Origin of the sequence: Neoluteolibacter marinus (assembly GCF_014904755.1) — a bacterium.
Lineage (GTDB): Bacteria > Verrucomicrobiota > Verrucomicrobiia > Verrucomicrobiales > Akkermansiaceae > Haloferula > Haloferula marina.
In genome coordinates this window covers 1-54,722 of the sequence record NZ_JACZFQ010000002.1, presented here as the reverse complement: position 1 = coordinate 54,722, position 54,722 = coordinate 1, and the positions used below count along the sequence as shown (strand labels likewise).

The 54,722-nt window shown below is 65.1% G+C and carries 41 protein-coding genes; 16 read left to right on the top strand and 25 right to left on the bottom strand.

The window, feature by feature from the left end:
* From IG178_RS00325 to IG178_RS00305, 5 genes are all read right to left on the bottom strand, one after another.
* Positions 1-1,324, bottom strand: a 1,324-nt coding sequence (locus IG178_RS00325; protein WP_193210489.1) for an MFS transporter, incomplete at its 3' end; no start/stop codon positions are given.
* 135 nt (positions 1,325-1,459) lie between these two features.
* A complete protein-coding gene (locus IG178_RS00320) occupies positions 1,460-2,131 on the bottom strand; it encodes a response regulator transcription factor (RefSeq protein ID WP_193210488.1) in 672 nt (223 codons plus the stop codon).
* On the bottom strand, positions 2,128-3,648 hold the full coding sequence (locus IG178_RS00315) for a sensor histidine kinase (protein WP_193210487.1): 1,521 nt from the start codon (positions 3,646-3,648) through the stop codon (positions 2,128-2,130). The genes IG178_RS00320 and IG178_RS00315 overlap by 4 nt, the downstream gene beginning before the upstream one ends.
* A 32-nt stretch (positions 3,649-3,680) precedes the next feature.
* Entirely contained in the window at positions 3,681-5,108 is a 1,428-nt protein-coding gene (locus IG178_RS00310; RefSeq protein ID WP_193210486.1) for a hypothetical protein, read from the bottom strand.
* A 25-nt stretch (positions 5,109-5,133) separates the two neighbouring features.
* The gene (locus IG178_RS00305) at positions 5,134-6,585 is read right to left on the bottom strand and encodes a hypothetical protein (protein WP_193210485.1); all 1,452 of its coding nucleotides are present in this window, start codon (positions 6,583-6,585) and stop codon (positions 5,134-5,136) included.
* 169 nt (positions 6,586-6,754) lie between these two features.
* On the opposite strand from IG178_RS00305, the gene IG178_RS00300 reads away from it, so the two are divergent.
* The 4 genes from IG178_RS00300 to IG178_RS00285 all read left to right on the top strand — a co-directional run bounded on the left by IG178_RS00300 (position 6,755) and on the right by IG178_RS00285 (position 11,094).
* Positions 6,755-7,903, top strand: coding sequence for a vWA domain-containing protein (locus IG178_RS00300; RefSeq protein WP_193210484.1), 1,149 nt, complete (start codon positions 6,755-6,757; stop codon positions 7,901-7,903).
* A gap of 48 nt (positions 7,904-7,951) precedes the next feature.
* On the top strand, positions 7,952-8,650 hold the full coding sequence (locus IG178_RS00295) for a response regulator transcription factor (RefSeq protein WP_193210483.1): 699 nt from the start codon (positions 7,952-7,954) through the stop codon (positions 8,648-8,650).
* On the top strand, positions 8,647-10,377 hold the full coding sequence (locus IG178_RS00290) for a sensor histidine kinase (RefSeq protein ID WP_193210482.1): 1,731 nt from the start codon (positions 8,647-8,649) through the stop codon (positions 10,375-10,377). The genes IG178_RS00295 and IG178_RS00290 overlap by 4 nt, the downstream gene beginning before the upstream one ends.
* Before the next feature lie 270 nt (positions 10,378-10,647).
* Complete coding sequence (locus IG178_RS00285) at positions 10,648-11,094, top strand: pyridoxamine 5'-phosphate oxidase family protein (protein WP_193210481.1); 447 nt, start codon at positions 10,648-10,650, stop codon at positions 11,092-11,094.
* Here IG178_RS00285 and IG178_RS00280 read toward each other — a convergent pair.
* Both IG178_RS00280 and IG178_RS00275 read right to left on the bottom strand, forming a co-directional pair.
* The gene (locus tag IG178_RS00280; RefSeq protein ID WP_193210480.1) at positions 11,091-11,540 is read right to left on the bottom strand and encodes a hypothetical protein; all 450 of its coding nucleotides are present in this window, start codon (positions 11,538-11,540) and stop codon (positions 11,091-11,093) included. The genes IG178_RS00285 and IG178_RS00280 overlap by 4 nt on opposite strands.
* A 47-nt stretch (positions 11,541-11,587) precedes the next feature.
* Positions 11,588-13,312, bottom strand: coding sequence for a hypothetical protein (locus IG178_RS00275; protein WP_193210479.1), 1,725 nt, complete (start codon positions 13,310-13,312; stop codon positions 11,588-11,590).
* A gap of 166 nt (positions 13,313-13,478) precedes the next feature.
* Here IG178_RS00275 and IG178_RS00270 point away from each other — a divergent pair, with 166 nt between their 5' ends.
* The 5 genes from IG178_RS00270 to IG178_RS00250 are packed head-to-tail and all read left to right on the top strand — an operon-like array spanning position 13,479 to position 19,016.
* Positions 13,479-14,102, top strand: coding sequence for a GspH/FimT family pseudopilin (locus tag IG178_RS00270; RefSeq protein WP_193210478.1), 624 nt, complete (start codon positions 13,479-13,481; stop codon positions 14,100-14,102).
* Positions 14,102-14,611: a hypothetical protein gene (locus tag IG178_RS00265; RefSeq protein ID WP_193210477.1), complete on the top strand. Its 510-nt coding sequence runs from the start codon at positions 14,102-14,104 to the stop codon at positions 14,609-14,611. Before IG178_RS00270 ends, IG178_RS00265 begins: the two co-directional genes overlap by 1 nt.
* Positions 14,608-15,354: a PulJ/GspJ family protein gene (locus tag IG178_RS00260; RefSeq protein WP_193210476.1), complete on the top strand. Its 747-nt coding sequence runs from the start codon at positions 14,608-14,610 to the stop codon at positions 15,352-15,354. The genes IG178_RS00265 and IG178_RS00260 overlap by 4 nt, the downstream gene beginning before the upstream one ends.
* Positions 15,347-18,316, top strand: a complete 2,970-nt coding sequence (locus IG178_RS00255) for a type IV pilus modification PilV family protein (protein ID WP_193210475.1) — start codon at positions 15,347-15,349, stop codon at positions 18,314-18,316. The genes IG178_RS00260 and IG178_RS00255 overlap by 8 nt, the downstream gene beginning before the upstream one ends.
* Positions 18,300-19,016, top strand: a complete 717-nt coding sequence (locus IG178_RS00250; protein WP_193210474.1) for a hypothetical protein — start codon at positions 18,300-18,302, stop codon at positions 19,014-19,016. The genes IG178_RS00255 and IG178_RS00250 overlap by 17 nt, the downstream gene beginning before the upstream one ends.
* A gap of 70 nt (positions 19,017-19,086) precedes the next feature.
* Here IG178_RS00250 and IG178_RS00245 read toward each other — a convergent pair whose 3' ends face one another.
* The 5 genes from IG178_RS00245 to IG178_RS00225 all read right to left on the bottom strand — a co-directional run bounded on the left by IG178_RS00245 (position 19,087) and on the right by IG178_RS00225 (position 24,334).
* The gene (locus IG178_RS00245; protein ID WP_193210473.1) at positions 19,087-21,084 is read right to left on the bottom strand and encodes a hypothetical protein; all 1,998 of its coding nucleotides are present in this window, start codon (positions 21,082-21,084) and stop codon (positions 19,087-19,089) included.
* Positions 21,085-21,091: 7 nt separating this feature from the next.
* Positions 21,092-21,493: a hypothetical protein gene (locus IG178_RS00240; RefSeq protein ID WP_193210472.1), complete on the bottom strand. Its 402-nt coding sequence runs from the start codon at positions 21,491-21,493 to the stop codon at positions 21,092-21,094.
* 95 nt (positions 21,494-21,588) lie between these two features.
* Positions 21,589-23,337: an ATP-binding cassette domain-containing protein gene (locus tag IG178_RS26065; protein WP_193210471.1), complete on the bottom strand. Its 1,749-nt coding sequence runs from the start codon at positions 23,335-23,337 to the stop codon at positions 21,589-21,591.
* An 89-nt stretch (positions 23,338-23,426) separates the two neighbouring features.
* Positions 23,427-23,822 carry a hypothetical protein gene (locus IG178_RS00230; RefSeq protein ID WP_193210470.1) on the bottom strand — a complete coding sequence of 132 codons (396 nt, stop codon included), beginning with the start codon at positions 23,820-23,822 and terminating at the stop codon, positions 23,427-23,429.
* 53 nt (positions 23,823-23,875) lie between these two features.
* Positions 23,876-24,334 (bottom strand): iron-sulfur cluster assembly scaffold protein, encoded by a 459-nt coding sequence (locus tag IG178_RS00225; protein ID WP_193210469.1) that lies wholly within the window; start codon positions 24,332-24,334, stop codon positions 23,876-23,878.
* Between the two features lie 117 nt (positions 24,335-24,451).
* On the opposite strand from IG178_RS00225, the gene IG178_RS00220 reads away from it, so the two are divergent.
* The 3 genes from IG178_RS00220 to folD are packed head-to-tail and all read left to right on the top strand — an operon-like array spanning position 24,452 to position 27,494.
* On the top strand, positions 24,452-25,945 hold the full coding sequence (locus tag IG178_RS00220; RefSeq protein WP_193210468.1) for an FGGY family carbohydrate kinase: 1,494 nt from the start codon (positions 24,452-24,454) through the stop codon (positions 25,943-25,945).
* Positions 25,945-26,625, top strand: a complete 681-nt coding sequence (locus tag IG178_RS00215) for a lysophospholipid acyltransferase family protein (RefSeq protein WP_193210467.1) — start codon at positions 25,945-25,947, stop codon at positions 26,623-26,625. The genes IG178_RS00220 and IG178_RS00215 overlap by 1 nt, the downstream gene beginning before the upstream one ends.
* Complete coding sequence (folD, locus tag IG178_RS00210) at positions 26,622-27,494, top strand: bifunctional methylenetetrahydrofolate dehydrogenase/methenyltetrahydrofolate cyclohydrolase FolD (protein WP_193210466.1); 873 nt, start codon at positions 26,622-26,624, stop codon at positions 27,492-27,494. Before IG178_RS00215 ends, folD begins: the two co-directional genes overlap by 4 nt.
* A gap of 9 nt (positions 27,495-27,503) precedes the next feature.
* On the opposite strand, the gene IG178_RS00205 is transcribed toward folD, so the two are convergent.
* Positions 27,504-28,436 (bottom strand): type I phosphomannose isomerase catalytic subunit, encoded by a 933-nt coding sequence (locus IG178_RS00205; protein WP_343225898.1) that lies wholly within the window; start codon positions 28,434-28,436, stop codon positions 27,504-27,506.
* Between the two features lie 157 nt (positions 28,437-28,593).
* Between IG178_RS00205 and IG178_RS00200 the strand changes: the two genes are divergently transcribed.
* Positions 28,594-31,041, top strand: a complete 2,448-nt coding sequence (locus IG178_RS00200) for a DNA translocase FtsK (RefSeq protein WP_193210465.1) — start codon at positions 28,594-28,596, stop codon at positions 31,039-31,041.
* Positions 31,042-31,057: 16 nt separating this feature from the next.
* On the opposite strand, the gene IG178_RS00195 is transcribed toward IG178_RS00200, so the two are convergent.
* The 11 genes from IG178_RS00195 to IG178_RS00145 all read right to left on the bottom strand — a co-directional run bounded on the left by IG178_RS00195 (position 31,058) and on the right by IG178_RS00145 (position 49,850).
* Positions 31,058-31,756, bottom strand: coding sequence for a hypothetical protein (locus IG178_RS00195; protein WP_193210464.1), 699 nt, complete (start codon positions 31,754-31,756; stop codon positions 31,058-31,060).
* Positions 31,753-34,371, bottom strand: coding sequence for a DNA gyrase subunit A (gene gyrA, locus IG178_RS00190; protein ID WP_193210463.1), 2,619 nt, complete (start codon positions 34,369-34,371; stop codon positions 31,753-31,755). The genes IG178_RS00195 and gyrA overlap by 4 nt, the downstream gene beginning before the upstream one ends.
* A 61-nt stretch (positions 34,372-34,432) precedes the next feature.
* Positions 34,433-36,976 (bottom strand): DNA topoisomerase (ATP-hydrolyzing) subunit B, encoded by a 2,544-nt coding sequence (gene gyrB / locus IG178_RS00185; protein WP_193210462.1) that lies wholly within the window; start codon positions 36,974-36,976, stop codon positions 34,433-34,435.
* 135 nt (positions 36,977-37,111) lie between these two features.
* The gene (locus IG178_RS00180) at positions 37,112-38,179 is read right to left on the bottom strand and encodes a ribonuclease D (protein ID WP_193210461.1); all 1,068 of its coding nucleotides are present in this window, start codon (positions 38,177-38,179) and stop codon (positions 37,112-37,114) included.
* A 114-nt stretch (positions 38,180-38,293) separates the two neighbouring features.
* On the bottom strand, positions 38,294-40,330 hold the full coding sequence (locus tag IG178_RS00175) for an MDR/zinc-dependent alcohol dehydrogenase-like family protein (RefSeq protein WP_193210460.1): 2,037 nt from the start codon (positions 40,328-40,330) through the stop codon (positions 38,294-38,296).
* 119 nt (positions 40,331-40,449) lie between these two features.
* Positions 40,450-42,372, bottom strand: a complete 1,923-nt coding sequence (gene rho / locus IG178_RS00170) for a transcription termination factor Rho (protein ID WP_193210459.1) — start codon at positions 42,370-42,372, stop codon at positions 40,450-40,452.
* Between the two features lie 141 nt (positions 42,373-42,513).
* Complete coding sequence (locus IG178_RS00165; protein WP_193210458.1) at positions 42,514-45,123, bottom strand: Amuc_1098 family type IV pilus outer membrane protein; 2,610 nt, start codon at positions 45,121-45,123, stop codon at positions 42,514-42,516.
* 72 nt (positions 45,124-45,195) lie between these two features.
* Positions 45,196-46,248 carry an Amuc_1099 family pilus-like system protein gene (locus IG178_RS00160; RefSeq protein ID WP_193210457.1) on the bottom strand — a complete coding sequence of 351 codons (1,053 nt, stop codon included), beginning with the start codon at positions 46,246-46,248 and terminating at the stop codon, positions 45,196-45,198.
* Between the two features lie 30 nt (positions 46,249-46,278).
* The gene (locus IG178_RS00155; protein WP_193210456.1) at positions 46,279-47,262 is read right to left on the bottom strand and encodes an Amuc_1100 family pilus-like protein; all 984 of its coding nucleotides are present in this window, start codon (positions 47,260-47,262) and stop codon (positions 46,279-46,281) included.
* Positions 47,263-47,295: 33 nt separating this feature from the next.
* Positions 47,296-49,161 carry an Amuc_1101 family PilM-like pilus complex protein gene (gene mul2B, locus IG178_RS00150; RefSeq protein ID WP_193210455.1) on the bottom strand — a complete coding sequence of 622 codons (1,866 nt, stop codon included), beginning with the start codon at positions 49,159-49,161 and terminating at the stop codon, positions 47,296-47,298.
* A 53-nt stretch (positions 49,162-49,214) separates the two neighbouring features.
* A complete protein-coding gene (locus IG178_RS00145) occupies positions 49,215-49,850 on the bottom strand; it encodes an Amuc_1102 family pilus-like protein (RefSeq protein ID WP_193210454.1) in 636 nt (211 codons plus the stop codon).
* A gap of 176 nt (positions 49,851-50,026) precedes the next feature.
* Here IG178_RS00145 and IG178_RS00140 point away from each other — a divergent pair, with 176 nt between their 5' ends.
* Positions 50,027-50,725, top strand: coding sequence for a type I 3-dehydroquinate dehydratase (locus IG178_RS00140; protein WP_343225896.1), 699 nt, complete (start codon positions 50,027-50,029; stop codon positions 50,723-50,725).
* Here IG178_RS00140 and IG178_RS00135 read toward each other — a convergent pair.
* Positions 50,722-52,722, bottom strand: coding sequence for an ATP-dependent DNA helicase (locus IG178_RS00135; protein ID WP_193210452.1), 2,001 nt, complete (start codon positions 52,720-52,722; stop codon positions 50,722-50,724). The two genes, IG178_RS00140 and IG178_RS00135, sit on opposite strands and share 4 nt — an antisense overlap.
* Before the next feature lie 99 nt (positions 52,723-52,821).
* Here IG178_RS00135 and IG178_RS00130 point away from each other — a divergent pair, with 99 nt between their 5' ends.
* Positions 52,822-54,168: an LptF/LptG family permease gene (locus IG178_RS00130; protein ID WP_193210451.1), complete on the top strand. Its 1,347-nt coding sequence runs from the start codon at positions 52,822-52,824 to the stop codon at positions 54,166-54,168.
* A gap of 28 nt (positions 54,169-54,196) precedes the next feature.
* A partial coding sequence (locus IG178_RS00125; RefSeq protein ID WP_193210450.1) for a hypothetical protein occupies positions 54,197-54,722 on the top strand: 526 nt, incomplete at its 3' end.

The following is a 54,722-nucleotide window of genomic DNA, read 5'->3' as shown; positions in this document are numbered from 1 at the left end:
CTGATTCCAGCCGGGAAGCGTTAGACCGCCCGCCGCGCCAGGCCCACAGGAAGAAGATGCTGATGATCACCGCGAACACCGGCAGCTGCCACTGCAGCGCCGCGCGGAAGGCATCGTCGCCTGCCGTCAGCCGCAGCTGCGCGAGCAACATCGAAAAGCCGAGCGAACAGGCCCCGTAGCCCAGGTTGAAAGCCAGCCCGCGGACGCTCAGCAGAGTCGCCCGCTGCGACGACTCGGCCGAGGCATGCAGGTGACGGCTGACGGTGAAACCGACCAGGCCCAGTAGGGTCATCAGCAAAGCCGCCGGCAGCACCCCGAACCACGGCCAGGCGGACGCCAGCAGGGCCAGCGCAACGATCGCCAGCAGTGCCGCGATCCCCAGCACCCCGAGCGCGGAAAAGCGCTTGTTCAGCCGGGCGGCGATCGATGGCACGAAGAAACTGCCCGCACCGACTGCCGCACCGATCAGGCCGAAGGCCCATTCGGGGATCCCGATCAGCCGGTAATACTCGCTGTTCACCGTGGCGAAGTTCCGCGCCACCGAGTCAATCAACAAGCCGCCCAGGATCACCACCGCGATGCTCCGCGTCGTGAACGCCATCCGGGCCGTGCGCAAGGTCACCCGGAAAGCCGAGGCACAACGCGCCCGGACATTTCCCGACTCGTGCGGGGTCTCTTCCATCCGCATCGTGATCCACAGGCACAGGATCGCCTGGACAAATACCACCGCCACCGGCAGCCGATGCGCCACCTCGACCGGGATCGCCAGCCCGAGCCTGCGCAACCATTCCGGATCGTAGAGCAGGCCGCCGAGCGCCATCGCGACCAGGAAACCCGCCGCCCGCCAGCGCATTGCCGTGCCCATCACCTCGTCCCAGGCACCTTCGCGCCCTTCTTCCGGCAGCGAGTCGTAGGCAATCGCCTCGTCCGCGCCGCTCGCCGCCGCCTCGGATGTCCCCGACAGGAGGCGGTTCAGGATGCACAGGCCGAACAGCAGCGCCCCGCCATCCTTGGGAGCGACCAGCAGGATGCCCATCTCGACCACCATCAGCAGCGCCGAAAACACCAACAGCTTCTTCCGTCCCAGCGTGTCCGCCAACGCCCCCGACGGCACCTCGAGGGTGAAGATCGCCAGCGCCCACATCAGGTTGAGGAAGACGAAGCGCTCGATCGTCAACCCGAGGTCGGTGAAGAAGATCGCCAGCACCGGGTAATAGGCCCGGGCATTGTAGAGCACCGTGAACAGCACGTAGAGCCGCGCGTTCCGGTGGGCGAAGGGACCGCTACGACGGAGAAGGGCAAGCACGGGGAAGCTGTGGTCCATGGTGGGACGTAGCGCAACTTTGCAAGTTGCGGCAGCTCGCGGCGGCAACCGCCACTGGCTTGCCAACACACCTTGTGAGGTCCGCCTGTCCCCCGCGCAACTTGCAAAGTTGCTCGACTTCGCCCGCGGCGACGCTCACGGAAACCGGTAGCCGGCGCCGCGCACGGTTTCGATCAGCCGCGGCTTGGAAGGATCATCTTCGATCTTCTTCCGCAAGTTGAGCACGTGCTGGTCGAGCGTGCGGGACTCCGGGAAATACTCGAGTCCCCAGCATTCGTTCAGCAACTCGTCGCGCGTCACCACCTCGCCGCGCCGCTTGCAAAGGAGCGCGATCAGTTTCACCTCCCGCACCGTCAGCTCGATCTCCTCCTCACCCTGGCAGGCCACCAAGCGCTTCGGATAGATTCGCCATGGACCGAACTCCACCGCATCTCCCTGGCGCGGCTCGTCATGACGACGCAGCACCGCCCGCACGCGGGCCAGCAGCTCGTGCTTGCCGAAGGGCTTGCGCAAGAAATCATCCGCGCCGAGTTCCAATCCCAGCACCACGTCGACCTCCTCCGACTTCGCGGAAAGGAACATCACCGGCGTCCGGCGGTCCTCGCGGCGGATACTACGACAAACCTCGTAGCCGCTCGCACCCGGCATCATGATGTCCAGCAGCACCAGGTCCGGCCGGTGCTTTCTCCAAAAGTCCAGCGCCTCGATCCCGTCCCGCGCCGCTAGGACGACATGACCGTCGGCTTGGAGGAGCTCCGTGACCGCTTCCCGCGTCACGAGGTCATCCTCCGCCAGCAAGATGGTCATTCCCGCCTCCTTTCCCCGAGCGGGATCACCAGGCGGAACTTCGCACCTCGCACGGTCTCGGCCAGCTGAAGGCGGCCACCCATCCGCTCCGCGAGGTCGCGGCTGATCGCGAGGCCCAGGCCGGTGCCGCTCACGCCTTCATCGATGCGGCTGCCCCCGCGCTCGAAGGGAAGGAAGATCCGGCTCCGGGCTGCCGCGGGCACGCCGGGGCCATCGTCCTCCACTTCGATCGTCAGGGTATCCCCTTCGTTCGTCATCCGCAGCGCGGCGTTCGCTCCTTCGCCGGCATACTTCTCCACGTTCGAAAGAAGGTTCGAAAGGATTTGCGACAGCGCATCGCGATCCAGGCGCAGATCTCCCTGCGGAGATCCATCGTAGCGGCAGCGGATCGACTTCCGTTCGAAGAGCGGCGCGAAGCTTTCCCGCAGCTCACCGATCACCGCGCCGACATCGCAGTACGAGGCATGGGATTCCGCGGTGCCGCGTTCGATGCGGGCGAAGGCGAGCACATTGTCCACGATGCGGGACAGCCGCGACGTTTCCTCACGGATCAGCCCGAGCCGTCGACCCAGCTTGCCTCTATCACCGGGCAAGTCGTCGAGCGCGAGGTCCGTATTCAGCAGCAGGTTGGTCAGCGGCGTGCGCAGCTCATGGGACACGCGGTTCACGAAACTGACGCGCTCCGCCGCCACGCGCATCGCCTTTTTCTGCCAGGACGCCACCGCGATGCCGCCGCTTGCCAGAAGACCACCGATCAATAATCCACCGCCCAGCACCGGCAGGCGATAGCTGGTCTCAATCCGCACCGGGTAGTGCCGCCGCAGCGCCCAATCCCCGAAGCGTGAGACGTGGCGCAGGATTTCATCGGGCTTCCGGTCCGTCGGTGCAGGCTGCCCGGAGGCCAGCCACACCTTTCCCAGCGGATCCGTCCACGTCAGCGAGCCCGGCTCATCCTCGGGCAAGAGCTTCCGTGCGATCAGGTCGTTCTCGACGATCGGCACGCCCGCCAGGGGATCGAGTTGGAGGATCACCGCATTGCGGCCATTGCCCTGACGCCAGGCGAGGGGCCGGCCGAGTGATTCCACCCAGCCGCCGCCTGCAGCCACATCCCCATTCGCGATCTTCCATTCATCGGCCCCGCCGCGGGCGAAACGCTCGAGAACGGGGCGCAGCTCGATCGGGCGGCCATCGAAGCGCCGCTGGCCACGCTCGGGCTCGTGGAGATTGGGATTCAGCCACGAGCATTGGACGATTCCCGGCACCTGGGAGTCGGCCGCGTTGATCCCGCCGTCCAGCAGGCGGGTGGCCTCCGTCTCCACGGCCTGCTGCCAGAAGGCTTCCAGGATCCCGATCCGTCGCGCGCTTTCCCGGAAAGCATCGTCCACCCGGTTGCCCGGGGGCTTTTCGGCGAGGTGCTCCACCTTCCGCGCCAGCACGATCCCCGCGCCCGCCACCAGCGCGGCCAGCAGTGCCGAGACCGCGAGGGTCCAAGCCCAAGGTGGGGGATGGTGGCGCATGGGCATGATCTAGCGATGAGTCGTGAGAACTGTCACTCCACTTTGACGAAGGCCAGTACGAGGTGGTCGTGGTCGATTTCGCCCTTCTCCTTGAAGGCGGCGCCGCTGCCGACGAGCATCCATTCCCCGCGCTTCAGCCGCAGCGTGGTCCACCAATGGTTTTTGGAGAAGCGCGGCATCGTCATGTCGGCCACCCACTCGCCATCGCGCAGGACCCGATGATGGACCGTGAAGCCGCTGTGGATGACGCGATCCATCTCGATTTTCAGCAGCGGGCCGCCGGGATCCTGCAAGATTTGACTCGTCAAATGAGAGCCAACGTTCCGGGTCTCGAAGGAAGTGGCCGTGGCGAATTCCAAGCGCGAATCCTTTCCGTCCTCCGAGGTGGTGCGCCGGCAGGGTTCATACTCGGTGGGATAAATGACTTCGTTTACATCCTCGATCAGCGTCGTGGCCCCGGTTCGCCCGGCACCTGACAAGGTCCGGACAATCTCGACACCCCCATCCTGGCTCCATCCCTCCAGCACTTCATTGAGTTCCTTCGCCACGCTGCCGAGCTCGCGCTCTTGCAGCCAATCGGAAAGCTGCCGTTGCTCGACCTGGATCAGCCGCATGGAAAGCAGGTAGTCCTCCGGCAAGGGATCGTCGGCAACCGGTTCATCCGTCACCGGATCATTCCGGAAGAAGATCAGGCGGACCGGGCGATCCGGGGCCTGCTCCGGATCGGTCTGATTGCCGTCCGGATCGTCCTTCGCCCCCTTCACCACCGGCTCCGGAAGATTCTCATCGTCCCGCGACACCAGGCGGGTCATGCCCGCGGGATGCCTCACGTCGCCGTCTTCCCTGCCGGTGTCGGCCACTTGATCATTCAACGCACCCGGCACCCGGAAAACGCGGAAAACGCGGAAAACGGGCTTGAAGATGTCATCGGTCTCCCGGGTCTCTTCGGTGAGCTTGTCCCACGGCTGTTGAGACAGCATTTTCGTCATCTTGTGCTCCGCGCGCACCACTAGCCCGTCTTTTTGTCGAATCCCCGCGCCTGTGATCTCGTAGCCCACCCCTCTGGTCTCGAAGGAGGTGGGAAGCTTCCACTCACCTTCCTGTCCGGCGGGTAAAAGCTCGGTGGCATAGATCTGCTCGAGGACAGACTCGTTCTTGAAGTCACGGCCCGTGATTCCGGCGCTGAGCGTGGAGAAATCGAGCGTGGCTCTGCCGTCGGCGATCCAGTCTTGGACGGCGGCGCGAAACTCGCCCGCGTCCTTTTCATCCGGGTGACCGGCCAGCCAGCCATCGACCAGATCCGCAGGAGCAAGGATGTGCTCTTCCAAGCTCAGGAAGGACTCACCGGCCTCGGCGGGCGGTGCCTTTCGGGTGGTTTGCTTCAGGAAGGGATTCTCCTCTTGTGCCGGGCAAAGCGATGCGGCCGCGAGCAGGTAGATGCATAATGAAATGGTTTTCATGATCTAACAAAGGGTTGGGATTTGCTCAATCGAGCTTGATGAAAGCCAGCACGGTATGATCGGGGTCCACGTCGCTGTCCTCGGCAAAGGCTCCGCCGCTGCCGACCAAGGTCCACTCGCCTCGCCCCAACCGCAGGGCGGTGACCCAGGAATTCGTGGAGAAGCGAGGGAAGGTGATGTTCGGCTCCCACTTGCCGTCGCGCAGGATGCGATGGTGCACCGTGTCACCGCCATGAATCACGCGCTCCAAAGAGAGCTGCATCAGCAGGCCGTTCTCGTCCGTGGTCAACTCGCTCTGCACGGAACTCCCGACATGCCGCGACTCAAAGGAAGTCGGCGTGGCGAACTCGAGCTGCGAGGCTTTCCCATCGGCACCCGGGACGCGCTTTCCCGGTTTGTACTCCGTCGGGTATTCGATCGGCTTGATGTCCTCGATATGGCTTTTGACTCCTTTTTGGACCTCGCCCGAAAGCGTGCGGATGATCTTGGCCGAGCCGTCCTTGAGCCATGACTCAACGGCTTGATTGAGTTCCTTGTCCGCGGAGTTCAAGTCGCGCTGCTGCAGCCAATCGGAAAGCTGGAAATGGTCCACCTGGATCATGCGCATGGTAAGCGGGATGTCATCCGGCAGCGGCTTGTCGTTGTCCGGAGGATCTTCGATCGACTCACCGCGGAAGAAGACGAGCCGGACCGGACGATCCGGAGCCAGGCCGGCCGGCTTTTCATACTCGGGCACGTTTCCGTTCGGCTCCTTGGCCCCCGGCTCCGACAGGTCGTCATCGGCCCGCAAAACCAGGCGGGTGTTTCCTGCGGTGTAGCTGGGAAGACTCTTCTTGGGTCCGACGAACTTCCCGGGTGCGAAGGGATCATTCGACATCTCCGGCTTGTCGAGGGGGATCGACTGGGAGTTGCGGACGCTGCGGAAGCGCGGGATGAATATATCAGAAGGCTCGCGGGTCGCTTCGGCCAGTCGGTCCCAGGAGCCGTGGGACAGCATCCTGACCGTGTCGGTTTCCGCACGGACGACCAGTTGGCCTTGCTCGCGGATCGCATCGCCTTCGAGCGAGTAACCGAGGTTCCGGGTCTCGAAAGAAGTCGGTAGTTGCCATTCGTCGCGTCCCTTGGCGGGGTGATACTCGGTGGCGTAGATTTGCTCGATCTTCGTCTCGTTCGTGAATCGGCGGCCGACGATGCCGGCGCTGAGTGCGGAGTGATCAAGCACCGCCTTGTCGTCGGCGATCCACTCCTGGGCGGCGGCGCGGAGTTCGTCCGCGCCGTCCGCCAGCGACCGGTCTTGCAGCCAGGCATCGAGCAGATCGGAGGGGACGAGGATGTGCTCTTCCAGGGTAAGGAAGGATCCGCCTGCATCAGCGAGCGGGGCCTTCTTGGCGGGCTCTTTCAGGAAGGGATTCTCCCCCTGCGCCAGGCAGGGCGATGCGGCTACGAGCAGGGAGACCAATGACGGAATGAGATTCATGGTAGAGGAGGAGCGGACTCACGCTCCGATGCCAATGCTGGCCGATTCTGCAAAGGCCCGCGCCAAACGACGATCAAGCTTGTGCAAAATCTTCGCAAAACGGGCGACGGGCTGAATTTACAGACCCTTGACGGACGGCCGCGCCGCGGAGCGCTAGGAAAGGCGTGTTATGAAAATCAACATTCCCTTCTCCGCGCGGCTGGCGGCCGCCGCCTTGATCGTTTCCTCCGCCTTCGCGAAAGGCCAACTGCCCAGCGACGAGCCGGCCAACAAGGTCCAGATCGCGCTGCTGCTCGATACCTCCAACAGCATGGACGGCCTGATCGACCAGGCGAAGACCCAGCTCTGGAAGGTCGTCAACACCTTCAACACCGCCAAGCGCGACGGCAAGGTGCCCTTCGTGGAAGTGGCGCTCTACGAGTATGGCAACAACGGCCTCGAGGTGGGCAACCACTGGATCCGCCAGGTCGAGCCGTTGACCCGCGACCTCGACGAGATCAGCCGCGAGCTCTTCGCTTTCAAGACCAACGGCGGCGACGAATACTGTGGCGCGGTGATCCTGCGGGCCCTGTCGGATCTTTCCTGGGACCCCTCGCCAAACACCTACAAGGTGATCTTCATCGCCGGCAATGAACCCTTCACCCAAGGTCCCGTCGATGCCCGCCAGGCCTGCCGCGACGCGATGGAGAAAGGCATCGTGGTCAACACCATCCACTGCGGCAACCGCGACGAGGGCATCGCCGGCTCCTGGCACGACGGCCCCGCGCTGGCCGGCGGCAAGTACCTCGCCATCAACCAGGACAAGGCGGTGGTCCACATCGACGCGCCGCAGGACAAGGAAATCTCCGACCTCGGGGTCCAGCTGAACAAGACCTACCTCGGCTACGGCAAGGACTGGCGCGCCTCCGCGGTGAAGCAGCAAGCCGCCGACATGGATGCCATCGCCAACGCCTCCAAGGGCGCGGCGACCCAACGGGCCCTCACCAAGGCCACCGCGAACTATTGCAACGGCAACTGGGACCTCGTCGATGCCTGCAAGGACGGCACGCTCAAGCTCTCGGAGGTCAAGGACGCCGAACTCCCCGAAGCCATGCGGAAGATGAGCCTCGCCGAACGCGAAGCCCACGTCGCGAAGATGACCGCCGAGCGGGCGAAGCTGCAGGCGCGCATCCAGGAACTCGGCCGCCAGCGCGACGCCTTCGTCGCCGAGGCCGCCCGGAAGCAGGCGGAGACAACCGGCGAGAAGACCCTCGACCAGGCGATCGCCGGAACGGTGAAGGACCAGGCCTCCGCGCTCGGCTATGAGTTCGGCAAGTAAGCCGGTTTCCACCGCTCCCGATTTCGTGTATTGCCTGTCCCGACGTCCATGACCGACAGCACCATCCTCGTCATCGAAGACGACGCCGCGATCCGCCGCGGGGTCGTCGACGCGTTGGAATACGGCGGGTATCGTACGTTGGAAGCCGGCGACGGGACCGGCGGGCTGGAACTGGCGCTGAAGGCGAACTACCGGCTGCTGCTGCTCGACCTCGTGCTCCCCGGGCGCGACGGCTTCTCGATCCTCGCCGAGCTGAAGAAGAAGCGTCCCGGCCAGCCGGTGATCATCCTTTCGGCCCGCGGCGAGGAGAACGACCGGGTGCGCGGCCTCGGCCTCGGCGCGGACGACTACGTGATGAAGCCCTTCAGCGTGCGCGAGTTGCTCGCCCGCGTCGAAGCGGTGATGCGGCGGACCTGCGAACGACCCGCCCCGGCGGACGAGCACCCGCTGCCCGGCGGCAAGGTCGACCTCGCCTCCGGCCGGATCGACTTCACCGACGGGACCGATGCCCTGCTTTCCGAGCGCGAGACCGACCTGCTGCGCTACCTCCTGGACTCGTCGGGCCGGGTGGTGTCGCGCGACGAGATCCTCCGCCACGTGTGGGGCCTCGACCCGGCGCGCACCGAGACCCGCACCCTCGACATGCACATCATGCACCTCCGCACCAAGCTGCGCGACCGCGACCAGGAGATGCTGGTGACCGTCCGCGGCAAGGGCTGGAGATTCCACTCCCGGCAGCCCACATGAAGGCCTCGCGCAACTGGTTGGTCTGGACGACCCTCGTCCTCTGCGCGGCGCTGGTCCTGGGCGCGATGGGCTGGCTCACGCAGCGCGCCCTCGACTCGGAGCGGGAGCGCTCCGGGGCGGAGGCGAAGGCGGATCTTGAGGAACGGACCCGCCTCGCCCTGTGGCGGATGGACGCCGAGGGCGCCGCCATCTTGTTAGGCGAAAACCGCCTGTCCTCGCGCGGCTACAGCGACCTCGTCGACGACAATCCGGCGGTGAAGCTGCGCTTCGAATCCAGCGGGACCGGCGTGCTCCGGTCGAAAGGCAGCGTCCAGGCACTGGGTGAACTGGGCGCCTTGTTCCAAAAACATCCGTTGCCGCTGGAGGGCGGCGAGTTGCTCCGCTGCGTGCTGGAGAAAAGCGAGGAGACCTGGCAGGCCATGCCGAAGGACGCGGCCGACGACAAGATGCAGAACCTCGACCTCCGCAATACGTGGGGATCCTCGAAAGCCCGCAGCGCACCCACTTACCAGAGTGGATTCAACAAGGCGGAAAAGGCCCAGCGGGCGAAGGTCGTCGATCAGACCGTGGCCAACGGCTACCTCCAGCAGGAAGCGGCCCCGCAGGCGGACAGGACGGACGCCCTGCAGGTTCCGGAATCAGTCGACACCGGGACGATGCGCGCGGTGTGGATCGGCGGCGAACTTTTCCTGCTCCGGCAATTGTCGGTCTCGACTCCCCTGCTGCCTTCGTCCGGCGTCCGTGTCCAGGGCGCCTGGCTCGATGCGGAGACGGTCCGCCTCCGTCTGCTCGACGAGATCACCGACCTGCTGCCCGCCGCGACCCTGGTCGCACTGCCGGGCCTGCCGGATTTCTCGAATCCGGGCGCCAACGATCCCCTGGCCCTGGTGTCGTTCCCGTTCCGCCTGGAGACCCACGAACTCCCGCAAGCGCTCGCCGCCCCCCTCGGCGGCCCGCTCCGCGCCGGCTGGATCGCGGTGATCGTGGCGATCGCCGCGGTCGCACTGCTGGTCCGCGGCATCCTGCGGCTGAGCGAACGCCGGGCATCTTTCGTTTCGGCGGTGACCCACGAGTTGCGCACCCCGCTGACGACCTTCCAGCTCTACTCCGACATGCTGCAGAGCGGCGCAGTGAAGGAAGAGAAGCGGGGCGACTATTTCAAGACCCTGCACCGCGAGGCGGGCCGCCTTTCGCACCTGGTCGAAAACGTGCTGGCCTTCTCCCGCATCGAACGCGGCAGCGCCCGCGCGGCTCCGCGCGAAACGGGTGCCGGGGGGCTCGTGCAACCGATGCTCGAACGCTTCGGCGACCGGCTGCAGGAAGCCGGGCTGCAGCTCGAGGTCGACCTCGAGGAGTCCGCCTGGCAATCGAAGGTCCGGGCCGATCCCGCCGCGGTCGAGCACGTGCTCTTCAACCTGTTCGACAACGCCGCCAAATATGCCGCCGGATCGTCCCCCGCGCAGGTTCGGCTGACGGCGGAGGTCCGTGGCAGCTTCCTCGCCGTGATGGTGGCCGACCATGGCCCGGGGATCCCGGCCAGGGAAGCGGGGCGTGTCTTCCATGCCTTTCACAAGTCGGCAGCGGCCGCCGCAGAAAGCCGGCCGGGGGTCGGTCTCGGCCTCGCCCTGTCGCGCCGGCTCGCCCGAGCCGGAGGCGGTGACCTGAAGCTGGAGGAGAGCGATGGCGGTTGCCGCTTCGTGCTCACCCTGCCGCTTGCCCGGGGCTAGGCCGGACAAAACGGGAGCGTGGCCGCCATGAAAGCCGCAGGCCCTCGGACTGCTGCGATCCTTCGCAGCTCTCGAGTGCAGGGATGATGTCGCTTGAGCGGTGCTTGGAAGGGGTCGAGAAGGATCGCTTCGGCCTTCAGGTGAAGCATGCGGTGCCCTTCGCCCTGAAAGCTGCGAAGGATCGCAGCAGTCCAAGGGCGGCTGCGCCGCGGATCACCGTTTGAAGCTTTCCACTGGCATTCGCCGGCAGCCGGTGAATCCTCGTTCGACATGGCCCGACCGAAACCCGCCCCCGTGGATCCCGCCGAGCTTCCCGAGCTGGCGAAGGCGACGATGAAATCCGCCAAGTTCCCGATGCTCGCAACCGACGACCGGGGTCAGCCGCGGTTGCGACCGGTGTCGCCCGTGAAGGTGGACGGCTTCACGGTGTGGGTGGCGAACCTGCGCAGTTATCACAAGACCGGGGAAATCGCCGCCAACCCGCGGGTCGAGCTCTGTTATCTGGACGAGCACCATCACCAGGTCCGCATCACCGGCAGCGCCGCCATCGAGGGTGATGCGGAATTACTGGCAGCCATCTGGGACAAGAACCCGCTGCTGCGCTCCTACCTCGGCACGCCGGACAACCCGGAATTGGTCGTCTATCGCATCGATCCCGAACGCGTCCGCTACATGCGCGAATGGGCGCTGGAGTATCACGAGGTGCCGCTCCGTTAGGGACGGCCGGACTGCGAATCCAGCCAAGCGGCGGGATCGGTCCGTGACCACGTCGCAACCAATCCGGACACGACTCCCGGGTTCGTGTTCGCCCCGATGGATCGCTTGAGCCGCACCCACGACTGCAGATAACGGACCCGCGGTACCGGCCGCAAGGTGCGCAGGAAGCGATACACTTCCCAGAGTTCGGAGCGGCTGACGATCCCGTCGTCATAGATCAGATTGATTCCAGTGGTCCATTTCAGGGCGAGCGACTCGCGGGTTTGGCCTTGGATATAATACAAGCCACGCTCGCGCCATGAGGCTGGCTCCGGGGTCACTCCGTCGATCGCGACGACGCCGGTGTTCTGCGGGGTCCCGGTTTCCGGCCCGCCGCTACCAGGCCCGATTTGACCGGACGCCGGGATCGCGAGCGACATGACCAGAAAGCAGGAGAGACGTTTCATTATCTGGGAAGTTGAGGGTTCATCATGGTACTGGCCAGCACCAACATTCACCGGAACAAGGCCTCCACGCCCATCGCCGACTTGCGCAGGAATTTCGGCACCGCCTTGCTCTTGCCCGGCCTGAAGAGGCGGAAGACCAGTCCGAGCAAGTTCAGGGTGAGGATGTGGTCGATCACCCGGTAGCCGCGCTGGCGGCGCAGGAACAAGCTCGAGATCCAGCCGAGCGTCTGGCGCTTCACCTTGAAGGGCTCGAACGACACCTTGATCCGGTAGCGCTGCCGCGTCGCCGCCGGCCAGGCCTTCTTGTAGGCCTTCTTCGAGGTGCGGATGCGTTCGACCAGGTCGGGGTCGAAGGGCAGGAAGTAGTAACGGCGGGCGAGCCGGACCAGGTGGCAGAAATCGCGCCAGTGCTCGATGTCCGCCACCGGCAGGTCCGCCGAGCGGGCCAGCTCGATCATCCGCGGGAACAGGGCGTAGGCGGCCTCGCCCTCGCGCAGCGCGCGCTCCGGGTCGGCCACGAAGTGGCGCAGCACCTTGCGCACGGCGTGGTTGATGAACAGGCAGTCCCAGTAGACATGGAGCAAGGGAGGGATGCGGACGCGACGGAAGAACAGCTTCTGGGAGGCGAATCCCCCGATGTAGTGGAGCTCTTTCACCACCGTCTCGGCATGGCGCAGCAGCTCGAGCACGGCCGCGGCCCGCTCCTCGCCGACGACGGCCTCGACGGCGTCCTCCACCGGCTCCTGGTAGCGGAAGATCCGCAGCGCGACGACGGCGTTGAGGCGCAACCAGATGTCGCTTTGATCCTGCTCGAGGAAGGCGAGGCGGCGGAAACGGTGCCATCCGCCGGTCTGGCACCACACCGAGATGCCGGCCAGGTTGGCGTCGCCCTTGAGTTCGCGGGCATACTGTTCGCAATCCCAGCCGATGAAACTGGGGTACTCCCCCGCCCCTTCGTACTCCCGCCGCGCCTGGAGCTCGACGATCTTGCGGTGAGGCGTGCGGAAGAAAGCCCGGTTCAGCGGCAGGTAGCGGAAGAAGTCGCTCTCCCCGTATTTCATCGAAAGGATGAAGCTCGGCGAGGCGATCCCCTTCAGCGCTTCCGCCAGGGTCCGGCGATGCCAGATCAGGTCGCCGACCCTGTGCGCGCCGACGGTCCAGGTCCGCAGGATCAGGGTGCGGCCGTGGTTCTCGAAGATCGGCAGCAGGTTCGCCAGCAGCCGGTTGGTTTCCTTGGCGCTGCGGACGTGGAGGCGGGTCCGGATGGGGTCCTTGACGTCCACCCCGTCACTTTCGCCGATCCTCAGGACGAGCCCGCGCACCTGCGGGAAGTCGCGGAGAAACCCGTCGACCAATTCGCGGTAGAAGGCTTCCAGCTTGCCACGATCGCCGCCGGTCGCGGCCTCCACCGCCGGCGTGACCGGCAGGACGTCGGAGGTCAGGTAGATGTCCAGACCGGCTTCGGCGATGATCCCGAAGAGCTCCGCGAATTCTTCGCGGTAAACCGCGACCCGGGCGGCGACATCCTCCTCGTGCAGCGCATGAACGGCGAGATGGGCAAGGTCATCCAAGGTCACCGCATTGAAGCCCGCGGCCGCGGCTTCACGGGTGAATCTACGCATGTCCTCGCGGATGCCGGCCCATTGCAATTCGCGCGCCTCACCCGCGGTCTCAAGGTGGGTGAACGGGATCTTCGACCAATTGATGCGCCGCCGCTCGTAGCCACGGAAGAAGGGCCCGATGGCATCAATCAGAAAGATCTCCGGCGGCATGATTCCTGCAACGTACGCGTCACATGAACCCGGGGGAAAGGACCTGTATTTGACGGGATCGTCGCAATCCCGGATTTGTGAGGCGACGCCAGGCAACCGACGCCTTGCGTGTTTACTTCGTGGTGGCGTCCCGTCAGTGTCTCATTTGCCCTTCCGTCTTCGTGCCGTGAATTCGCCCGCCCCCCATCGCCAGCCTGCCGGCTTCAGCCTCATCGAATTGATGATGGTGATGGTGATCGCCGGCATCCTGCTGACGATCGGCTTCTCCGTGTTCGGGCGCTCCGCGGTCACCGCCCGGCGCACCGCGACCGACGAGTTTGCCGCGGCGGTCGAGCAAGCCCGGACCAGCGCGATCACCCGCCGCAAGAATGTCGTGCTGGCGGTCGCCCCGCCGGTGGCCGGCAGTTCCGACCAGATTTGCCGCTTCGGCCTTTTCGAGGTCGATGACTTGCCTGACGGCGAAGGCAATCTCACCGGCCGGCAAGTCCAGCGGTGGAATTCGATGCCCCAGAATGTCATCCTCCTCGACGGCAAAATCGAGGGACTGCGCAACGTGATGGACGAGGACGCGGTTCAGCTCACGTGGAAGGACGGCAAGAATCACGCCCAGGTTCATCCGCTGGTCTTTTCACCGCGCGGCGGCCTGGTGTGGCCGACCGGGTCGGATCCGGTCGCGGTCAAGATCGGCACCGGCAACTACCGCGACGGCCAACCCCGCGAGGTCTCCGGCGGCGGCCACAATTCCATGCGCATCGGCCGGGTGGTTGCCCGCCCCTGGCGACTTGACTGATGAAAGCCGGCATCCAACGAGGCGGCGGGAACCGCGGCATTTCCCTGGTGGAGACGATGGTGTCCATCGGGGTGCTCGCAGTGGTCGCACCGCTGGCCCTGGCAGCCATGCTCAAGGCCGGTGAAACCGGCACCGCGGCCAAAGCGGAAACCCGCGCCCCGGTCATCGTCGAAGCCTGCCTGGCGGAGATCCGCATCGCCCGCGACAGCGAGTCCGCCCATCTCCCCAAGCTGAACCCGGGCGAAGCGTTCGGGACCGGCGACCCGCTCAGCCTCGCCTTCCGCCGCGACGGCACCCTGGCCGGTGCCGTTCCCCCGGGCGGTTACGAAACGGGGATCGACCGGCTGGGCAGCGACGACATCGCCTTTCTCGCGACGGTCGAAGGCGACCTCGACACCTCCCGCAGCGGGTTCCCCGACATGCTCAAGGTCACCGTCACCGTCGAGGCCCCGGCAACCGCCCCCGTCCACAAACGCAAGCACCTGGAGTTCGTCACCAAACTGCCATGACCGGGCCACGCCGAAATCCCCGCGGCTTCACGCTGTTGGAAGTGATGGTCACCATGGCCATCGGCTCGGTGCTGCTGCTGGTCGCCGCGACCCTGCTCGGCGGAGCCGGCCAGACCTATGACCGCGGATCCGGCAGCGTCGCCGCGGAGCGCGAGGCCCGCGCCGTGTTGACCCAGCTGGGCGAAGATTTTTCCAAGGCGGAATGGCACGACGACACCGTCTTCGAGCCGCAAGGCGAGGGCTGGAAGCAGGACCGGGTCGGCTTCCTTTCCCTGCAGCCGGACGACGCCCAGTCGAAAGGCGGCCGGACCGGTGACCTCTGTGCGCTGCACTACTACGTGAAGGACATCGAGGTCGGGAACTCCGTCGTGCGCTGCCTGATGCGCGGCTTCCACGAAAGCGGTGAAGTGTTCCCGGAATTGCTCACCGGCTCCGTCGGGTCGCTGTTCGACGAGCAGGATGTCGATGAACCGGTCGCCTTCGGCGTGCTTTCGTTCGAAGCCACGCCGCTCGTTCTCGCCGAGGCCACCGGGAAGTACGAAGACTGGAAGCCCGGCGGCGCCGAGCCGCAGCCCGACGCGGTGCGCGTCCGGCTGGTCATCGCCCGCCGCGAGCTGCTGGGGAAACTCACGTCGACCAAGGAGTGGGACTCCAGCCCGCTGCGCGGCAATCCGACCGAAGCCGCCAACAACCGCGACCTCGAGGTCTACGAGGTGATCCAACGATTCGGCAACAATGCGTGACCGCCCCCCATCCCGGACCCAGGCCGCCGGCTTCACCTTGCCGGCGATCATGGTCGTCGCCGCCGCGCTGCTGATTCTCGCCGTCGGCCTGATGGCGGTGATCAGCATCGAGCGCAAGACCGCGCGCTCCTTCGCCGACGCCAAGCGCGCCGAGCTGGCCGCCCGGGCCGGCCTCGAGGATTTCCGGGCATCACTGCGCACCGAAACCGCCAATGACGACTACCTCATCATCGGCGGCACTCCCGAGGTGGAGCCGACGGAAGGCCACGAGCTTCCCGCCAGCCTGTTCATCGCCCGCGGTTCCGGCGGCGAGGACGACGTCAGCTACCGATACATCCCGCTGTTCAGCAGCAACGAGCTGCCCGCCACCAGCGGGACCCTGGAAGCCCCGGAGATCGCGATCGGCAGCGAGGAAGACGATGACAGCGATGGCAAGTTCGCGACCATCGCCGGCCCGCCGTGGCTGGATTCCCCGCAGGCCGAGTGGGTCCCGGTGGAGGATGAAAACGGCGACGTCGTCGCCCGCTACGCCTACTGGGTCGAAGACCTCCAGGGAAAGATCGATGCCACGACCGCGGGCAACAACGAAGGCCCCGACGGTGGCAACGCCCGCAACGAGTACCCCTTCCCCGCCAGCGGCATCAACCCCGAGCCGCCCGCCGACGACGAGCTGAAACTCGACCAGGTCGCGATCCACGTGCTGGATCCGATGGCTCCCCGCGACGGCGACGGCAAGCTGGTGCAGAAGATCGTCAACGGCCGGCCGGCCATGGTGTCGCCGGAATCCATCGTCGCGGCCACCGGCCATGAAGCACCGCTGGTCCGCGACGAGTACGGCCTGCTGGAGGATCCCGTGGCCGCGGCCCTAGAGAAGAGCGCCAGCCCGGTGATCCGTCACTACGAGGAGCAGCCGACCGTCCCCTACGCCGCCGGGATTTCGGAAGAGTATGCCGGCCAGCCGAAGCTCAACCTCAACGCCCTGCTCGAGAAGCCGAGGGCCACCGCGGTCGATGAGTTCGCCAACTGGGTCGGCAATGCCCTGCCCGATTTCGAACAGCGCAAGGGCGGGTTCCCGGACGACTACCTGCGCACCCTCGCGGCGAACGCTTTCGACTACGCCGACACCGACAACGACCCGACGCTCTCCGACGACAACTACCGCGGGGTCGACGGCTACCCGTTGGTCAGCGAGTTCCTGATGAGCTTCCACTGGGACAGCGTGCTCCGCGAAGACGGGCGCCTGTTCGTGGTGATCACCGTCAGCACCTTCGTCGAGCTCTGGAACATGACCAACCAGCCGGTCGAAGGCGAAGGGCAGGTCTCGTTCGAGACCAAGTTCGACTTCGTCTCCGGCGCCAATCCGGGAATCGTCTTCGAAGAACAGGCGGAAGACCCCGAAGTCGCCACGCCGGTGGCCACCAAGGAAGACGGCTACCTCTGGCACCAGCCGTTCCAGGTGACCCTGAAGCCGGACGAGTACCAGGTTTACCCGTCGCGGATCCAGTTGAAGATCGACGTCGGCCCGGCCTCGGGTTTCGTCCAGAGCCCGATCCAGATCTACAGCAACCAGCAGGACCAGCACTCCGGCTACCACTTCCGCTGGAACAAGCAGATCGTGGATCAATCGCGCAGCCAGACCTGGAAGGCGGGCGGAACCATCTACTATCCCGACGACACCAAGAGCAAATCCCGGCAGTTCGTCCGGGCCACCATCCCGGCCCACAGCCACTCGACCGCGGGCGGGAACTCCGGCCCCTTCCAGAACAACATGGGTGACCCGCGGATGGCCTTCTACCTCGGCACGCCTCAGGCCGCGAACGCCTACCCCAACAACTACAGCCCGCACCGCCGCAACATCCGCTGGGAAAACGTCTATCGCTCCGACCTCGCCGCCAAACCCAAGGTCTACGGCCGCGTGCTGCCGTCCGAGTGGCCCGACATCGGCCACGACAGTCCCTACGGCACGCGCCCGTCGCTGAGCGCCGACGACCAGCGCATCGACCCCGTCGACCCGAGCTTCCTTTCCGGCCGGCCGACCCCCGTCGCGGAGCAGGCGCCGATGCGTTTGTCGAACCTTGGACGCTTCTACAGCGCGATGGAGTTGGGCAAGGTCTACGACCCGATCATGTGGCAGCCCGCCTACGACAAGATCTTCGACACCAGTTCGATCCGCGGCGGCACCATGCCCACGAGCCAGACCTCCTGGCCCGGCGTGAACACCTTCTCGGTTGCCAGCCAGAGCTACGGCGGCGGCAACACCCTGCGCATCGGCCGGGCGGAGCATCCGCGCTTCGAAGTTCCCGGCTGGCACGCCGCCCATCTCCTCGACCTCTTCCATGCCGGCGAGTCGACCTCCCTGGACGCCGCCGAACGCGAGGGCAACCTGGTGGAGATCGCCGGCAACGTGAACCTCAACACCGCCAGCGCCGATGCCATCCGGGCGCTCGCGGCCGGCACCCTGAAGCAGGACCCGCTGCTGTGCTTCGCCCCGTCGAAGAGCCACCAGACGACCTCGCTGATGGCCGCCCCGACCCAGCCCCTCGAACTCGGAGCCCCGACCGACAGCAAGTTCGCCGATCACGTCGCCGAGGCCATCCTGCGCTCGCGCCCCTTCGCCTGTGCCGCCGACATCGCCTCCGCCCGCGACAAGAACGACGAGCCGGTGTTCGGCAACCGCGACATGTATTCTCAGGGCAACAAGATCCACTGGACCGACTCCGCCGCCGAGGAAGTCTTCGGGCGGGTCTATGAGGCTTCCACGCTCCGCTCCCGCAACTTCCGCGTCTGGGTGATCGGCCAGGCCCTCGCTCCGCCACCGCGCGGATCGAATGCGGACCCCGAGATCCTTTCCGAAAGCAAGAAGGCCTTCACCGTTTTCGCCGACCCCGGCGAGCGCAACGACGACGGCACCATCAACCCGAGCACTTACCGACCCCGAGTGATCCATGAGAACGACTTCTAACCGACGCCCCGCCACCATGCGCGCGTGGTGGGCCCTGCTGCCCGCCCTCTTCCTCGCCGCGCTGCCGTTGGCCGCCCAGGAAGCCCCGCCGAAGGTCGGCTTCATCCGCCTGATCAATGCGGTGGCCCCCGGCACCGGCAACGCGCATCTCGAGATCGACGGCGAGGACCAATACCCGAAGGGCTACAAGCTGGGCCAGCGCACCGGGGGGATCGGCCTGCTCGCCGGCTCGAAGAAGGTTACCGTGAAGCGCGACGGGGCCGAGACTGGCACCACCTCCGTCACCGTGGGCGTGGGGGAAACCGTTAGCCTCATCGCCTTCGCCGAAAAGGTGCCCGCGAAGGATGACGAGCCGGAGAAATGGGAGATCAAGATCCTCCGCCTCAAGCAGCGTGATGCCGAGAGCGGCTACCGGCTGACCGTGATCAGCGTCAACCGCGATCCCGAAACGCTCTTCGCCCTGGCGCGCGAGGGTGTCGAAGAGAAGGAAGCCAGCAGCGTCAAGCGCCTGCGCACCACCACCATCGACCTCGGCAAGCAAGCCGGCGACATCGGCATCTTCCTCCGCAACGCCGAGACGCCGCTGACCTTGTTCCGTCCCGACGCGGCCGGAAACTACGTCGTGGTCCTCTACGACGACGTCGACGGTTCCGTCAAAGCGGTCTCCTACTACGATCCGAAGTTTGTGATCGCGGGTTGAGGCCCGGAGGTCCCGCTCGCCCCCGCCGGTTCGCGGGAACCGCCCGACGGCGATTCCCGGCATCCCGACCTCACTCGTCCGCCTGCGCGGCCGATTTGGATTCGCGGTCGGGCAGGATCTCGTCGAGCATCCGCTGGATGCCGGCGTCCGCCATGTCGCTGCGCGGATAAATCGAGCGGGCCTTCAGGTACCAGGACAGCGCGGAGCCGACCTGCTTGTCCTTGCGCTCCTCGAAGTCGCGCGCCCGGTTGAGGGCCTTGGTGAAGTCGGCGACATCGGGAGCCAGCCTCTCGAGTTCGGCGCCCAGCTTCGGATCGTCGGGGAATTCCTTGCGCAACGCGGCGAGTTGCTCCCAGGCCGCGTAATCCTGGCCCATCTTGCTGAACTCCTTCGCCTTCTCCAGCGCACCCTCGATGCGCGTCAGGTTGGTCACGATCTGCTTGAAGGCATCCTCGCGGCGCGGATCGCCGGCAATGGCCGGGGCTATCTCGTACTGGCGGCGGAACACCTCGCGGTAGTTCTGCTCGCTCAGCAAGCGGTCGAAGTCGTTCTTCGCCACCGCCATCGTGCCGCCGGCTTCCACCAGTCGGTCGAACTCGGCCAGCTTGGGGTTCTGCGGCCACACTTCCATCGCCTTCTGGATCTCCTGGGCGGCCTTCTCGTTGTCGTTCTGCGATGCCGCGAGCTTGGCGGCATTGATGTGCATGTCGCTGACCCGGGTGAAGGTGGCGATCGCGGCTTCCGCCTTGGTGGCGTCGAAGTCGCCCGACTCGCCCTTCAGCTCGGTGGCAAGATCCCTGGCGGTGCCGTAGTCCTTCACGTCCAGCGCCGCGATGAGCTTGTACGACTTGCGGACGAACTCGAGGACCTTGCGCTTCTCGGTCCGCGGCAGGACCCGGATCGACGGCATGTATTCGCCGACCATGTAGGCCTCGCTGAGGCGCTTGGCGGCGCTCTGGAGCTCGTTCTTCTCCACCAGGAACTTGAAGGCCTCGACGCCCTGGTCGACGTCGCGGATCGCCTCGCTGGCCAGCGAATCAAGGGCCGACACTGTCGGGCTGGTGCCGAGGCTCTCGCTGAACAACTTCGACATGTCGGACTTCTTGTCGATGTGCAGCTTGCTGTCGCCGTCGCGGAAAATCTGGTTGTAGAACCGGGAGGCCATCACCACGTGCTCGAAGCGGCGCTGGACGAAGAACTGCATCATCAGCGCCTGGTACTGGACCTTGGCCTGGAAAATCTGGATCTCCCCCTTCGAGAGGTTCTCCTTCTTCATCCCCTCGATCTCATCGATCCGTCGTTCACTCTCGCGGTAGGACAGCGAGTCGACGCCGGTGCCGTCCGCCGTATTGCCCTGGTTCTGGGTCTGCTGGTTGTTGTTATTGTTGTTCCGGTTGTTCCCGTTCTGGTTGTTGCCGTTCTGATTGTTATTGTTGTTGTTCCCTCCCTGGGGTCCGAACGAACGGCGGTCACCGGTGCGGGTGCCCTTGGCGAGAATGTCAGCGTTGCGGATGACGCGCTGCTTTTCCTCCTCCATCGCGGCATTCAGGGCCCGGGTGGCATTTACATCCTTCTTTGCCAACACCGCGGTGTAGATCGCCTGCGAGAGCGAGTCGCACAACTTGGCGTCCGCCGGGAACGACGACGCCTTTGGCAGCAGGCGAACGCCACCGGCGAAATCGGGACCGCCCTCATGGTGGGGCGAGACGAACTCGAGGATCTCGTCGATGGTGTCGCGGTACTCCTTGGCGGCCTCGTTGTCCTCCTCGGGCTCGTTCAGGTAGCGCTCGAAGCGGGCGGCAACCAGCCGGTTGTCGGTGCCTGCCCAGGTGTGGCCGTTCCATGAAACGGTCTCGGCCGAGGGGTCGAAGAAGGGCAGCTCGTTGCCATAGGGCGATCCGGCCGGCTTCTTCTCCGGTTCGCGCTGGATCGTGGTGTCGTTGCCACCACTGCGGGCCGGCGGATTGGTCGCGCGGTCGCGGACGTCCGGGTGCAGCACCTGGGCGTGGGAAACGGCGGCGGTGGCCAGCAGGGCGGCAAGCGTGCCGGATGGGGAAAAGGTTCTCATGGCGTGATCAGAGGCGGTTGATTTCAGTGGCGACCGGAATGCCCCCCTGGCGGAACTTCACTTTGATCGCGTAGCTCTGCTCGCGTTCGATGTTGAGGTCGGTGAACTCGGCGGGGATCTCGATCCCGACGTATTCGCTGCCGCCGGGCGAATCGACCTTCAAGCTCACCACCTGGCCGCGATCGGGGGTCCAGCGGAGCTTTTCATCGACCGTGCCTTCGATGACATATTCGTTGCCGCGCAGCTGATTGGCATTTTCCAGCATGTCGGTCATGTCGATCTGCGCCCCGCTGATCGAGTCCCGCTTGTTTCCGAGCAGAGCCTTGCCGCCAAAGAAGGCGGCGGCCACGAACACGGCGATCCCGATGAGGATGCCGGGGTTGATTCCTGAGCTGGCGCGTCGTGCCATGTGAGTTTTGTTAAAGGGTAAGTTGGCGGATAACTAAACGGCCGCTTCGCGTGGAACTTTCCACGGAATGCCCGCCAGTTCACGCCTTTTTCTCGCTAGTCCCATTGGTGCCGGCGGGTCCCGATCCAGGCTGCCATCAGGCCGACGCCGACGTGGAAGACCAAGGTGTAAATACATGCTTCGCGGCTCGACAACGAGGTCGAGATGACCGACTTGACCGCATCCAGCACCTTCGGTTCCAAGGCGCTGACACTACCGGCCCAGGCCCAATAGGCGGAAATGAACGGCCGGGTGAACACCTCGACGCTGGCCGGCAGGGCCAGCACCGCGCCCGAAAGGGGCAACTGGAAACCCACCAGGTAGATCGACAGCAGCGAGGCCTGCTCGGCCGTGCGCATCATCGCGGAGATCCCGAGGCAGACCGCGGTCATCGCCCCGTTCACCAGCAGCAGGAAGATGATGTGGCTTTCAAAGCCGCCCCCGGCCCCGCGGAAGGGCGCGAAGAGGTTGACGAAAACCGCCATCCACAGCGACTGGGCCAGCACCAGGCAGGCCAGGAAGGTCACCTTGCTCGCCAGGTAGGCAGTCGGCCGCACGCCGCCGAACTTCTCCTTCTCGAAAATCGGCCGCTCGCCGGCGATCTCCCGGGCGGAATTGTTCGACGCCATCAGCGACAGCAGGATCACCTGGAACATGATGATCCCGGAGATGGCCGACCCGACCGTCACCTGGTCGCGCCGGACCGTCTGCAGCTCCTGCACTTCCTCCAGCCCGCCCTGCCGCGTGTCCGACAAGTTGGCGATCTGTCCCATTGCGTTGTCCTTGAACAGGGTCACCAGGACCGGGAAGCAGAGCAGGATTGCGAGCTGCAGGAACACCTGCCCGCGGTCGCGGAAGAAGATCTTCCAACGCCTCGCCAAGAGCGTGGTGAACTGGGTGAAGAACCCCGGGGTGCGGATTTTTTCCGGCTCCGGCTCGTCCGGGTCCCCGCCCGCTTGCTTTGGCGGCAGGTGCAGGCCGCCGCTTTCGATCAGCTTGGTGCGGTCGCGGTCGAGCTTCGTGTAGTACGGCTCGCGGTGCTTCATCCACGAGCTCTGCCACCGTTCCGAGGTCTGGGTCGCGAGCTTCGGGTAGACCTCCTCGGTGTCGTGGACCGAGAAGTAGTGGTTCAACTGCTCCGGCGGCCCGTGATAGGCCACCCGGCCCTCGTGGAGGACGAGGATGGAATCGTAAAGCTCGAGGTGGGCCAGCGAGTGGGTCACCGAAAGGACGATCCGCCCGTCGTGGCGGGACAAGTCATGGAGGAGGCGGACGATCTCCCGCTCCGACCGCGGGTCGAGGCCACTGGTCACCTCGTCGCAAAGCAGCAGCTTTGGGTCCGACACCAGCTCCATCGCCAGTCCCAGACGGCGCTTCTGGCCGCCGGAAAGCACCTTGACGTGACGGTCCGCGATCGCCGTCAGCCCGACTTCCTCAAGCACCCGGTCGATCCGCCGGTCGAGTTCTTCCATGTCGCGCACCTTCACCCGCAGGCGGGTCGCGGCTTCCACCGACTCATCGACCGTCAGCGGGTCGTAGGCGACCGAGAACTGCGGCACGTAGCCGATCTCCGAAGGATCGAGGTCCCCCTCCTCGGAAAGGTTCCGTCCTTCCCAAAACAACGCACCGCCCGACTCCGGGTTCAGGCCGGCGATGGTCTTGAGAAGGGTGGTCTTGCCGCAGCCCGAGGGACCGACGATCGCCATGAAATGCCCGCGTGGGACCTTGATGTTGACCTTGTCGACGAGGTTGACGGCCTCGCCGTCCTTTTGAATGGTGAAACAGACGTCCTGGAGTTCGAGCACGATGTGGTAAGGAAATTCTAATGGCTACGGACCAAAGCGGTGAATTCCTGCGGCGGCGAGAAAGAAAGGTCGCCGGGACCTGCGGGATCTCACGAGAGGTGATCCTCGAACGGCGCGGTGTAGAGCGTCCAGTGAAGTAGCAGCAGCAAGCCCAGCACGAACAGGGCAACCGCCACACAGGCCAGATAGCCTTGGACCGGGCCGCTCACCTGGATTGCGGGGATCAGCGGCGCGGCAAGCAACAGCGCGCTCGCCAGATACCCCGCCCCGATAGGCAGAATTGCCAGCTTCCGCGCGAAGCGGTAGCCGAGCAGGATCCCGATCCCGGCCGGCAGCAGCGCGAAACCCGCCGCCAGGAACCCGGCGAGCAAGCGTCCCGGGAGTTGGCCGCCCGCGCCGCCGAGCAGGCTGCCCGCAAGCAGGAACCCGAAGGCAAATCCCGCCAGGCACATGAGCACGCCGATGATGATCACTCGCTTCGACACGCGACCGAGCATGCCGCCACCCTGCGGGAAAGTCTCCCCGAATCTGTGCCCCCTCAGTCCAGCGGGACGATCCGGATCTTCCCCGCCGGTGGCTTCATGGCATCCGACAGGGTCGGCCCGGCGGCCTTCGGGGCCTTCGCGGGCGTCTGGTCGAGAGCGTTCTTCAAGGCGCCTTCCACCAACTGCCCGCAATGGATCTTCATCGGCGGCAAGGCCCCGAGATCGCCGGTCAGCTCGTTGGCCGAGAGATCACGCGCCTCCTCGGCCGTCTTGCCCTTCAGCAGCTCGGTCGCCATCGAGGCCACCGCGATGGCGGTCTGGCAGCCGAACGACTGGAACGACGCGCGGTCGATCACCCGCTTGCCGTCCTTCTCCGTGAACTTCAGCCACATCCTCAGCATGTCGCCGCAATCGGGCGAACCCACGGTGCCGACGGCGTCGGCGTCCGGGATCTCACCCTGGTTTTTCGGTGCGGCCAATGCCTCGCGGACCTTTTCTTCGAAATCGCTCACCCCGGGACGATGTGACAGCCTGCGGAGGATTCAAGCCCGGGCTTGCCAAGCCGTGGAACGGCGGAAAGTCTAACGCAGCCCGACGAAGCTCCTCGCGCCGCCCTGTCGTCTCCTCGCATGCAATTTCTCGGAATCGAAATCGGCCATGCGGCGACCCGCGTGGTTGCCTTGGATCTCGAAGCCGCCCGTGTCGCGGCCGAGGCCACGGCGGCCCATGGCTGGGTCGAGGGCCTCCCCGACGGCCACCGCGAACAGGATCCGGCGGCCTGGATATCGGCCGTGGACCAGGCCATGCGGCAATGTCTCGCCGACCTCGGCGACGCCCGCGGCGGGGTCGCCGGCATCGGCATCACCGCCCCGTCCGGCGGCATGGTGGTGCTCGACGAAAGCAACCGCATCATCCGCCCGGCCAAGCTCGGTGTCGACCGCTCGGCGCAGAAGCAGGCCGACGAGATCGCCCGCGCCTTCGGCGGTGCCCCGGGACTGATCGAACTCGCGGGCAATCCCGTCGAGGCCGGATCCCTGGCCGCGCAATGCCTGTGGCTCAAACAGCACGAGCCGTATCACTTCCAGCGCGCCGCGCGGCTGATGACCCCGCAGGATTTCATCGGCTACTGGCTGACCGGCGAATCCGGCATCGAGGCGGGATCCGCCGCGACCACCGGCTTGTTCGACGTGCCGCAGCGTCAATGGTGTGGCGAACTCCTCGATTTCATCGACTCCCGCCTGCCCGAAATGCTTCCGGCCGGCATCTCGCCCTCGCAGCCCCGCGGCCAGCTGCGGCCCGCCCTGTGTTCCGCCTGGGGTCTCCCGGCGTCGGTCATCGTCGCGCCCGGTTCGGGAGCCGCCGCCCTCGCTGCCCTGTCGGTGGGAGCCGCGGCCGACGGCGCCGTGGTCGCCGACCTTTCCGCCGACGGCTCGCTGACCGCCATTTCGGATCGTCCCGCCGTCGACTTCCGCGGCGAAGCCACCACCCTCTGCGACGCCTCGGGCCGCTGGCTGTCGCGGCTGGGCATGTCGAATGCCGTGGCGGCCCTCGAACTGGTCCGGCGCCACTACGGCTGGTCCGGCGCCGAGTTCGAAAACGCGCTCGGAGCCGCCGCGGCCGGAGCCGACGGCTTACTATTCCTGCCGTATTTGCGCGGCGAATCGACCCCGCGCCTGCCGGACGCCTCCGGCGTGTTGCACGGTCTGACGCTCGACAATTTCACGCCCGGCAACCTCGCCCGGGCCGCCGCCGAAGGCCTCGCCCTCGGCTTCGGCTACGCGTTCAGCCGCCTCGGCGACCTCGGTTTCGAACCGCAGGGCGTGCGGGTCACCCGCGATGCCGGCCCCGCCTTCCAGCAATTGCTTGCCGATGTCTTCGGCGTCCCGGTGGTCGCGGTCGCCGGCACCGGCGGGCCCTTGCTCGGCGCCGCGATGCAGGCGGCGGTGGTGTACTTCCGGCTCAACGGCGAGACTCTCGGCTTCGACGAGATCGCGGGTTACGTCGTTACCGCCGACGAATCCACCCGCCGCGAGCCCGACCCCGAAAAGCACGAGTTCTACGGAAGCTTGCTGGCCCGACAGCAATACCTCGTCGAGACCCTCCACTCCGGTGGATTCCTGTAATGGCCGGCGATCGCAGTGAAATCCGCGAAAGCGGCAAGGCTTCCTTTCTCGGCACCCTGGCCGGGCGCCTGATGCGGGCCTACTGCGCGACCTTGCGCTTCGAGATCGTCGACCGATGCGGGATCACCCGGCCCGGGGGGATCGCGACCCCGGTCATCTATTGCCTTTGGCACAACCGCATCTTCACCATGCCCGCCGCCTGGAAGAAGGCCTGCGGGAGCCATCGCCGGGCCGTCGTCATGACCAGTGCCAGCCACGACGGAGCGGCCCTTGCCCGGGCCGTCGGCGTGTTCGGGATCGGCGCGGTGCGGGGCTCCAGTTCGCGCCGCGGCGTGGCCGCGCTGGTCGGGATGCGCAAGGCCCTGCGCGAGGGACTGGACGCCTGCATCACCCCGGATGGCCCGCGCGGGCCGCGCCACGTCCTGCAGTCCGGAATCGTGAAACTGGCCGAAACCAGCGGCGCGCCCTTGATCCCCCTCCACGTGGAGATCCCGGACCGCTGGGAGCTGAAGACCTGGGACCGCTTCGCCATTCCCAAGCCTTGCAGCCGGGTCCGCGTCATTTTCGACGAGGCGCTTGCGGTGCCGGCGGGGCTTTCCGAAGATGACTTCGAAACCTGGCGGCGGCGCATCGAGGAGACGATGCTGGCCGGCGCGGACCCACCCGACAATCCACGATGACTTCCGTAATTGATGGCAAAGCCGTGGCAGCCTCCGTGCTCGAGGAATGCCGTGCCGAAACCGCCGAACTCAAAGCCCGCGGCATCACCCCCGGCCTGGCCGTCGTGCTGGTCGGCGAAGATCCCGCCTCGAAGGTCTATGTCGGCTCGAAAGCCCGCACCTGCGGCGACCTCGGCATCTATTCACGCAAGATCGAGCTGCCCGCCACCACCACCCAGGAGGAGCTCATCGCCGTGGTCGAGGAACTCAACGCCGACCCCGCCATCCACGGCATCCTGGTGCAGAGCCCGCCGCCGAAACACATCGACGAGGAAGCGGTGGTGCGCGCCATCGACCCGCGCAAGGACGTCGACGGCTTTCATCCGGAGAACGTCGCCAAGCTCGCCCTGGAAGACAATACCGGGTTCGTCCCCTGCACCCCGGCCGGCTGCATGCGCCTCCTCGCCGCCGCCGGCGTGAAAACCGCCGGCGCGGAAGCCGTGGTCATCGGCCGCAGCATGATCGTCGGCAAGCCGATGGCCCTGTTGCTCATGGCCAAAGGCTCGGATGCAACGGTCACCGTCGCCCACTCCCGCAGCCGCGATCTGCCGGCCATCTGCCGCCGTGCCGACATCATCGTCGCCGCCGTCGGCCGCCCCGAAATGGTCAAGGCCGACTGGGTGAAGGACGGTGCGGTGGTGATCGATGTCGGCATCAACCGCGTCGACGACCCGACCACCAAGAAGGGCTACCGCCTGGTCGGCGACGTTGCCTACGACGAGGTCGCCCCGAAGTGCGCCGCCATCACCCCGGTCCCCGGAGGCGTCGGCCCGATGACCATCGCGCTGCTGATGAAGAACACGCTGCAAGCGGCGCGACAGCTTACCTGAGCGCACCTTCTACGGCAGCGTCGTCCTCAGCACCACGGAGTCGCGGCAAGCGATCAGATCCGCCCCGCCCGCAGGCAGCAGGAAAAAGTCTCCCTGCTTGAACACCCGTCCGCCGGAGCTCTGCACGCGCCCTTCCGCGACCGAGAAAATGCTGAATTTGCCGGCCTCCCGCAGCCCGAACAAGCCGCCATCGCCTACCACCAGCTTCTCCACCCGAAAGTAGTCGCATTCCGCGATCACCGGCCCGGACGGCCGGTCCATCGACGGCTCGAAGTCCTCGAAGTCGATGCTCGCCAGGGATTGCTCGACGTGGAGTTCCCGCGGCTGACCGTCCAACCCGACCCGGTTCCAATCGAACACCCGGTAAGTGGTGTCGCTGTTCTGCTGGATTTCGTGGATCAGGAATCCGGCACCAATGGCGTGCAGCCGGCCGGACGGGATGAAAATCGAATCGCCCGCGGCCGGTTCGATTTCGTGGACGCAATCCGCCACGGAGCCGTTGCCGATCGCCCGCTCGAAGTCGTCCCGGGTAACCCCGCTTTTCAAGCCCACGTGGAGCTTTGCCCCTTCGTCGGCCCCGGCGATGTACCACATTTCCGTCTTCGGCTCCCCGCCCAGGGCCTCGGCGAGGTGCACCGGCGGATGAACCTGGATCGACAGGTCGTCCCGGGCGTCGAGTATCTTGATCAAGATCGGGAACCGCTCGCCGGCCGTCGTGCCCGGCCCGAAAACCTCGTCGCGATGGCCAGACCAGAGTTCATGGAGGGTCTTGCCGGCAAAAACCCCGTCCCGGACCACCGACTGCTCGCCGGCCCGGTCGACGATCTCCCAGGATTCGCCGTAGGGAGCATCGTCCGGCAGGCACCTGCCATAGCATTGCTCCAACTCGCGGCCGCCCCAGACCCGCTGCATGTACAAGGGCTCGAATACAATCGGTTCCACGGCGCGGACCCTGCCGGAACCACGCCGGCACGAAAAGCCCCGCCTCGGTCAACCTGCGGCAGGGCAAAAACTAAGGTTTTCCGGAATTTTCAGCATCTGAAATCAATCTTGCCCCCGCCGCCCTTGGGGGGGATGCTCCCGCGGGGAGAAATCCGGAATGGCAAAAAGTGACAATCGCAAACGGGGAGAAGCATCCCAAGCACCCCGCTGGTCGAACGAGGTCGTCGGCATCGTCTTGATTTGCACCGGCTTGCTGGCGTTCCTCTCGGTGATTTCCTACACCCCGAAGGATCTCCCGACCTGGGGCGTCCTGGAGGCGTTCGCGGAACCGCGGGCCGCCGGCGAAGACCGCCACAACTTCATTGGCATCACCGGAGCCTTGCTCGGCTTCATCCAGTTGTCCCTCTTCGGCAAGGCCGGCTACATCGTGCCGGTCGCGCTGATCTGGTTCGGGGTCGCCAAGCTGGTCTTCGACGCCCGCCTGTGGCCGCGCACGGTGATCGGATTCTCCATCCTGACCCTCAGCGGGGCCGCTTTCATGCACGCTCTGAGCGGCATTCCCGGCGAGTTCACCGGCCCCGGCGGCGTCTTCGGCTACTTGCTCGGTGAGTTCCTCTTCCTCAAGCTGGTCGGCAAGGTCGGCTCGCTGATCCTGCTCGGCTCGACCTACCTGATCGCCCTGATCCTCCTCACCGGCCAGAAGCCGATCGGCTTCATCAAGGGTTGCTCCCAGCTGGTGTCCAACCTTGTCGCCGGCTTCCGCGAAAAGCGCCAGGAGTCCCAGCTCAAGGCCGCCAAGGAAGAGCTCCGCGCCGACGAGCGGGAACGCGACCGCGAGCGCCGCCGCAAGGAACGCGAAACCGCGAAAAACGCCGAAGCCCCGGCCGACCCGCAGCAGGAGCTGCCGCTGCGGGAAACCCCGGCCCCGCAGATCATCGACTCCTCCCAGCGCCGGGTCGAGGCACCGAAACCGGGCGACAAGCCCTTCGAGCGCAAATCCGCCGATCATCTCTCGCTTTCGACCGACGGCTTCGAGGACTACGACCTGCCCGGTTTCGATCTGCTCGACGCCATCGAGGAAGGCGACGCTCCGGAGGCCAACCGCGACGAGCTTCTGGCGGTCCAGAAGAACATCGTCGACACCCTGCGCGCCTTCGGGATCGAGGTCACCCCCGGCGACATCACCCGCGGACCGACCATCACCCGCTACGAGATCTACCCGTCCACCGGCCTGCGCGTGTCGCGCATTTCCCAGCTGGAGGCCGACCTCGCCCGTGCCACCTGCGCCGAGCGCATCAACATCCTCGCCCCCATCCCCGGCAAGGACACCGTCGGCATCGAGATCGCCAACTCGGAAAAGGTCGCCGTGCCGCTGCGCGAACTGTTGCAGGACCCGGAGTTCCGTTCGGCGAAGAAGAAAATCCCGCTCGCCCTCGGCAAGGACGTCTACGGCAAGACCGTCATCGGCGACCTCGCCGCCATGCCCCACCTGCTAGTCGCCGGTGCCACCGGTTCGGGCAAGTCGGTCTGCATCAACTCGATCATCGCCTCGATCCTCTTCAAGTTCGGACCCGACGAACTGCGCTTCATCATGGTGGACCCGAAGGTCGTCGAGATGCAGATGTACAACAAGCTGCCGCACCTCGTCGTCCCGGTCGTGACCGACCCCAAGAAGGTCGTCGCCGCGCTGAAGTGGGTGGTGAACGAAATGGAGAAGCGCTACCGCGTCTTCGCCAAGACCGGCGTGCGGAATTTCGACTCCTTCAACAAGCGTGTCCGCCCCGAGAAAGACGAGACTCCGGCGGAGGAAGCCGAGGAGGCCCCGCCGTGGAATGCCGACGAAGAGGTCGACATGGAATCGATCGAGTCAATCGCCGCCGCCCTTGAATCCGGCGAACTCGGCCCCGAGGCGGAGGAAGACGAGCTGCCGATCGAGGAGGACAAGATCCCCGACCGCTATCCGTACATCGTCGTGCTCATCGACGAGCTCGCCGACCTGATGCAGACCGCGCCGGCCGACGTCGAGATGTGCATCGCCCGCATCGCCCAGAAAGCCCGCGCCGCCGGCATCCACCTGATCATCGCGACCCAGACGCCGCGCGCCGACGTGGTCACCGGCATCATCAAGGCGAACATCCCCAGCCGCATCGCCTTCCAGGTCTCCTCCGCACTCGACTCCCGGGTCATCCTCGACACCAAGGGCGCCGACAAGCTGGTCGGCAAGGGTGACATGCTCTACCTGCCGCCCGGCTCCGCGAAGCTCGAACGCGCCCAGGGCGCCTTCGTTTCCGACGAGGAGGTCGAGCGCCTCGTCGACCACTGTTCCGCGCAGGCCGAGCCGAACTTCGAGGAAGACATCCAGCGCTCGATCGACAACGGCGGCGACGAGGGCGGCGAGGACGACGACATCTCCCCGGCCGACGAGGAACTGATCATGCGCTGCATCGAGGTCGCCCGTCAGGAGCAGAAGTGCAGCACTTCCCTGCTGCAGCGCCGGCTGCGCCTCGGCTATACCCGCGCCGCCCGCATGGTCGACATCCTCGAAGCCCGCGGCGTCGTGGGCCCTGGCGACGGCGCCAAGCCGCGTGAGGTGTTCCTAAAGTAGGAGCGCGAGCCTCACCTCAATTCGAGTGAGCCTCAGGATCCTCTTGTTGGATCTCCTCGGATGAATCATCCCCACCTACGACGATCATGAGTTCCTCGGGATCAACATTGCCGGATCGAACAACGATCGAGTAGCCAACCGCCACGGTGATCCAGGACACCATCGTCTTTTCTCCCTTCTCCTGAATCTCCACCTGCAAATCGGCCATTCTCCCTTCATTGGTGAATCGGAGAATTGTCACCTTGAGATTGAGATGTTCCCCCTGCCACTCCACGCCTGAATCACCCGCCCCCAGGATTCCGCTGATTCCATTCCCCTCACTTTCGACACGTTGAAGTATCGCAGCCGATGTCTCGCGATTCAAAAGGGCGGAGACCCCTGAAATGCCAGGGGGAAGCCCGCCCGGAATGTCCGGGAGTCCGAACGAGCCGCCGTCGATCCGCATCAAGCCGACTTCTCCGTTCCGCACTTCAAGCATGGATCGAATTCTCGCCGAGCCGGTGGACGCAGCCTCGCCCAGCTTCCGGCGCGACCGCGGTTCATCCTCCGACGGTCGGCCGGCATCCAACGGTTCCACTGTTGCCAAAGGAATCCCGCGAGCCCCTTGCATCATGGGGTCGAGGAACCCCTGCAGCCTGAGCAGGAACGCGACCAGCAAGACAAGCACGAGGCCCGTCAGAAGAATTCTCCATCCGGGCCTGCCGCGTTGGCTCATTCTGCAGGAGCTTCAGGAGCGTCAGCCGCTGCGCCCTCCTGCGCCTCACCATCTTCAGTTTCCGCTCCCGCGTCCTCCCCGTCCGGGATGAAGATCGAGATGTCCTGGAGCGTCTCGCCCTCTTTCAAGGTGAGCAGTTTCACGCCCTGGGCATTGCGGCCGGTTTCGCGGATGCCGTCCACCCGGATGCGGATGTTCTGTCCGGTCGAGGTCATCAACATCAGCTGGTCCTGCTCGGTCACCGTCACGGCGCCGACGACCGGCCCGGTCTTCTCGGTCACTTTCATGGTGATGATGCCTTTCCCGCCGCGGCTCTGCTTGCGGTACTCCTCGAAGGAAGTGCGCTTGCCGAGCCCGTTGTCGGAGGCGACCAGCAGCGTCGCGCCTTCGGTCACCAGGGCGAGGCCGACCACATAGTCCTCCTCGCGCGGGCGGATGCCCATCACGCCCATCGAGTTCCGGCCCATCGAACGGGTGTCGTCCTCGTGGAAGCGCAGGCTCAGGCCCTCGTGGGTGACCAGGATGATCTCGTCGGATCCCGAGGTCAGGCGCACGCCGATCAGCTCGTTGTCCTCTTCCAGGTTGATGGCAATGATGCCGTCCTTGCGGTAGTTGCGGAAGTCGTTGAGGGCGGTCTTCTTGACCTTGCCCGTGCGGGTCGCGAAGAACACGAAGCCGGCATCCTCGCGGAAGGTGACGTCGTTGCCGTCCTCGTCGACGGTGCGCTCGAGACGCAGCAACGCGGCGATCTTCTCGTCCGGCTTGAGGTTGAGCACGTTCTTGATGCTGCGCCCCATCGCCGTGCGGGAGCCTTCGGGCAATTCATAGACCCGCTCGACGTACATCCGTCCGGTGTTGGTGAAGAACAGCAGGTAGTCGTGCGCCTGGACGCTGAACATGTGCTCGACGAAGTCGTCGGGCTCGTCCTTGCCGGTCGAGCGCGTCTCCATGCCCTTGAGCCCCTTGCCGCCGCGGCCCTGCAGGCGGTACTCGTTGGCCGGGGTGCGCTTGATGTAGCCGCGGTGCGAAAGCGTCACGATCATCGCGTCGTTGGCGATGAGGTCCTCCATCGGGATCTCGCCGGCCTCGGCGAGGATCGGGCACTTCCGCGGCGTGGCGTGCTTGTCTTTGATCAGGCGCAGCTCGTCCTTGATGATGTTGAGCACGCGCTCCTCGCGGGCGAGGATGTCGAGCAGGTCCTTGATGTCGAGCAGCACGGCGTCGTACTCGCCCTTGACCTTGTCGCGCTCGAGCCCGGTGAGCTGATAGAGACGGAGCTCGAGGATCGCGTTGACCTGGCGCTCGCTGAAGACGTAGCGGTCGCCCTTCACCGCCGCCTGCGATCGGATCAGGATGCCGAGCCCTTCCGCCGTGGCGGTGGAGAACTCGTAGGCAGCCAGCCGCTCGCGGGCCTCGTCGCGGTTCTTCGAGTCGCGGATGATCTTGATGAAGTCATCGAGGTGGCCGAGCGCCAGCAGATAGGCCTCGAGCAGTTCGGCGCGCTCCTCGGCCTTGCCGAGCAGGTAGCGGGTGCGCCGCAGGACCACTTCGCGGCGGTGCTCGATGTAGGCGTCGATCGCCTCCTTTAGGGAAAGCTGCTTCGGGCGGTTCTTGTGGATCGCCAGCATGTTGACGCTGAAGGAAGTCTCCAGCGTGGTGAGCTTGAACAGCTGGTTGACCACCACCTGCGGCCGGGCGTCGCGCTTGAGCTCGATCTCGATGCGGGTCTCCTCGTCGGAGAGGTCACGCATCCCCGAGATCCCGGTGAGCGTCTTCTCGTTGACCAGTTCCGCGATGCGCTCCTGCAGCACCGCGCGGTTCACGCCGTAGGGCACCTCGCGGATGACAATGATGCTCTTGCCGTTCTCGTTCTCCTCGATCTCCACCTTGCCGCGAAGGCGCATCGAGCCGCGGCCGGTGCGGAAGTATTCCTCGATGCCACGGATGCCGCGGATCTCGCAGGATACCGGGAAGTCCGGGCCCTTGATGTGCTGCATCAGTTCCTCCAGCGTGATCTCGGAGTTGTCGATCTGGGCGCAGATGCCATCGATGACCTCGCCGAGGTTGTGCGGGGCCAGGTTGGTGGCCATGCCGACGGCAATGCCGGTGCCGCCGTTGACCAGGAAGTTCGGGAAGGCGGAAGGCAGCACGCTGGGCTCCTCCTGGGAACCGTCGTAGTTCGGCTGGAAGTCGACGGTGTCCTTGTCGAGGTCTTCCATCATCGCCATGCCGAGGTGATGGAGGCGGGCCTCGGTGTAACGCATCGACGCCGCGGCGTCGCCTTCGACCGAACCGAAGTTGCCCTGGCCGTCGACGAGCATTTCGCGCATCGACCAGGGCTGGCCCATGTTGACGAGGGTCGAGTAGATCGAAGAGTCGCCGTGGGGGTGGTAGTTACCCATCGTCTCACCGACGATCTTGGCGCACTTCACGTGGGCCTTGCCCGGGGTCACGCCGAGCTGGCGCATGGCGTAGAGGACGCGGCGCTGGGAGGGCTTGAGGCCGTCGCGCACATCGGGCAACGCGCGCGAGATGATGACCGACATCGAGTATTCCAGGAACGAGTTGGAAAGTTCCTCGGCGACGTTGATCGGCTTGATGAAGTCTTGGGACATGGGTTCGGGATCGGCCGGTGATCAGGGATCAGAGGTCAGTGGAAATCGGGGTGTGGAGGAGTCAGACGTCGAGGTTGCGGACGTTGAGCGCGTTGTCCTCGATGAAGCGCTTCCGCGGCTCGACAATGTCGCCCATCAGGACGTCGAACATCTTGTCGGCTTCGACCAGGTTGTCCTCGTCGAGGCGAACGCGCAGAAATTGCCGGCGCTCCGGGTCCATGGTGGTTTCGAAGAGCTGCTTGGCATTCATTTCGCCGAGACCCTTGAATCGCTTGATCTGCACGCCGCGACTGGCGATCTCGAGCACCCGCACCAGCACCTCTGGAATCGAGAACACCGGGTGGGCCTTCTGCTTCTCGCCGTCGCCTTCGGTGAGCTCGAAGAGCGGCGTGTCGTCATCGAAGAACTTCTCCGTATCGATGCCGCATTCGTTGAGGCGGGTGAAGATGCGGGCAATGGCGTGCGATTCGTGGAGCTCGTGCAGGTTGGCACGGCGCGACGGCCCGGTGTGGGCGGCCAGTTCCTCGTCGCTGAGCTGCTCGTCGAACAACCGCAGGTCGCGGTTTTCCGCCGCGTAGTCGCGGAGCTCGGCCTCGGTGGGGAAGTAGAGGATCTCCTCGTCGTTGCCGGTGCGGACACGGACCATGTACTCCGGCAGGTGGCCGCCGACGCGGGCCGCGAGGTAGTTCCTGAAGTTGCCCCCGTTGCCCTCGATCGAGGTCGTGTAGCGGGACAACGAAGAAAGATTCTCGAGCACGATCTTCAGCTCATCCGCCGAGAAGGTACGGGATCCGTCGTGGGTCCGCAGCTCGACCTCGCTGGACCCCAGTTCGATGAGGATCCGGTTGAGCTGGTCGTTGTCCTGGACGTACTCCGAGCGCTTCTTCCGGGTGACCAGGTAGAGCGGCGGCTGGGCAATGTAGAGGTAGCCGCGCTTCACCAGCTCCGGCATGTGGCGGCAGAAGAAGGTCAGAAGCAGCGTGCGGATGTGGGAGCCGTCGACGTCGGCATCGGTCATGATCACCACCTTGTGGTAGCGGACCTTCTCGATGTTGAAGGAGCCCTCCTGCTCGCCGTCGCCGATGCCCGCCCCGATGGCGGTGATCATCGACTGGATTTCCTTGTTCTGGAGCGCGCGGTGGAGACGGGCCTTCTCGACGTTGATGAGCTTGCCGCGCAGCGGCAGGATCGCCTGGGTCCGCCGGTCGCGGCCCTGCTTGGCCGAGCCACCTGCGGAGTCACCTTCGACAATGTAGAGCTCGGACTTCGCCGGATCGCGCTCCGAACAGTCGGCGAGCTTGCCGGGCAGGCCGCCGCCGGACAGGGCCGACTTGCGCACCGTCTCACGGGCCTTGCGGGCCGCCTCGCGGGCGCGGGCGGCGTTGACCGACTTCTCGATGATGCGCTTGGCGACCGCCGGGTTCTCTTCGAAGTAGGCGACCAGCCCCTCGTAGACAATCGACGTCACCACGCCTTCGATCTCGGAGTTCACCAGCTTGCCCTTTGTCTGCGACGAGAAGCGCGGGCTCGGCATCTTCACCGAGATCACGCAGACCAGACCTTCGCGGACGTCGTCCCCGGAAAGGGCCGGATCCTTGTCCTTGAGGATCTTGTTCGCTTTCGCGTACTGGTTGATGCCGCGGGTCAGCGCGGTGCGGAAGCCCGTGAGGTGGGTGCCGCCGTCCGCGTTCGGGATCGAGTTGGCGAAACAGAGGATCTGGTCGTTGTACGAGTCGTTGTACTGGAACACGACATCGGCAAAGACGTCCTCCTCGGTTTGCTTGCCGTCGTAGTCGATCTCGATCTGCCTCTTGCCGGTCAGCACCACGGGATCCTCGTGCACCAGGGTCTTGTTTTCACCGAGCTGGTGGACGAACTCCACGATGCCTTCCTTGTAGAAGAAAGACGTCTTCTTGGCCGACTCGGGGCGCTCGTCCTCGAGGTCGATCGTCAGCCCCGGGTTGAGGAAGGCGAGTTCGCGCAGGCGCGTCGCGAGACGGTCGAACTTGAACTCGATGGTATCGACGAAAATCGTCGCGTCCGGGAAAAAGGTGATCGTGGTGCCGGTGCGCTTGGCATCGACTTCGCCGACGACGTGCAGCGGCTGGGTCGTCTTGCCGCGCTCGAAGCCGATCGCGTGGACCTTGCCGTCGCGGTAAACCTCGGCCTTGAACCAGTCGGAGAGGGCGTTGACGCACTTGGCACCGACGCCGTGAAGGCCGCCGGAGTACTTGTAGGCACCCTGGCCGAACTTGCCGCCGGCATGGAGATTGGTCAGGACCAGCTCGACCGCCGGAATGCCGAACTTGGGGTGGACGTCCACCGGGATCCCGCGGCCGTTGTCGGCGACGGAAATCGAGCCATCCACGTGGATCGAAATCTTGATGCGGCTGCAGTAGCCCGCGAGATGCTCGTCGATCGAGTTGTCGAGCACCTCGAAAACGCAGTGGTGGAGACCCCGTTCGTCGGGATCGCCGATGTACATGCCGGGCCGCTTGCGAACGGCCTCCAAACCCTCGAGTTTGTCGATTTGTTCGGCGCCATAGGCCTGCTCGCCGCTGACGTTGGTATCTGCCTTTTCCGGCTCTTGGTGCTCTTCAGACATGGACCTGAGAAGGGTCTGAAATGCCGCCCGGTGAGACAAGGCCGATTGTCAAAAATGCCGGAGAAATAACACCCTCCAGCCCACGATCCAAGCCGTTGAATTAAAGCAGATTGCAACGGGGAGCCACGTTCCCCGTCAATCCATCGACATGCACTGGCGCTGCCAGCCCAAAAGCACTTCATCAGGGCTCGCTTCTCCTTCGGCGATCGCCTCCAGCACGGAACGCGGGGCAATCAACGACGAATCGATATCCAGTTCCTCACCCTTCTTGTCCCGCTGCGAAATCAGCTTCGCCACACGCGCGTCGAAATCCGAGTCTCGGCGACGACGCAAGCCCCTTGGCTTCTCCGGCCATGCCCCGGAATCGAGGGCACGCGCCGCGTCCAGGGCCTCGGTGAGCCGCTTGCGGCGGTCCGGACGATAGTGGGACGGAATGTCGATGCGACGACCTTGGGTCAAAGCCATGCTCCACTCGATCAACTGGCGGTTGGTCACCACCATGAAGGAGGGCCGGTCCCAGGAGGCGGCCTCGCTGTCCCGCCACTCCCACAAATGCTTGAGGAAATTGAGCCCTGCCCGATCCAAGCGGCCGGATCCTTGGATTCGCCAAGGATCCTCCTTGGTGTCATCGCGCTCCAGCACCTTCGCACGGGCCGCGTCGCAACTTTCGACAAACCATTCGTAGCGACCCTTCTCCTTCAATTGCCGGCAAATTTCCTCCCCCATCGGCAGGAGATAGCGGACGTCGTTGAGCGCATAGTCCATCATCTTCGGCGACAAGGGGCGCTTCCCCCAATCCGCCTTCTGCGACGACTTCGACAGCACCACGCCGAAATAAAGTTCGACCAGATTGGCCAAGCCGAACTTCCTCACCCCGAGGAGCCGGGCCCCGATCTGGGTGTCGAACACCGCCGGCGGCAAGGTACCGAAACTCCGGCGCAACATTGTCATGTCGTAGTCCGCCCCGTGCATCCAGACCGGCCGGCCGGAGAGGAACTCGCCCAGCGGGCTGAGGTCTTCGATCTCCAGAGGATCGATCAGGACATTCTCTTCCTCACATGCGTACTGGACCAGGCAGAGCGACTCGCGGTAGCGATGCAAGCTGTCCGCCTCGGTATCGATGGCACATACGGCCCCGGCCTGCGGCCGGGAAAGCAGCGAGGTAAGCTCTTGATGACTGCGGACCAGAACGGGGGACGACATGTAGAAATCCAATGACAACATGGAAAAACTCCGGCCCCCGAAATCGGGCACCGGAGTTTGAGATTCAGCTAGCTCGGATGAGGCATCGTGCGAACAAACAACCGGAGCGCGAGATCAATTGATCTTCACCGCGGTCGGGATCACACCCAGTTCCGGAAGCGGCGCAAGGGGATCCGCCACCGGTTCAAGGCTGCGAAGAACGAGATACTGGCGACCGAGGGTCACATCCATGTTGCCACCCGACTGAATCGCGGTCACATCGCCGGTCGCGGTGTCGATCACCTTGATCTCGATGAGGACATTGACGGTCTCCTCCACCGGATCGCTCAGCTCCAAGGTCCAATCCTTGGTGATGTTCTTGAGCTTCTTGGCGCGCTTCTTGCCCCGCTTGTTGGTGATGTATTCCACGAACTGGTACTTCAGCGAAGTGCCGATGCGAGGGCGGTAAGGAACCTCGAAGACGATGTGATTGTCGGCATCGAGATACGGAGCCGCCGGACCGTCGGGCTGGACGAGCGGGTCGTTGATCGGATCAGGGAACTTCGTCACAACCCGGCTGAACTGTTCGACGAAGTCGAAGGTGTCCGAGACGCCCGGGTCATATTGTTCCTTGGCAGAGGCATTGATGTCTTCGTTCGTCGGGAACTGGTAGGCGAACTCCTCGATATTGGTCATCGAGTCGCCGTCGATGTTCGACTTCGGATCCAGGTCGCGCTTCGAGGTGCCGATCGGCAAGGTCACCGGGGCATAGCCATAGTAGCTGTCGACCATACGGGTCCTCGCCCGGAAGACCCGCTGGGAGACATCGTAGGCGACACCATTGCTCGGCAAGTTGCGCTGGAAGCGGAGGTTGATCACGCCTTCATCACCGACGGTGAAGAAGAACGGCGGCATGGTGTAGCTCGTCACCGTCGGGGTGCTGAGAAGCACCGGATTCTGCGGAACCGTCGGCGGGAACAGCAGGAAGTCCTCGGCCTCGTTGAGGATCGAGAAGTAAATCTCGTCACCCGGCCGGATCACCGAGCGGTCGTTGCCCTGCCAGTCGATCGACGTGATCACGCGCGGGTCCATCTGATAGTAGTCCCCGTCCCAGCTGGCTTGGGTGAAACGGAACCCTTTCCGGGCCTGCCGTCCGGCTCCGTAAGCCTCCACGTAGGGAACCACGGTGACCGGGATTGCCACCGGATTCAGGTCCGGACTACCCAGCCGCGGGAACGTGAAGGTGTATTGCCCCGGAACCAGTTCCTCGCCCATTTGCTTGAGCGCCGCCGCCGGCGTCCCGACGTATGTCCCGGCCAGCGTATTCAAGCTCGTCGGGATCGGAAGCTCCGCCAGCGTCGCGGTTCCGGCCTCGATGGCAATGTTCAGGGTCGGGTCGTTGCCGTCCGCAACCAGCTCGGTAAGGACGATGTTGGCACCGGTTCCACCCACGGAATAAACCGACGTGATGTCCGCGTTCGCCCCGAGAGCAAGGCGGGCGGTGTTGGCCCATTCGGCCGCCGTCTGGATCTCCGCGTCGATTTCAACCACGACCGGGGAGTTCGGGATATCCGCGCCCGTCACGGTAAGAATGATGGTGCCTGCACCCGCGCCAGCGGGACCAACGAGGCCGCGGGCAATCGTGGTCTCAACCTGACGCACCGAACCGTAGCGGCGCACGAATTCATAGCGCGACTGGTCGAAGTGACGGACCGTCGGGGTGGAAATGTCGTAGAACGCCACCAGCGAGTCGTCGCGGAAGTTTTGCAAGGGGCGCGGCAACTTCGATGGCGGAGCCGCAAAAAGCTGCACGAGATCCTGGCGGGACGGCTCGATCAAGAGAGCCGGAACCACCGTCGCGACGGACCAATACTGGTTGTCGTCGCGAACCCCGTCGCGGTCGACGTCACCTTGGGCGATGAAGCCCGTGGCACCCAGCGGGCAGGGAATGCTGGGCGTGAAGAAGAAAAGCTGTGGGTCGACGCTGCACGGGGCGAGAACCACCAATCCGTCCCGCAGGATCAAATTGAGTTCGCCTGAATCAAAGCGCACCTTGAGGGCGCTTTCCTGATAGTGCAGCTGGTCGGCGCCGAGTCCCATGTAGACGTCCGCTTGGGCTGCGGCCAGACACATTAGAGACGCGACGGTCGCGACAATCCGGTGGGTTTGCATGCGCGAAAACTCAAGGTGCCTTCTGGATTTGACAAGCAGATTCTCGGAAGTCGACCCGGCCAATCCCGCAACGACCCTTCATTGTCTTTGCATTGTCAACTTCTCCGGCGGCAACCGGATCAACGTAGCCCCCTGAGCAGCAACTCCGCGTTGGTCTTCGTGCCACGGAGGTTTTTGAGCAGGGTTTCGATCGCATCACCGATGGGCAATTGTGCCAGCTGGCGGCGGATATCTAGCACTTTGACGAACTCGTCGGGGTGATAGAGACGGTCGTCGTTGCGGGTACCGCTCTGCGGGATGTGAATCGCGGGGAAGACCCGGCGCTCGGCCAGTTCGCGGTCGAGCCGGACCTCCATGTTCCCGGTTCCCTTGAACTCCTCGAAGATCACGTCGTCCATCCGGCTCTCGGTCTCGATCAAGGCGGTGGCCAGGATCGTGAGGCTGCCGCCTTCCTCGACATTGCGTGCGTTGCCGAAGAATTTGCGCGATTTCTGCAGGGCCGCGGGACTGACGCCACCGCTGCCGATCGGCCCCCCTTGCGAGGCCGAATTGTGACCGCGCGCGAGCCGCGTCAAGCTGTCGAGCAACAGGACGACGTCCTTGCCTTGCTCGACCAAGCGGCGGGCGCGCTCGATGACCAGGTCGGCGACCTGGGCATGGCGCCGCGGCGCCTCGTCAAAGGTCGAGGCGAAAACCGTGGTACCAACGGTTTCCTCGAAGTCGGTGACTTCCTCGGGCCGTTCGTCGAGCAACACGACGATCAATTCCACCTCCGGGTGATTGCGGCGGATCGCCTTGGCGATTTGCTTGAGCAGGATCGTCTTGCCTCCGCGGGGCGGCGCCACGATCAGCCCGCGCTGGCCTTTGCCGAGCGGCGCGACCAGATCCAGCACCCGGACGCCGATCGCCTCGGGGCCGTCCGATTCCATGACAAGCCGCTCGTCGGGAAACAGCGGCGTCAATTTGTCGAAGTCCTTCGGCACCGAGTATTCCGCCGCCGGAACGCCCTCGATCTCGAGCACCTCGACCGCCGACAGATACTTGTCGCGATCCCGCGGCGAGCGGATCCTCACCTTGACCCGGTTGCCTGCCCGCAGGCCGTGATCGCGCAGCAGGTGCCCGTTCACATACAGATCGTCCGGCGAGGTCCGGAAGCTGCGCGCGGGATCACGCAACATCGCGTAATTCTCCTTGGCCTGCTCGACGATCCCCTCCCCCACCAGATCGGCGCCTTCGTTGGCATAAAAGCTCAGCAGCTCGAAAATCAATTGCGCCTTGGAAGCTCCGGCGGTGATCCGGACCGGGACCGCCTCCGCCATCGAAAGCAGCTCCGCCAAAGGCTTGAGGCGAAACGCGTTGATATCGATGGTCTGGGGCGCCGGCGCGGCCTCCTGCACGGCAGGTGCGGAGTCGTCGGCCGGAAGTTCTTGTTCTGGGGTATCGTCGCTCATGATGGCGTGGGATTGCAGGAAGCGCAGGATCTGCGATTCCAGGACCGAGGGCGGGCCCTCGTTCCAAAAAACATGGTCTGCCCTGCGGATCTTCTCTTCCTGGGGCATCTGCGCCGCAAGGATCGAGTCAATGGTCGCTTCGTCGAAGCCGTTGCGGTCGCGAAGCCTTTGGCGGCGGGTCGAAATTCCGGCGGCCACCAGGAGGTTCCCGCATTGTCCGAAATCGAAGTCGTTTTCAAACAGGAGCGGGATGTCCGCCACGAACAGGGGCGCGCCAACTTTGCGGGCAAGCGCCAAAGATTCAAGACATTCCTCCCGCACCCGTGGATGCAGGATGGCCTCAAGGTCCCGGCGCGCGGCCGGATCATCGAAAACCTTGCGGCGCAAGACCGACCGATCCACCCCGCCGGCCGCCAGCCGCACCTCGTCGCCGAAGCGGCCGACGATCCGCCCGGCCACGACCGGATCTTCCGCAAGCAGGCGGTGCACCGAAGCATCCGCATCGAAGAACGCGATGCGGGACGACCTTTCCGCCATCATCCGGCACGCCGTGGATTTGCCGCTGGCGATGCCTCCGCTGAGTCCGAACACGAGCACGCCGGAGGCTGCGCTCCGGGCAAGGCCTCCATCAATCTCTATTCGCGCCCTCGAACCACCGGGCAAAGCCGGCATCGGGGAAAAGAAAACGGGCGGAAGGTTTCCCTTCCGCCCGATGAATCTGAATCGCGTATATCAGTTCCCGAGTTCGGGCAACACGCTCGGATCGGAGCCTGCATCCCCACCGCCAACGGTCGGCAGGGCATCCCCACCGCGGATCGGACGGCCGGTGGCGTCGATGATCTGGGCGGTCACGAAGATGATCAGGTTGCTCTTGATCCGGTTTTCGGAGCGCGACTGGAACAGGCGCCCCACAACCGGGATGTCACCGAGGATCGGCACCTTGTCCTCAACCGTCTGCACGTCTTCACGCATCAGGCCACCAACGGCAACGGTGTAGCCGTCATAGATGGTGAGCGCGGTGGTGACACGGCGGCTGGAGAAGACCGGCATTTCGATCCGGTTCTCGGTGATGATCACCGTCACCGGGTTGCCGAGGAAGTCGGTCGCCGGGGACTGGATCGGGCTGCCGTAGTTCACGAAGCCTTCGAACTCGACGATGTCGGGAGCGAAGCGGAGATCGATCACGAAGTCGTTGCCGCCGATGGTCGGTTCGATCTCGAGCGTCACACCGGTGTTGCGGGTTTCGAACGAGGTCGGGGTCGCCGGGGTCACCGGGAAGCTGCCACCACCGCTCGACAGGCCGAGACCGCCGGTGCTGATACCGCCGCCGATCGAGTTCGGAAGTTCCGGGGGCTCGTATTCGGTCGGGTAGATGAATTCGCGGATGATCTCGATCAACGCCTTCTCACCGGAACGGGCCGTGATGCTCGGAGCAGTCATCAGGTCGGTGCCCTTCTTCTGGGCGAGGCCACGCATGATGAGCTGGACCTGGCTGTCGGAGAAGAGACCGGTGAGGGCCGCGATGCCAGGTGCCGGGTTGGCGTTCTGCGCATTGCGGTTCGGGTTGTTGAGAACCGCGTCGATGCTGTTGCGGTTGATCGCGCCGTCGCCGCTGCGGAGGCCGCCGGTGACGATGTCGGTGACATTGGTGCCGGAGGAAGCCGGGACACCCGGGATGTTCACACCGTCAACCGGGCTGATGAAGTCGGCATTGGTGCGGACCATGCCGCTGCCGATCGTGCCACCGCCGAGGAAGACCTGGTTGGCGGAAAGACCGAAGGGCGACACCAGCCAGTCGAAGCCGAGCTCGTCGGTGTTCTCCTGGGAGATTTCGACGAACTTGGTCGAGATCTTCACCTGCTTCGGCGTGTCGCCGACCAGCTGGGAGACGATCTGCTCGATCAGGTCGAGGTTGGTCGGGGTGTTGCGAACGAGCAGGGTGCTGCTGCCGGCGAAGAACTTGGCCGAAGCACCTTCCGGGAACTTCACGCCGTTGTCGCTGAGAAGCTGGGTTTCGCTCTTGCGCGGGGCAAGGGTGCGGGTGGTGCCACCACCGGCATCCGGAGCGAACGGATCGTCGCCGGAATCCTCGCCGGCTCCACTGCCACCGCCCAGCTTGGACAGGAAGTCCGGCGGAACGCGGAAGCTGCGGGTGAACAGGTCTTCGTCGGTCTCGGTCGCCGGAACCAGGGTCACGGCGAACTCATCGACCTTGTAACGGAGCTTGGTCTTGTCGCAGATGTACTTCAGGGCTTCAGCGAGCGGCACGTTGCGCAGGCTGAGCTGGTCGATCCGAAGGGAGCCCGGGTCCTGGGCGGCACCGCCGAGGCCACCGCCGGAATCGGCGTCGAGGCCGGCGTCGCCGCTGGCACCACCGCGGGGCTTGCGGATGACGAAGTTGATGCCCTTGCGGGTCGGATCGATCTCCTGGGTGTCCAGTTCGATCGAGCGCAGGCGCAGGAAGTCGATGGCTTCTTCCACCGAGGTATCCTCGAAGTTGATCACCGGGATGGTGATGTTCTTCAGCTTGTTGAGGATGTAGGTGGCACCGCCGGTCACGTTCGGACTGCCCGTGCCCGGATCGATCTGGTCGGTGATCAGCGGGGGAACGGAGAGTTCCCAAGCCTTGTCCACTTCGGCGAGGAGGTGGGCGCGGGTCTGGTCGTAGGCGGCGCGATAGTAATCGGCGCGGGCCTGGGCGACCTTCTCCATGCCGCGGCGGGCGGCCTTGTTGTACGGGTCGATCCGCAGCACGTCTTCATACACGCGATGGGCTTCGTCGTACTTGCCGAGATCGTAGTTGCCTTCGGCGGTATAGAGCTTGCGGCGAACCTCATCGACGTTCTCGGTGTGCTCGTAGGTCAGCGCCGGGTTGGTGCGGATCGGATCATCGAGCCAGTCGTTGAGACGCTTGGCATCGGCATTGTTCGCGTCCACGGCCAGCACGTCGTCCGCCAGCTGACGGGCTTCATCGTACTTGCCGAGCTTGCGGTAATTGTCGCCGAGAGCGGTGGAACCGTCGGCAAGAAGCTGGGTGAGATAGGTCCGGCGATCCTGCACCATGGGCGCATCGGGCAACACCTGCAGAGCCTCCCTGTACTTGTCGACCGCCTGCTTGTAGTCGCCCTTGGCATAGGCTTCGCGACCTTCGTCACGGAGCCTGTCCGATTCAGCGACCGCGTTCTGGCGGCGGATCATTTCCTTCTGGGCGAGGCTGCTGTAGCCGCCGCCGTAGGATCCTTCGCCGGCGTTGGCGACTGTCAGGGCGACCGGCATCACAGCGGCCACCGCCATCAAGGCAGCAGCAGTGGTGCGGGTACGATGCGTTGGCGTTTTTTGCATGGTTGGTGCGGTGTTCTGCCGGTCTGGCCGGCGATTGGGAAGCGATTTTTTCAAAAACGGGTTGAATAAAGGTTAGGGTGTGCCGCCCTTGGAGATTTCCTTGGTCTGGGTCTTGCCGTCGGCGTCGGTGTACTCCACGACGATGGACTCCGGGGTCACGGTCTTCAGCAGGTAATTCTTCTCGTCGCCGCCGGAGGGCAGGGCGAACTTGGTGCCTTCCTCGACCTTGAACTGCGTGCCTTCTTCACCGATGGCCTGGAGTTCGAGCACCGCGGTGCGGTCATAGTAGGCGCTGGCGTCGAGCTGGGCCTTCGGCAGGCTTTGCTCGGACTCGTACTTGGTCCCGGCCTTGTTCGGCTTGAGGTCCTCGTAGAGGCCGATCCGCTTGGTCTGGGTCAGCTGGGTGCGCTCGCTGGTCACTTCCTTTTCGGTCATGCCGGTGAACTTGAAGCGCCCGGCGAAGGGACCGTCCTCGAAGAAGGTGTCGCCGACTTCGAGCATCTCCACCGCGCTGACGCGGCTCTTGAAGGCCTTGCCGTCGGGCATCACGCCGAGGATGTTGGGTGCCCACTTGCCGCCCGACTCGAAGCCGAACTGCACATACCACTGGATCGACTCATCCTTGAGATAGGCGAGTTTGTTGATCAGCGGCGGGTAGCTCTTGGCATCGACCGGATGGGTCTTGCCTTCGTACTCCTCGCGGTTGGTGTAGCCGTCGCCGTCGTCGTCGCGATCCGGGGAGTTGGCGAAGGTGATGTCGGCACCGGTCTCGATCCACCAACGGTTCGGAATGCCCTCGTGGACTTCCTTGCCGTCGATCAAATCGACCGGCTTGTTGGGGTTATTCTTGTCGGCGAACAGCGGGATGCCGACGAAAATGTCGACCGGACGTCCGTCGTCGTCGCCGGGCTCGATGACCCGGTTCGACTTGAGCGAGTTGATCGCCTTGGTGGTGGCGGCGGCTTCGGGGATGCCGACGTCATCCTTGCCGGATCCGGCCAGCGAGTGGTCGAAGTCGGTTTCGACCGCGCCGGACTTCATGAAGCCGAGGGCCGCGAGGCCGACGGCGGCGACGCAGGCTCCACCGAGGAGCATCTTTTCGAAGTTCTTTGGAAGCTGGGACATGACTGTGAGATGGGTTTGTTGCGACCGGGATCAGGCCTTGTTTGCTTCGAGGAACTGGAGGATGTCGATGCGGAGGAAGACGTTGATCTTCTCCGAACCCAGCACCTGCTGGAGGATGTTACCTTCGTCGGCCGGTGGAGCCTCTTCCGCCGGTGCTTCTGCATCCGGGGTTTCCGCGGCGGCGTCTTCGGCCGGCTCTTCGCCCGGCAGGACGAAACCACCGGCGCCACCGAAGGGATCGGCCGCCTCGGCACCGCCTTCCGGCTCATCGGACTGGAACACGCCGTCGGAGGCGGTCGGCGCCTTGGTCTTTTCGTTCATGACCCGCATCGAACGGATCACGTAGTAGAACTTCCCGGAGTCATCGAGCGACGACAGGAACTTCCGCAGCGAGGCTTCGGTGCCATTGAAGGAAATCTCCACCGGCAGGGCGCGGTGGAGCTGGCCCTTCGCCGGCTCGAACTTGCCGCCTTCTTCCTCCGCCAGCAGCGGGCGGTGGATGTTCAGGAGCTTGTCGGGCGCGGCGTCCGCCAGGTTGGCGGCCAGCTGGCTGATCGCCTCGAGCTGATAGGTCAGGATGCCGGTGGCCTCCTTCTTGACCGGGGAAGTGGTGTAAACCTCGGAGCCGAGGAAGAATTCGGCCGGCAATTCAGTCCCGGCCTTTTCAAAGGCGGCAGCGGCCACTTCCTTCGCCTTGAGCAAGGCCTCGGTGAACTGGTCGGGATCGACGTTCGGCGGAGTGGCGGTGCGGAACGGCACGAAGGCCTCTTCCAGCTCGCCCACCTCCTTGGTGTATTCCTTCACGGCTTTCACCTTGCCGGAGAGGTTCTCCTCGCTGGGGTAGAGCCTTGCGCTCTCCATCGAGTCGACCTCGCCCGAGGCCGCCTCGTATTCCTCCTTGGCGGTGTTGTACTTCTTGCCCGCCGAAACTCCCCAGGCGATGAGGCCCGCGGCGGCAACGGCGGTGATGCCACCGAGTCCGGCGGCGAAACGATTTTCCTGGATCCAACTCATGGTCGAGGCGTGTTAAATGGGTTTTTGAAAGTGTTATTTGACGGGAACCTCGCGCGACAGCGGCAGAACCAGTTCGAACGGTGAGGCGAAGCTCTCTTCCGCCGGGGCGCTTTCGAGCTGCTTGACGATATCCTGATCCTTCAAGGTCACTTCCTCCTTCTTGCCCTTCTCCGTGGTCGCAATCGCCTGGAACTTGAAGTGCTGGGGATTTTCGCGGAGCTTCTTGAGGAGGTCGTAGACCAGGTTCGAGCCGCGCGGATTCTCGCGCCAGAAACCCTTGATGCGGACCGCGTTGGCGGTGGCGATCGGCTCCGGATCACCCGGCTTGGGCTTCACGGGGCGGCCCCGGCTGTCGAGCTTCTGGTCGACCTGGATGTTCTGCAGGCCGGTGGTCCCGTAGGTCGCGGTGGCGAACTCGTTCTTGACCGTCGGCTTGACCTTCTTGGCGGCATCGCCGGTCGCGAGCGCATCATAGCCGTAGAGCGGCTCGAAATCGCTGATCCAGACGGAGTCACTGGCGAAGCCGGCCTTCAGTTCGTCCAACAGGTCGAGCCAGAAAGTCCGGTCGTCCTCGGCGTTGGTGTACTGGGTGGCAGTGGCAACCAGCTTGTCCTGCTTGGCGAACTCCTGCTTGATCGGGCCCGCATAGGCGGCGAGCTCCTCCTGCTGTTCCTTCAGGCTGGCGAGCTTGTCCTGACCCTTGCCGGCGGCCAGGGTGTTCATGACGCCCCAGAGGGCGAGCCCGCCGAGGAAGACCGCGGCGGCGCCGATGTAGAAGGGCTTCTTCTTGTCGGCCTCACGGGTCGCCTGGACCTTGGTGGGGACGAGATCGATGTTGATTGCCGACTTGCCGACGCCGCGCAGGCCGAGACCGATGAGCTCACCCATCAGGTGCGCTTCGCGGCCGACCTTGTCGGAATCGACCCCCTTGCCGACGGAGATGGCGCCGACCGGATTGAAGAACTCGACCGGAAGGTGGAGCTTCTCCTCGAAGAATTCCTTGGTGTAGGGAAGGTTGGCACCGCCACCGGCGAGGATCACCAGCTTCGGCGCGTTGCCGCCGTGCTGGCTGCGGTAGTAATTGGTGGTGCGGGCGATTTCCGCCGGCAGGCGGCCGAGGGTGTTGCGGATGGTCATCGCCAGCGCGGCGGTGGTCTCATCCATCTGCTCGGTGTGGCCGCCGCCGAGGGCAACCATGCCGCCCTGGGTCTTGTGGGCTTCCGCCTCGGGGAAGGGAACGCCGTATTCCTTGGCGATCGCGGTGCTGATCGCGGCACCGCCCATCGCGACGCTACGGGTGAAGAAGCGCTTGCCCTCGATGTAGAGCAGGTCGCTGGTCTTGGCGCCGATGTCGATCAGGAGGACCGGCTCGGTGACGCCCGGATAGCTGGCGCGGAAGGCATTGTAGAGCGCCATCGGGGCCACATCGACCTCGGCGGTGCTGAGACCGGTGGAAGTCACCGACTCGTTGAGTTCGTCGAGCGCGTCGCCCTTGATCGCCACGATCACGACTTCCTTCTCGCCGGCGCCTTCGAGCACTTCGTAGTCCCACACGACCTCTTCCAGCGGGAAGGGCACGTGCTGCTGGGCTTCGAAAGTGACCAGCTGCTCGATGTTGTCGTCGTCGAGCGGCGGCAGCTTCACGAAGCGGGTGAAGACCGATTGACCGGAGATCGCGTAGCGGACCTTGGAACGGCCGGTCTTGAGGCGCTGGGAAAGTTCGGAGATGGCAAGGCCGATCTGCGACGGGCGGGAGGCTTCGGTGGCGGGATCGGCGAGAATGGTCTCGCTGTCGTAGGCCTTGAGGACGAGACCGCCGGATTTCGACGGTTCGAACACGGCCATACTGACCCGCTGGGAGCCGATGTTAAGTGCGATTGAGGACTGTGTGTCAGCCATGACGGGCTAGGTGAAAGACTAGGGTTTGGACCGGGGAGCCGGGTTGGAAAAAATCAGCGTTCCTTCTGGATCTCGGCGTAGCGATCCCACCACATCACCGCGAAGGGGGTCTCGATCTTGCTGAGCAAAGGAAACTTGTCGCTCTGGTCGGAGAGGCTGGCCGAGTTCCACCAGCCGTCCTTCTGCTTCTCGGATCCCTGGCCGACCTTGACGCCGTCCACCAGAACCTCGACGCCCACCGCCTTGACCGAGCTCTTGCCGGCCTTGTCCTTGCCGGTGAGGCGCTTGAGGGTGCTCGGCGAGAGATACACCGAAGTGAAGACTTCCTCGTCGATCGGCACGTTGATGTGATTGATCGTCTTGGACAGCTTGACGAAGCCCCTGCCGTCCGGATTGTCCATCGCCACGTACCACTTGACGGTAACCTGGTTGATGAAGCCGATCCGCTTCTGGTCGGCATTGGTGGCGGGAATCTTGATGCCCGCTTCGACTTCCAGCCAATCCTTCGGCTTGAAAGACTTGTTCTTCACACCACCGAATTCCGGCGACGGAATGTCATCGAAAACGAGCTTGCCCACCTCGGCTTTACCCTGGGCGTGGACAGGGGCCGCGAGAAAGGTCAAGGCGGAGGCGGACGCTGCGAAGAGGGCGAGCGCGGACCTACGAACAGGGCTGAGACAATGTTTCATGGTGGGCTTTTGGTTTTTTGAGAACTAGGGAATGGCTCCCCGGATTGACCAGAGAAATCCACGCATCGGGGGAGAAAATTCCCTGCGGTATTTACATCGGAGCCGCTGAGCATGGGCGACCGGGGTTGACACCGGCTCGGGCAGGCGTTTCTGCTGCGCCGGTGAGCCGTCCGCAAGTGATTCTGAATTCCGCGCATCCCCGGGTAGTGGGGAGTTTTGGGAATGCAAAGAGCCTCCGTGAAGCCTCCGCGGACGGGGTCGCGGGCGACTGCGACCTGATCGAGATCCGCCTCGACCTGTTAGCCGCGGAGGGCGTCGATGCCGCGGACCGGCCGTGGTCCCACCTCACCGGGATTCCGGTCCTCTTCACCGCCCGGCGAGGCGATGAAGGAGGCGCCGGCGAGCTGCCGGCGGACCGGCGGAGCGGGCTGCTCGAGCAGGTGCTCGGCGAAGCGGCGGTGATCGACGTCGAACTGGCCTCCGCGGACGAGATGGCACCCTTGTTAGACAAGGTCCGGGAATCCGGGATTCCCTGGGTCGCCTCGTGGCATGATTTCGACGGCCGGCCGGATTCCTTCGACCGCATCCCCGCGATGGCGGCCCGGGCGGCCGCGGCCGGGGCGACGTGCTTCAAGGCCGCGGTGCGCCTGCACACGCCCCGCGACGCCGCGCGCCTCGCGGAGATCCTGAAGGAAGTGGACGTGATCCCGCTTTCCCTGATGGGCATGGGTGCCCTCGCGCCGGTGTCGCGCCTGCTCTGCGCCCAGTACGGGTCGGTCCTGAACTACGGCTACCTCGGCGATGCCCCGACCGCGCCGGGCCAGTGGAGCGCGGGCTTGCTGAAGCGCGCGATCGCCGCCTCGGAATCGATCTAACCGCCGACGATCTCGACCGGCGCGTCCGGCAATGCGTCCAGGAACATCCGGCCGTAGCGCTTGGTGAGGATGCGGTTGTCGAGGATCGACACCAACCCGCTGTCCTTGGCCGTCCGGATCAGGCGGCCGACGCCCTGCCGCAGCTTGAGGATCGCCTCCGGGACGGAATAATCGACGAAGGGATTGCCACCCTCCGCCTCGAGCGCCTCGAGCCGCGACTGGGTGAGCGGATGATCGGGAACCGCGAAGGGCAGCCGGGTGACCACCACGTTCGACAAGGTTTCTCCGGGCACATCGACGCCCGTCCAGAAGCTGTCGGTGCCGAACAACACGCTGCCGATGTCGCGGCGGAATTCCTCGATCATCCGGTGGCGCGGCATTCCTTCCCCCTGCATCAGCAAGCGCCAGCCCTTGTCCTCGAAATGACGGCGCAGCTTGTCCGCCGCATCGCGCATCATCCGGTAGCTGGTGAACAGGACGAAGGCCCGGCCTTCACTCGCCTCCACCGCGTCGCGGATCGCCTCGACCAAGGCCTTGGCGTAGTCGGGACTGGAGGGCTCCGGCATCTTCTTCCAGATGCGGATCTTCATCTGCCGCTGGAAATCGAAGGGGCTGCCGATGCACAGCGCCGGCACGTCCTCCGCCCCGACCCGGCCGCGGAACCAGCCGAGCTGCGGGTCCCCCACCCCGAGGGTCGCGCTGGTCATGATGCAGGTCTTGCCGTCGGCGAACAGCAACGGCCGCAGCTTGTCCGCCACGTGGATCGGCGCGGCATGCAGGGAAAACATCGTCTCGTCGCGGCCGGAACGCTCGATCCAGTGCACGGTGTCGTCGTTGCTCTGGTCGAGGAAGCAGGCGATCGACCCGTGCGCCTCCCGCAGCTTGCGCGACGCGTCCTGCAGCTCGGCCCGGGTGGTCTCGCTTTCGACATCGGCGGCGAGGGCATCGATCTCCTGCCAGAGCCGCCGCAGCGGTTCGGCGGTGCTGTTGGGAACCAGCTCGGGTTCGCGGACGCGCCACTCCTTGGAATACTCGCCGAAGCGCGCGGCACCGCCGATCCGACCGAAGAACTCGTCGGCCGCCTTCATCGCATCCTCCACCGCCAGCAGCGGCCCGGACTTCCGGAACGGCCGCAGCAGGCCCTTCCGGGTGCGGGGATTGTAGAGACGCAGCAAGTCGAAGCGCATGCCCGCCTGGCTGACCCGCAGGCCGAGCTGGACCGCCGCGACCTGCTCCAGGGTGTGGGCTTCGTCCAGCACCGCGAAATCGTTCGGGAACAGGAAACCGGAGGGTTTCTCGCCGTCGAGGTTGTCGCCGGTGTCGAGGAGGGCGAAGAACAGCGTGTGGTTGACCACGATCAGCCGGGCGTCCGCCGCCGCCTTGCGCGCTTCCTGGAAAAAGCAGTTCCCCCGCGGACCGCAATGGCGCGCGGTGCAAACGTGCGCCTCGGAGCACACCTGCAGCCAGACTTTCATCGACGGCTGGAAGTCGAGGTCGCTCAGGGTGCCGTCGCGGGTGCCCTCCGCCCACTCGCGGATGCGCTCCAGCTCATCGGACTCGGAACTCGTGAACAGGTCGCCCGACTGCTCGCGGGCGCGGCTGAGGCGCATCGGGCAGAGGTAATTCTGCCGGCCCTTGAGCAGGACCGCCGGCAACTCCTCGCCGAGCAGCTTGCGGACGATCGGGATGTCCTTCCGCACCAGCTGCTCCTGCAGGTTGATGGTGTGGGTGGAAATGATCGCCTTGCGTCCCGTCCGCAGCGCGTAGCGGGCGACCGGCAGCAGATAGGCCAGTGACTTGCCGACGCCGGTTCCCGCCTCGGCGACCAGGCAGCGTTCCTCGACGAGTGCCTGCGCCACGGCCACCGCCAGCTGCTGCTGCTCGGCGCGGAATTCGAAGTCCTTCGACCGCGCCAGGCTGCCGGCATTCGAGAATGCCATGCCGATCTCCTCGACGAAGGCGTCGGGCATCGGCTGTCCCTCGAGGGCGGAAATCATGCGGACCGCATTTGCAGGGCGAAGGCCGCCCGCTGCCAAGCACCAAACCGACGATCTTTACAAACCCGGGTTCCTTCGCATGCTCCCCTCCAGCTTCCCATGCCGCGAATCCTCGTCCCCCTGCTCCTCGCCCTCGGCGGCGCGCTGCTCGCCCTGCGGGTGGGCCCGGCGGAACACCAGGCCGTCCAGGAACAACTCAGCAACTTCCCCGACGTCCAGGCCGAGGCCCACCACCTGCGGCCGATGATCGCCGTCGCCCTCTGCTTCCTGCCGGCCGTCGGCGGCATCTTCTACGCCCTCGGCGGCACCATGGCGCGCTATGTCGCCCGCCAGTTCCTGGCTCTTTTCTTCATCTGCCTGTTCGGCCTTTTCGTCGTCTGGCTCATCGCCGACCTCGGTGACAACCTCGACGACCTGCGGCTGAGCGACAACGCCGCGGCCTACGCCATCAAGCTCTACGCCGTGCGCATGCCGGAGGTGATGGTGATGCTGCTGCCCTACGCGCTGCTCCTGTCCATCCTCTACTGCCTGGGACGCTTGTCGCGCTCGCGGGAGGTCGTCGCGATGATCCAAACCGGCCGCGGACTGGCCCGCATGACCACGCCGTTCCTGGTTGCCGGGGCGCTCGCCGCCGTCCTTTGCGCGGGCCTCAACTACCAGTGGGCACCGGCCGCGGTCGCCGCCGAAAGCGCGGTGATCCGCCAGGCCAAGGGCCTCGACAGCGTGGCCGAGCCCAACATCCGCTACCGCAATACCGACGACCGGCGGCTGTGGATGATCGGCTCCTTCCCGCCCGACTACCAGAAAGGGGCCCCCCTGTCCCGGGTCACCGTCATCCAGGAGCGGGCCGACGGCTCGCTGGCGAGCATCATTTCCGCCGCGACCGCGTCGTGGTCGCCGATCACCCGCGACTGGACCTTCCGGGGCGTCCGCAAGCAGCTCTGCCAGACCGGGGTCCAGCCGGTCTTTGAAAAGAACCTGCCGGATCCCCTGGTGATCGCGGGCTGGAGCGAGGTGCCCGCCCAGTTGATCCGCCCCGGCCTGCCCGCCGGCCAGCTCGGCATTCCCGACCTCAACGACTGGCTGCAGGCCAACCCGCCCGGCACCTGGGCCAGCCGCGGCGCCCACTTGACGCAATGGCACTACCGCTGGGCGCAACCGTTCAATTGCCTGATCGTGGTCCTGCTCGCCACCCCGCTCGGCATCGTCTTCACCCGCCGCGGCGCCAGCGGCGGTGTCGCCGTGGCGGTCTTCCTGTGCGCGGGGATGCTTTTCGTTTCCAATGTCTGCCTGAGCCTCGGCGACTCCGGGCACATCCGGCCGGCCATCGCCGCCTGGCTGCCGAACCTGGTTTTCGGCGGCATCGCCATCTTCCTGTTCCAGCGCCGCCTCGCCGGCCGGCCGATTTACCAGACCCTCCGCAAGTTCATCCCCGCCGAGGCCTGAGTTCCCTTCCTGCATCCAGCTTCTCCCGATGGCTCTTCCAGAATCCTGGCACATCCGCTCCCGCTCCCGGTCCTGCGCCGCCACCGAACGCCCCTTCGCGGACGGCGAGGCCATCATGACGGCCCTCTTCCCCGACCCGGAGTCGTCGGGCTACCTGCGCAAGGACTTCAGCCTCGAGGCCTGGAAGGAGCGCGGTCCGGACGCCGAAAAGCCCTTCTCGCAATGGAAGGCCGTCTACCACGCACCGGTCGTCGAGGAGAAGAAGGACGTCTTCAAGAAGGAGAGCCCCGAGGAACTCCTGCGCCGTCTGGTCGAGGAGGACGAGGACCACACCGAGAACGTCCGCTACATCCTCGCCGTGATGCTGGAGCGGAAAAAGATCCTCCGCGAGACCGACACCCAGCGCACGCCTTCGGGCATCCTGCGCGTCTACGAACACCGGAAACTCGGAGACCTTTTCATTGTCCGCGACCCCGACCTCCCGCTCGGCGAGATCGACGCGGTGCAGGAAGAAGTCTTTACCCTGCTCGAGCACGGCGGCCGCCGTCCGGAAC

Bases quoted from the DNA above. Each gene is read 5' to 3' on its own strand.
- IG178_RS00245 (WP_193210473.1), bottom strand. From the start codon at position 21,084: ATGAGAACCTTTTCCCCATCCGGCACGCTTGCCGCCCTGCTGGCCACC.
- IG178_RS00155 (WP_193210456.1), bottom strand. From the start codon at position 47,262: ATGAGTTGGATCCAGGAAAATCGTTTCGCCGCCGGACTCGGTGGCATC.
- IG178_RS00295 (WP_193210483.1), top strand. From the start codon at position 7,952: ATGACCGACAGCACCATCCTCGTCATCGAAGACGACGCCGCGATCCGC.
- IG178_RS00255 (WP_193210475.1), top strand. From the start codon at position 15,347: ATGCGTGACCGCCCCCCATCCCGGACCCAGGCCGCCGGCTTCACCTTG.
- IG178_RS00265 (WP_193210477.1), top strand. From the start codon at position 14,102: ATGAAAGCCGGCATCCAACGAGGCGGCGGGAACCGCGGCATTTCCCTG.
- IG178_RS00175 (WP_193210460.1), bottom strand. From the start codon at position 40,330: ATGCAAACCCACCGGATTGTCGCGACCGTCGCGTCTCTAATGTGTCTG.
- IG178_RS00260 (WP_193210476.1), top strand. From the start codon at position 14,608: ATGACCGGGCCACGCCGAAATCCCCGCGGCTTCACGCTGTTGGAAGTG.
- IG178_RS00135 (WP_193210452.1), bottom strand. From the start codon at position 52,722: ATGATTTCCGCCCTCGAGGGACAGCCGATGCCCGACGCCTTCGTCGAG.
- IG178_RS00240 (WP_193210472.1), bottom strand. From the start codon at position 21,493: ATGGCACGACGCGCCAGCTCAGGAATCAACCCCGGCATCCTCATCGGG.
- IG178_RS00160 (WP_193210457.1), bottom strand. From the start codon at position 46,248: ATGTCCCAGCTTCCAAAGAACTTCGAAAAGATGCTCCTCGGTGGAGCC.
- IG178_RS00220 (WP_193210468.1), top strand. From the start codon at position 24,452: ATGCAATTTCTCGGAATCGAAATCGGCCATGCGGCGACCCGCGTGGTT.
- IG178_RS00280 (WP_193210480.1), bottom strand. From the start codon at position 11,540: ATGAAACGTCTCTCCTGCTTTCTGGTCATGTCGCTCGCGATCCCGGCG.
- IG178_RS00250 (WP_193210474.1), top strand. From the start codon at position 18,300: ATGAGAACGACTTCTAACCGACGCCCCGCCACCATGCGCGCGTGGTGG.
- IG178_RS00315 (WP_193210487.1), bottom strand. From the start codon at position 3,648: ATGCGCCACCATCCCCCACCTTGGGCTTGGACCCTCGCGGTCTCGGCA.
- IG178_RS00305 (WP_193210485.1), bottom strand. From the start codon at position 6,585: ATGAATCTCATTCCGTCATTGGTCTCCCTGCTCGTAGCCGCATCGCCC.
- IG178_RS00215 (WP_193210467.1), top strand. From the start codon at position 25,945: ATGGCCGGCGATCGCAGTGAAATCCGCGAAAGCGGCAAGGCTTCCTTT.
- IG178_RS00320 (WP_193210488.1), bottom strand. From the start codon at position 2,131: ATGACCATCTTGCTGGCGGAGGATGACCTCGTGACGCGGGAAGCGGTC.
- IG178_RS00145 (WP_193210454.1), bottom strand. From the start codon at position 49,850: ATGAAACATTGTCTCAGCCCTGTTCGTAGGTCCGCGCTCGCCCTCTTC.
- IG178_RS00165 (WP_193210458.1), bottom strand. From the start codon at position 45,123: ATGCAAAAAACGCCAACGCATCGTACCCGCACCACTGCTGCTGCCTTG.
- gyrB (WP_193210462.1), bottom strand. From the start codon at position 36,976: ATGTCTGAAGAGCACCAAGAGCCGGAAAAGGCAGATACCAACGTCAGC.
- IG178_RS00200 (WP_193210465.1), top strand. From the start codon at position 28,594: ATGGCAAAAAGTGACAATCGCAAACGGGGAGAAGCATCCCAAGCACCC.
- folD (WP_193210466.1), top strand. From the start codon at position 26,622: ATGACTTCCGTAATTGATGGCAAAGCCGTGGCAGCCTCCGTGCTCGAG.
- IG178_RS00285 (WP_193210481.1), top strand. From the start codon at position 10,648: ATGGCCCGACCGAAACCCGCCCCCGTGGATCCCGCCGAGCTTCCCGAG.
- IG178_RS00195 (WP_193210464.1), bottom strand. From the start codon at position 31,756: ATGAGCCAACGCGGCAGGCCCGGATGGAGAATTCTTCTGACGGGCCTC.
- IG178_RS00130 (WP_193210451.1), top strand. From the start codon at position 52,822: ATGCCGCGAATCCTCGTCCCCCTGCTCCTCGCCCTCGGCGGCGCGCTG.
- gyrA (WP_193210463.1), bottom strand. From the start codon at position 34,371: ATGTCCCAAGACTTCATCAAGCCGATCAACGTCGCCGAGGAACTTTCC.
- IG178_RS00180 (WP_193210461.1), bottom strand. From the start codon at position 38,179: ATGTCGTCCCCCGTTCTGGTCCGCAGTCATCAAGAGCTTACCTCGCTG.
- IG178_RS00290 (WP_193210482.1), top strand. From the start codon at position 8,647: ATGAAGGCCTCGCGCAACTGGTTGGTCTGGACGACCCTCGTCCTCTGC.
- IG178_RS00310 (WP_193210486.1), bottom strand. From the start codon at position 5,108: ATGAAAACCATTTCATTATGCATCTACCTGCTCGCGGCCGCATCGCTT.
- mul2B (WP_193210455.1), bottom strand. From the start codon at position 49,161: ATGGCTGACACACAGTCCTCAATCGCACTTAACATCGGCTCCCAGCGG.
- IG178_RS00300 (WP_193210484.1), top strand. From the start codon at position 6,755: ATGAAAATCAACATTCCCTTCTCCGCGCGGCTGGCGGCCGCCGCCTTG.
- IG178_RS00275 (WP_193210479.1), bottom strand. From the start codon at position 13,312: ATGCCGCCGGAGATCTTTCTGATTGATGCCATCGGGCCCTTCTTCCGT.